Source organism: Duganella sp. CT11-25, from assembly GCF_047302815.1.
In the GTDB taxonomy this organism is placed as follows: Bacteria; Pseudomonadota; Gammaproteobacteria; order Burkholderiales; family Burkholderiaceae_D; genus Rugamonas.
This window is the reverse complement of sequence record NZ_JBKBFD010000001.1, coordinates 57,672-115,013: the sequence shown is the minus strand read 5'-3', so window position 1 is coordinate 115,013 and position 57,342 is coordinate 57,672. Positions and strand designations below refer to the sequence as shown.

General features: G+C 64.0%; 52 protein-coding genes (1 of these 52 cut by a window edge). 21 read left to right on the top strand and 31 right to left on the bottom strand.

Annotated elements, in window-relative coordinates:
* The 14 genes from ACEN9F_RS00410 to ACEN9F_RS00345 form a co-directional block, all read right to left on the bottom strand.
* Positions 1-123 carry the start of an ExeA family protein gene (locus ACEN9F_RS00410; RefSeq protein ID WP_413416705.1) on the bottom strand. 771 nt of this gene lie to the left of the window's left edge, so the window shows 123 of its 894 coding nt (coding positions 1-123); it begins with the start codon at positions 121-123; its stop codon lies beyond the left edge, outside the window.
* A gap of 2 nt (positions 124-125) precedes the next feature.
* Complete coding sequence (gene mshL / locus ACEN9F_RS00405) at positions 126-1,913, bottom strand: pilus (MSHA type) biogenesis protein MshL (RefSeq protein WP_413416703.1); 1,788 nt, start codon at positions 1,911-1,913, stop codon at positions 126-128.
* A gap of 13 nt (positions 1,914-1,926) precedes the next feature.
* On the bottom strand, positions 1,927-2,277 hold the full coding sequence (locus ACEN9F_RS00400) for a hypothetical protein (protein WP_413416701.1): 351 nt from the start codon (positions 2,275-2,277) through the stop codon (positions 1,927-1,929).
* Entirely contained in the window at positions 2,262-2,984 is a 723-nt protein-coding gene (gspM, locus tag ACEN9F_RS00395; protein ID WP_413416699.1) for a type II secretion system protein GspM, read from the bottom strand. The genes ACEN9F_RS00400 and gspM overlap by 16 nt, the downstream gene beginning before the upstream one ends.
* Positions 2,981-3,670, bottom strand: coding sequence for an MSHA biogenesis protein MshA (locus ACEN9F_RS00390; protein WP_413416697.1), 690 nt, complete (start codon positions 3,668-3,670; stop codon positions 2,981-2,983). The genes gspM and ACEN9F_RS00390 overlap by 4 nt, the downstream gene beginning before the upstream one ends.
* Positions 3,667-4,611, bottom strand: coding sequence for an agglutinin biogenesis protein MshI (locus tag ACEN9F_RS00385; RefSeq protein ID WP_413416695.1), 945 nt, complete (start codon positions 4,609-4,611; stop codon positions 3,667-3,669). The genes ACEN9F_RS00390 and ACEN9F_RS00385 overlap by 4 nt, the downstream gene beginning before the upstream one ends.
* Positions 4,612-4,747: 136 nt before the next feature.
* Complete coding sequence (locus ACEN9F_RS00380; protein ID WP_413416693.1) at positions 4,748-5,173, bottom strand: agglutinin biogenesis protein MshP; 426 nt, start codon at positions 5,171-5,173, stop codon at positions 4,748-4,750.
* A complete protein-coding gene (locus tag ACEN9F_RS00375; protein ID WP_413416691.1) occupies positions 5,170-6,066 on the bottom strand; it encodes a type II secretion system protein J in 897 nt (298 codons plus the stop codon). Before ACEN9F_RS00375 ends, ACEN9F_RS00380 begins: the two co-directional genes overlap by 4 nt.
* Positions 6,063-6,725, bottom strand: coding sequence for a type IV pilus modification PilV family protein (locus tag ACEN9F_RS00370; protein ID WP_413416689.1), 663 nt, complete (start codon positions 6,723-6,725; stop codon positions 6,063-6,065). The genes ACEN9F_RS00375 and ACEN9F_RS00370 overlap by 4 nt, the downstream gene beginning before the upstream one ends.
* Positions 6,709-7,320 carry a Tfp pilus assembly protein FimT/FimU gene (locus ACEN9F_RS00365; protein WP_413416687.1) on the bottom strand — a complete coding sequence of 204 codons (612 nt, stop codon included), beginning with the start codon at positions 7,318-7,320 and terminating at the stop codon, positions 6,709-6,711. The genes ACEN9F_RS00370 and ACEN9F_RS00365 overlap by 17 nt, the downstream gene beginning before the upstream one ends.
* Before the next feature lie 29 nt (positions 7,321-7,349).
* Positions 7,350-7,874: a type IV pilin protein gene (locus tag ACEN9F_RS00360; RefSeq protein WP_413416685.1), complete on the bottom strand. Its 525-nt coding sequence runs from the start codon at positions 7,872-7,874 to the stop codon at positions 7,350-7,352.
* Between the two features lie 48 nt (positions 7,875-7,922).
* Positions 7,923-8,441, bottom strand: a complete 519-nt coding sequence (locus ACEN9F_RS00355; protein ID WP_413416683.1) for a type II secretion system protein — start codon at positions 8,439-8,441, stop codon at positions 7,923-7,925.
* A 9-nt stretch (positions 8,442-8,450) separates the two neighbouring features.
* Positions 8,451-9,680: a type II secretion system F family protein gene (locus ACEN9F_RS00350; RefSeq protein WP_413416681.1), complete on the bottom strand. Its 1,230-nt coding sequence runs from the start codon at positions 9,678-9,680 to the stop codon at positions 8,451-8,453.
* 1 nt (position 9,681) lies between these two features.
* The gene (locus ACEN9F_RS00345; protein WP_413416679.1) at positions 9,682-11,385 is read right to left on the bottom strand and encodes a GspE/PulE family protein; all 1,704 of its coding nucleotides are present in this window, start codon (positions 11,383-11,385) and stop codon (positions 9,682-9,684) included.
* Between the two features lie 142 nt (positions 11,386-11,527).
* On the opposite strand from ACEN9F_RS00345, the gene ACEN9F_RS00340 reads away from it, so the two are divergent.
* From ACEN9F_RS00340 to ACEN9F_RS00280, 13 genes are all read left to right on the top strand, one after another.
* The gene (locus tag ACEN9F_RS00340) at positions 11,528-12,244 is read left to right on the top strand and encodes an ABC transporter ATP-binding protein (protein WP_413416677.1); all 717 of its coding nucleotides are present in this window, start codon (positions 11,528-11,530) and stop codon (positions 12,242-12,244) included.
* Between the two features lie 8 nt (positions 12,245-12,252).
* Positions 12,253-13,185, top strand: a complete 933-nt coding sequence (locus tag ACEN9F_RS00335; protein ID WP_413416675.1) for an ExeA family protein — start codon at positions 12,253-12,255, stop codon at positions 13,183-13,185.
* A gap of 73 nt (positions 13,186-13,258) precedes the next feature.
* On the top strand, positions 13,259-15,103 hold the full coding sequence (gene mshL / locus ACEN9F_RS00330) for a pilus (MSHA type) biogenesis protein MshL (RefSeq protein ID WP_413416673.1): 1,845 nt from the start codon (positions 13,259-13,261) through the stop codon (positions 15,101-15,103).
* Positions 15,104-15,105: 2 nt separating this feature from the next.
* Positions 15,106-16,716 (top strand): tetratricopeptide repeat protein, encoded by a 1,611-nt coding sequence (locus tag ACEN9F_RS00325; protein ID WP_413416671.1) that lies wholly within the window; start codon positions 15,106-15,108, stop codon positions 16,714-16,716.
* Positions 16,717-16,726: 10 nt separating this feature from the next.
* Complete coding sequence (locus tag ACEN9F_RS00320) at positions 16,727-18,442, top strand: GspE/PulE family protein (RefSeq protein WP_413416669.1); 1,716 nt, start codon at positions 16,727-16,729, stop codon at positions 18,440-18,442.
* Complete coding sequence (locus ACEN9F_RS00315; RefSeq protein WP_413416667.1) at positions 18,442-19,644, top strand: type II secretion system F family protein; 1,203 nt, start codon at positions 18,442-18,444, stop codon at positions 19,642-19,644. The genes ACEN9F_RS00320 and ACEN9F_RS00315 overlap by 1 nt, the downstream gene beginning before the upstream one ends.
* A gap of 7 nt (positions 19,645-19,651) precedes the next feature.
* Positions 19,652-21,223: a hypothetical protein gene (locus tag ACEN9F_RS00310; protein WP_413416665.1), complete on the top strand. Its 1,572-nt coding sequence runs from the start codon at positions 19,652-19,654 to the stop codon at positions 21,221-21,223.
* A complete protein-coding gene (locus ACEN9F_RS00305; RefSeq protein ID WP_413416663.1) occupies positions 21,220-21,906 on the top strand; it encodes a hypothetical protein in 687 nt (228 codons plus the stop codon). The genes ACEN9F_RS00310 and ACEN9F_RS00305 overlap by 4 nt, the downstream gene beginning before the upstream one ends.
* Positions 21,903-22,475, top strand: a complete 573-nt coding sequence (locus tag ACEN9F_RS00300; protein ID WP_413416661.1) for a hypothetical protein — start codon at positions 21,903-21,905, stop codon at positions 22,473-22,475. The genes ACEN9F_RS00305 and ACEN9F_RS00300 overlap by 4 nt, the downstream gene beginning before the upstream one ends.
* Entirely contained in the window at positions 22,465-23,181 is a 717-nt protein-coding gene (locus tag ACEN9F_RS00295) for a type II secretion system protein (RefSeq protein ID WP_413416659.1), read from the top strand. Before ACEN9F_RS00300 ends, ACEN9F_RS00295 begins: the two co-directional genes overlap by 11 nt.
* Positions 23,181-23,945, top strand: a complete 765-nt coding sequence (locus ACEN9F_RS00290; protein ID WP_413426922.1) for an ABC transporter permease — start codon at positions 23,181-23,183, stop codon at positions 23,943-23,945. Before ACEN9F_RS00295 ends, ACEN9F_RS00290 begins: the two co-directional genes overlap by 1 nt.
* Before the next feature lie 17 nt (positions 23,946-23,962).
* Entirely contained in the window at positions 23,963-24,682 is a 720-nt protein-coding gene (locus ACEN9F_RS00285) for a hypothetical protein (RefSeq protein WP_413416657.1), read from the top strand.
* Positions 24,683-24,723: 41 nt separating this feature from the next.
* Positions 24,724-25,287 carry a prepilin-type N-terminal cleavage/methylation domain-containing protein gene (locus ACEN9F_RS00280; protein ID WP_413416655.1) on the top strand — a complete coding sequence of 188 codons (564 nt, stop codon included), beginning with the start codon at positions 24,724-24,726 and terminating at the stop codon, positions 25,285-25,287.
* A 12-nt stretch (positions 25,288-25,299) separates the two neighbouring features.
* Here ACEN9F_RS00280 and ACEN9F_RS00275 read toward each other — a convergent pair whose 3' ends face one another.
* On the bottom strand, positions 25,300-26,964 hold the full coding sequence (locus ACEN9F_RS00275; protein WP_413416653.1) for an FAD-dependent oxidoreductase: 1,665 nt from the start codon (positions 26,962-26,964) through the stop codon (positions 25,300-25,302).
* Positions 26,965-27,124: 160 nt separating this feature from the next.
* On the opposite strand from ACEN9F_RS00275, the gene ACEN9F_RS00270 reads away from it, so the two are divergent.
* The 3 genes from ACEN9F_RS00270 (at position 27,125) to ACEN9F_RS00260 (ending at position 33,762) form a co-directional block, all read left to right on the top strand.
* Positions 27,125-28,192 (top strand): phosphotransferase, encoded by a 1,068-nt coding sequence (locus tag ACEN9F_RS00270; RefSeq protein WP_413416651.1) that lies wholly within the window; start codon positions 27,125-27,127, stop codon positions 28,190-28,192.
* A 105-nt stretch (positions 28,193-28,297) separates the two neighbouring features.
* Positions 28,298-32,839 (top strand): response regulator, encoded by a 4,542-nt coding sequence (locus ACEN9F_RS00265; protein WP_413416649.1) that lies wholly within the window; start codon positions 28,298-28,300, stop codon positions 32,837-32,839.
* The gene (locus tag ACEN9F_RS00260) at positions 32,836-33,762 is read left to right on the top strand and encodes a diguanylate cyclase domain-containing protein (protein WP_413416647.1); all 927 of its coding nucleotides are present in this window, start codon (positions 32,836-32,838) and stop codon (positions 33,760-33,762) included. Before ACEN9F_RS00265 ends, ACEN9F_RS00260 begins: the two co-directional genes overlap by 4 nt.
* 314 nt (positions 33,763-34,076) lie before the next feature.
* Here the strand turns inward: ACEN9F_RS00260 and ACEN9F_RS00255 are convergent, their stop codons facing one another.
* The 13 genes from ACEN9F_RS00255 to ACEN9F_RS00195 all read right to left on the bottom strand — a co-directional run bounded on the left by ACEN9F_RS00255 (position 34,077) and on the right by ACEN9F_RS00195 (position 44,430).
* Entirely contained in the window at positions 34,077-35,171 is a 1,095-nt protein-coding gene (locus tag ACEN9F_RS00255; RefSeq protein ID WP_413416644.1) for a S41 family peptidase, read from the bottom strand.
* An 18-nt stretch (positions 35,172-35,189) separates the two neighbouring features.
* Positions 35,190-35,942 carry a LytR/AlgR family response regulator transcription factor gene (locus ACEN9F_RS00250; RefSeq protein WP_413416642.1) on the bottom strand — a complete coding sequence of 251 codons (753 nt, stop codon included), beginning with the start codon at positions 35,940-35,942 and terminating at the stop codon, positions 35,190-35,192.
* The gene (locus ACEN9F_RS00245; protein ID WP_413416640.1) at positions 35,939-36,799 is read right to left on the bottom strand and encodes a sensor histidine kinase; all 861 of its coding nucleotides are present in this window, start codon (positions 36,797-36,799) and stop codon (positions 35,939-35,941) included. The genes ACEN9F_RS00250 and ACEN9F_RS00245 overlap by 4 nt, the downstream gene beginning before the upstream one ends.
* A 467-nt stretch (positions 36,800-37,266) precedes the next feature.
* Positions 37,267-37,764 (bottom strand): hypothetical protein, encoded by a 498-nt coding sequence (locus tag ACEN9F_RS00240; RefSeq protein WP_413416638.1) that lies wholly within the window; start codon positions 37,762-37,764, stop codon positions 37,267-37,269.
* Between the two features lie 56 nt (positions 37,765-37,820).
* Positions 37,821-38,981: an IS30 family transposase gene (locus ACEN9F_RS00235; protein WP_413416636.1), complete on the bottom strand. Its 1,161-nt coding sequence runs from the start codon at positions 38,979-38,981 to the stop codon at positions 37,821-37,823.
* Positions 38,982-39,055: 74 nt separating this feature from the next.
* On the bottom strand, positions 39,056-39,397 hold the full coding sequence (locus tag ACEN9F_RS00230) for a hypothetical protein (RefSeq protein WP_413416634.1): 342 nt from the start codon (positions 39,395-39,397) through the stop codon (positions 39,056-39,058).
* Positions 39,398-39,451: 54 nt separating this feature from the next.
* A complete protein-coding gene (locus tag ACEN9F_RS00225) occupies positions 39,452-39,766 on the bottom strand; it encodes a hypothetical protein (protein ID WP_413416632.1) in 315 nt (104 codons plus the stop codon).
* Between the two features lie 732 nt (positions 39,767-40,498).
* Entirely contained in the window at positions 40,499-40,705 is a 207-nt protein-coding gene (locus ACEN9F_RS00220) for a hypothetical protein (protein WP_413416630.1), read from the bottom strand.
* A gap of 23 nt (positions 40,706-40,728) precedes the next feature.
* A complete protein-coding gene (locus ACEN9F_RS00215; protein WP_413416628.1) occupies positions 40,729-40,941 on the bottom strand; it encodes a DUF6434 domain-containing protein in 213 nt (70 codons plus the stop codon).
* Between the two features lie 127 nt (positions 40,942-41,068).
* Positions 41,069-41,521: a MaoC family dehydratase gene (locus ACEN9F_RS00210; protein ID WP_413426920.1), complete on the bottom strand. Its 453-nt coding sequence runs from the start codon at positions 41,519-41,521 to the stop codon at positions 41,069-41,071.
* On the bottom strand, positions 41,521-42,660 hold the full coding sequence (locus ACEN9F_RS00205; RefSeq protein WP_413416626.1) for an acyl-CoA dehydrogenase family protein: 1,140 nt from the start codon (positions 42,658-42,660) through the stop codon (positions 41,521-41,523). The genes ACEN9F_RS00210 and ACEN9F_RS00205 overlap by 1 nt, the downstream gene beginning before the upstream one ends.
* 10 nt (positions 42,661-42,670) lie before the next feature.
* Positions 42,671-43,861, bottom strand: coding sequence for an acyl-CoA dehydrogenase family protein (locus tag ACEN9F_RS00200; protein WP_413416624.1), 1,191 nt, complete (start codon positions 43,859-43,861; stop codon positions 42,671-42,673).
* A gap of 122 nt (positions 43,862-43,983) precedes the next feature.
* A complete protein-coding gene (locus ACEN9F_RS00195; protein WP_413416622.1) occupies positions 43,984-44,430 on the bottom strand; it encodes a winged helix-turn-helix transcriptional regulator in 447 nt (148 codons plus the stop codon).
* Between the two features lie 82 nt (positions 44,431-44,512).
* Between ACEN9F_RS00195 and ACEN9F_RS00190 the strand changes: the two genes are divergently transcribed.
* A complete protein-coding gene (locus tag ACEN9F_RS00190) occupies positions 44,513-45,691 on the top strand; it encodes an MFS transporter (RefSeq protein WP_413416620.1) in 1,179 nt (392 codons plus the stop codon).
* 15 nt (positions 45,692-45,706) lie between these two features.
* Here the strand turns inward: ACEN9F_RS00190 and ACEN9F_RS00185 are convergent, their stop codons facing one another.
* Positions 45,707-47,536, bottom strand: a complete 1,830-nt coding sequence (locus ACEN9F_RS00185; RefSeq protein WP_413416618.1) for a family 16 glycosylhydrolase — start codon at positions 47,534-47,536, stop codon at positions 45,707-45,709.
* 344 nt (positions 47,537-47,880) lie between these two features.
* On the opposite strand from ACEN9F_RS00185, the gene ACEN9F_RS00180 reads away from it, so the two are divergent.
* Positions 47,881-48,216, top strand: coding sequence for a YnfA family protein (locus tag ACEN9F_RS00180; protein ID WP_413416616.1), 336 nt, complete (start codon positions 47,881-47,883; stop codon positions 48,214-48,216).
* Between the two features lie 44 nt (positions 48,217-48,260).
* A complete protein-coding gene (locus ACEN9F_RS00175; RefSeq protein WP_413416614.1) occupies positions 48,261-49,349 on the top strand; it encodes an acyl-CoA dehydrogenase in 1,089 nt (362 codons plus the stop codon).
* On the opposite strand, the gene ACEN9F_RS00170 is transcribed toward ACEN9F_RS00175, so the two are convergent.
* Together ACEN9F_RS00170 and ACEN9F_RS00165 are read right to left on the bottom strand one after the other, a co-directional pair.
* The gene (locus ACEN9F_RS00170) at positions 49,350-51,506 is read right to left on the bottom strand and encodes a gluconolaconase (RefSeq protein WP_413416612.1); all 2,157 of its coding nucleotides are present in this window, start codon (positions 51,504-51,506) and stop codon (positions 49,350-49,352) included.
* A 293-nt stretch (positions 51,507-51,799) separates the two neighbouring features.
* Positions 51,800-54,055, bottom strand: coding sequence for a carboxy terminal-processing peptidase (locus ACEN9F_RS00165; protein WP_413416610.1), 2,256 nt, complete (start codon positions 54,053-54,055; stop codon positions 51,800-51,802).
* A 445-nt stretch (positions 54,056-54,500) separates the two neighbouring features.
* Between ACEN9F_RS00165 and ACEN9F_RS00160 the strand changes: the two genes are divergently transcribed.
* The gene (locus ACEN9F_RS00160) at positions 54,501-56,525 is read left to right on the top strand and encodes a Cache 3/Cache 2 fusion domain-containing protein (protein WP_413416608.1); all 2,025 of its coding nucleotides are present in this window, start codon (positions 54,501-54,503) and stop codon (positions 56,523-56,525) included.
* Between the two features lie 393 nt (positions 56,526-56,918).
* Positions 56,919-57,284, top strand: a complete 366-nt coding sequence (locus tag ACEN9F_RS00155) for a DUF2946 family protein (RefSeq protein WP_413416606.1) — start codon at positions 56,919-56,921, stop codon at positions 57,282-57,284.
* Positions 57,285-57,342 lie beyond the last annotated feature (58 nt).

Here is a 57,342-nt window from a genome sequence, read left to right as displayed (position 1 = left end):
GCTCTTGGCGGCCACCAGCAAGGTATTCAACGCCTCCTGCGAATGCGGGCTGGTGAAGAAGTAGCTGGTATCCGGCGTGATGCTGAATGGCGCTTCACGCAAGCCGAAGTGTTTGCTGTACATGATCAGTTGCGCCCCTTGCGGCCAGGATCGAGTTCCTTGATACGGCGGCCGCTCTCCAGCAGATCCTGGTTCCAGTCGGACGAGGTCTCGACGATGGTCGGCTTGATCAGCACCACCAGTTCGCGTTTCTGGATGACTTCCCCCTTGCTGCCGAACAGCAGGCCCAGCACGGGAACGCTGCTGGCGCCCGGCACGCCGGAGCGGTCGGTGGTGGTGGACTGGCGCATCAGGCCGCCGATGGCGACCACCTGGCCGTCCTGGCCGCGCACCATGCTGTCCATCTCCGAGGTCGACGAGGCGGCCAGCGGCAGGCTGAAGTTGCCCAGCGAGCCGAGGTTCAAGCCCTTGTTGACGGTCGACACCTGGCTGACCGATGGATGCACGTGCAGGATGATGTTGCCGTGGTCGTCGATCTGCGGCGTCACGTCCAGCACCACGCCGGAGAAGAACGGCTGCAGGGTCACGGTCGGCGTGGTCACGCCGGTGCCGGTGCCGCTGGTCGTGGTGGTGGTGCTGACGCCGGTCACATAGAATTCGTCGGTGCCGATTTTCAGCAGCGCCTTCTGGTTGTTCAGCGTGGCGATGCGCGGGCTGGACAGCACATGCACCGTGCCCTGCCCTTCAAGGAAGGAAATCAGCGCGGCGAAGTTGCTGGTCTGGAAGGCCATACCGAACAGCGAACCGACCGCGTCGGCCGAGGCGCTCAGCGAGGTGCCCGGCAGGCCGCCGACGCCGGCCTTGCCGACGCTGCTCAGCGCGCCGCCCACGCCCAGCGGCGTCAGCGTGGTGTCCGGCTGCAGCGTGCCGGCCGAGATACGGTTGTTGCCACCCGCGCCCAGCTTGCCGAACGCCGCCCAGTTGATGCCGGTCTGGAAGTTGCTGTTCAATTCCACTTCGAGGATCTTGGCTTCCAGGATCACCTGGCGGTCCACCGACAGCTGGGTCGCCTTCAAGTACATATCGACGTTGCGCAGCTCGTCCGGCATGGCGCGGATCACGATCACGCCCGACTGCGGGCTGATGGTCACGCTGCGCCCCTCCTTGCCGGGTTCGATGATGGCTTCCAGCGCGGTCTTCAGCTCCAGCCAGAAATCGCTGGCCGAGGTGGTGGAGACGTTGGCGGAATCGCGCTGCGTCTGGTTGCCGCCCGGCGTGTTGCCGTTATTGCCGTTGTTGCCCGAGTTATCGTTGTTGTTGCTGCTGTTATTGTTGTTATTGCCGCTGCCACTATTCTGGTTGCCGCTGTTGCTGGTGCCGGCATTCGAGACCGAGGTCGACGACACCCGCAAGCTGGACACGCCCTTGCGGATCGCCGTCAGGTAATTGACCTTGAACATCTTGGTCTGCATGGTCAGCGGACGGATATAGATGCGCGTGCCTTCCACCTTGTAATCGTAGCCGTACAGTTCGCGCACCGCGTCCAGCGCCTCGAACAGCGTGACGTCCTTCAGGTTGGCTGTGATGTTGCCGGTCACTTCGGGATTGATCAGCATGTTGTAGCGCGTGCCGGCCACGATGGAATTGAAGAACTGCTGCACCGGCACATTGTTGAACGAGACGTTGAAGCGCTCCTCCAGCACGGCGCGCGCCTTCGGCAGTTGATCTTGCAGCTGCGACACCGGCGGCAGCAAGGCGCTGGCCACCGCATCGTTCTGCGCCGCCACGGCGGGCTTGGCGGCGGCGGAATTCACCTCGGCGCTGATCTTGTCGTAGGTATCGCGCCTGGACGGGGTGGAGCACGCGCTCAGCAGCAGCGTCGTCACGATAGCGATGGTCAGTATTTTTTGCATAGACGTTTTTACTTTAATGTGCGGCTTTTTTAGCATCCGGGAACAGCGTCAGAATTTGTTTGCTTCGGCCGTTTTGCAGCACGACGTGGTCCTTGCTGACTTCAACCAGCACGGCGCCATTGAATTTCTCGCCCTTGCGCACGGTCTGGCCATCGATCACCGCCACCTCGCGCCCGCGCGCGCCGATCAGCACCGATTGCAGTTGCGGGCCGGCGGCCACGGCCGGGACATCCGGCGTGCCCGACGGCAGCAGGCGCGACTCCGGCGGCGGCATGGTCGGATCGGCCAGGCTTTGCGCGCCGGCCGCGCCCGACAGCATGGCGCAGACGCACAGCATCAGCAGGCGGTTCATAGCTTCATCCATTTCGGGTCCAGGCTCAGCGTGTAAAGGGTCAGCGTCAGGCGCGAATTCGGATACTGCTGCGCGTCCAGCGTGGCCTTGCCCCAGAACAGCTGCACCGGCAGCGACTCAAGCGCATCCATGTAATTGACCATGTCCAGATAACTGCCTTGCAAAACGATCTCCACGCCGTGGCGATACAACAGCTCGCGCGGCTTGGGTGCTGGTGGCGGGGGCGGCGTGCCGGCCGGCAACGGCTTGGCCATGGCCTCCTGTGCCGGCAGCGCGGCTTCGTTCATGCCTGTCACCGGCAGCGTCTTCATCGACATCAACCGCAGCTTGCCGTTGCCGCGCAACAGATGCTCCAGCAGCGGCGCGATCTTGTCCGGCGCAACCAGGCCTTTTTGCACCGCCATCAGGCCGGCGCTGGCGCTGTCGATTTCCTCGTGCACCTTCTTTAGCTGCTCGCGCACAGACGCATCCGGATCGACCGTGAAGCCCTGCGCCTTGAAAGCGATCTCGGTATCGATACCGGCGATCTGGTTTTGCTGCTGCTTGATCTGCGTTTGCAGCAGCTTTTGTTTTGCCAGCAAGGGCTCGATCGACACCGTGTAAATCAGGAACAGGATGGCAGCCACCACGGCCAGGAACACCATCGCCCGCTCGCGCAGCGTCATCGCGTCCAGCTTGGTGCTCAGCTTAATCCATTGTTGCAACAGTTGCTGTTTCATTTGGCAGCCTCCTGCGCGGTCGATTGCAGGCTGAATTCCACAAACGGCGCGGCCGCCGCCACCGGCGCGGCGGCCGGAACCGGGGCCTGAGCAGATGCCGCCACAGCAGCAGGCGCAGGAGCGGCTTGCACCTGCACGTCCGGCCGGCCTATATCCAGGGTGGCAAACGTCTTGCCGTGCATCACACGTTCGCCGGTCAGGCGGGCAATATAGTTCGGTATCAGGGTCGGCTGCATCGCCCTGCCCTGCACGCCGATATCGTTGCCGGCGCCGCTGATGGTCAGGCCGGTCAGCCACAGGCCGTTGACATTCTGGCGCGAGAACGCGCGGAAGTATTCGGCATAGCCTGCGGTGTTACCCAGCACGCCGCCTTTCAGCACCATCGCCACGTCTTGCAGCGCCTTGCGCTCAGCCTCGACCTGCGCCAGCTCGGTCGCCAATGCAGTATTCTTCGCGCGCGGTGCGAATTGCGCATTGGCCTTGACCAGCCGCTGCTCGCGGCCCGCCAGCAAGGCCTTGCCCGCCGCCGCACTTTGCTCCAGCTCGGCCACGCTGCGGCCGGCATACCAGGTCAGCAGCAGCGCGCCGGCCACAATCACGCCCAGCGCCTCCGCCATCGGCAAGGCCGTAAAAATCTTCTTCTGCTTGAGGAAGATCGGATTGAAAAGGTTGATCTGCTGACTCACAGATGCACCTCCTCATGCCGCAGGGCCGCGCCCAAGGTCAGGAAGAAACGCTGCTGCTGCGCGGCGTCCTGCAGATCCGGCGCCTTGCTCAGGTCGAACACATCGTCCAATGTCATCGCCTCGACCGGCATGTACAGGTTGGCGGCCAGGTACGCATGCAAACCCTCGGCGCCGGTCGGCGCCAGCAGCAGCTTGAGCACGTTCACATAGTGGAACTGGCGGTCGAAGTGGTCCAGCGAGCGCTGCAGCTCCAGCGTGATCTTGTCGAAGAAATTCTGCAGCCGGTCGGAATCGCGCTCCATCAACTGCTCCAGCGCGACATCGATGCGGCGCGAGAGATAAAGCTCGCCCTTGTAGGTAATCGTCAGCAGGCCGCCGTCGGCGTCGAAGGACAGCATGGCCAGGCCGCGCCCCTCGGTCTCCAGCAGCGCCGAGATATTCCGCTGCGCCATCTCCGGGATATCGATCACGGTCAGCTCCAGCTTGGCCTCGCTGAACAGCGTCTGGCGCGCCTGGATCAGCGCGTTGCGCGCGGCGATCGCGAACATCGAATGGCCGCGCGCGGCGGCGCTGGTATCGACCGGAATATCGAGCACATCGATGGTGGCGTCGTCGACATGGAAATCGAGCATATCCTTCAAGCGCCACCGCACCGCCGTTTTCAACTCGTCCTGCGGCACATTGGGCGCATCGACCGTCAGCATCTGGTACTCGCCGCCGCTGAGCATGGTGCCGTAACGGAAGCTGGCGGCCTTCAGGTCCTTATTCAGGCGTTCCAGCGCATCGGGCGAAAAGCTGGCCTCGGACGGATAAAAAGCCGACAGCTCGACCACCGCCTTGGCATCGCGCACGCGGCGGACGCGGCCCGCACAGACGCCTTCCCTGAGGAACGTGACCGTGAGCCAGCCATCCGATTTTTTAGCTCTTTTAAAGAAACCCATGCCAGCGATCTAAATGGTTACCAACACGCGAGGTTTACGTGCTAGATGGTTGATTATATTCAAGTTACACGGCATTTCATGCTCAAACTGACAATCCTTCTGTAAAAACACACACATTTCCACACTGCTTGCGTCTTTAAAGCTGCGCGCGAATCTCGCGCTGCACATAATCGGGACCCGGCGCGCCGTTTGGACAAGCGTTGCCGGCAGGCTGGTTGCACGCGACTGCCCTGATTTCAAAACGGTTCGGCGTCAATCCGCCAGCCGCGCCGCAACTGACGGTCACCGTAAAAGCCGACAGGCTGGTACCTGGAGGCAAAGCGAAACTTGTAGTACTCGCACATCCCAGTGTGGCACCTTGCAGTTGCGTGAACAGCGCCCACTCAATGCCGGCCTTGGCCGCCTGATAAGCGCGCGTTCCCTGCTCGTCCTGTGCGACGCCGGCTTGCTGCGAGGTCATGAGCGACACGACCGCGACCGCCAACCCGGCCAGTACCACCAGCAGGAAAATCGCCGTTACCAGCGCCACGCCGGCCGATTTACGAAGGGCGCGAATGCTCATGGCGTATTGTCCACGTGAATTTGGTCGGTCAGCGTGACGGTCTCCAGACCGTTGGCGGCGCCGGTGCTGGTCCGCGCCAGCGCGATGGTCATCCCGATCACGCCGCTTTGCTGGTTGGCGGTCTGGGTAATGGTGAAGTCGCAACCGAGTACATTGTTTGCCATCAGTGCGCCATTCCCGGGAGGCACCACCTGCTGCGGCGCCGCAGCAGCAGGAAAACCATACCCGGCGAAGCGCCGCAGGGTCCCCCTGCCATTAGCCGTTCCCTCGCAACGGAAGGTAACCGGCGTGCCGGCAACCTGGAAACGGTGATCGGGCGAGGTGTTCGGCACCCTGCCGGCCGCAACGGCTGCGGCGAAGGGATTGGGCGCGACCATCGTGATCGTCCGGCCATTGATCTGGTCGACCTGCGCGCGGTTGCCGCCAGCATAGGCATCGGCGTCGGGGAAGTCAGACCCCAGGTTATAAATCACAATGAAATCATTCCTGGCGATCGCATACGGGGCGCCGGGCACGGTACCGGCGATGTCGAACAACAGGTTGCCTGCATTGGTGAAGCTGAGCGCATTGCCGGCTACATTGTCCTCGGTTGCCAGATACTGGCCGCCGGCCTTGGTTGGAATAAATTCCACATACCATACGCCGCCCACCACCATCCATCGCACGCTGTTGGGCACAGCCGCGCGCAGTTCGCGCGCCATGCGGCGCAGGACCAGGTCGGCCGTATCGCTCAGGTCGGCACGGCCTGCGGCATCGGCGTAGTTTTGTACCGGCCGGCGGATGAACAGCACCATGGTGCCGGCAAGGATCCCGGTGATGACCATGACGACGATCGCCTCCACCAGCGTGAAGCCGCGCTGGCGTAGCGTCGGGTGTGGGCTTGGTATCGTCATGGCAGGAAGTTGGGCGCGTAGCGTGTGCGGTAGCCATCCAGCCGAATGAAATCATTGGGACCAGTGCCGTAGACGGTGGTCACCGTGATTTGCAAAACCCTGAGTTCGCCGTCACTTGAAATGATATTGGGTAATGGCGCTCCCGCGACGGGGCCCAGCGCATGGGCGGCATCCAGCAGGTTCAGTGCGACTGTCGTGCGGATGCCTGCCAGTGTGGCGTTGCCGATCGTGCTAAGCCCAGCGTCCTGGCCGAGCGGGCGGCCGTTGACATCCCGGTCCACACTCTCGTTGGGGCGGGCGAAGCTGTATTGTGCGGCGCCAACCGCAGTGGCATAGTCGGCGACGTTGGCGTAGGGGCGTACCAGGCCATTTTTGACGCCGATGAATGTCGCCATGCCGGCAGTGCAGGCGGCCGCCGTGGTTGCGGAACTGGCGTTGGGATCGGCCGGGTCGCAAGCGGTGAATCGAGCCAATTGGACTTCCTCCATGAAGGATTCAGCGATCAGCATGGCCTGCTTGCGCCGCAGTGGATCGGCGCTCTTGGCGCCGCCAATGTTCAACACGCCGATGATGCCGGCGGCGGCCACGCCCATGATGACCATGAACATCACCAGCTCGATCAGGCTCAGGCCCAGCTGTCGCTTATGGCGCATGGGCATAACCCGTCTCCGGCTCGACGATGATGGTAAAGATGCTGTTGCCACTACTGAAGTTCAGCGTCAATGGCGCGATAAAGGTGGAGGCCGCTCCTACGACGTCATTGTTGTTGTGTGGACGTCCCATGGAGTCGAAGAAAAAATAGCCGCCATTGGCGAACTCGGGGCGCGCCACTGCCGCGGCCACCGCGACGTTTGCCGGGCGACCGGCACAAGCCCAATTGGATACATAGACAGCATTGGCAATGCAGTGGACTCTCGTCGCGCCGCTGCCGTTGTTGGAGCCAGCCGGATCGGGGACCAGGCTGCCGGCGGCGCAATTAGCGGTAAAGCAGAGCGCAAAACCGCCGGGGGTGGACTGCACAAAGACTTCACGGTTCTGGGCGATAGCCAGCTTCTGGGCATAGCGGATGAGGCCGAGGGATTGGTCGGCGTAAGCCCGGCTCTCGAACACTTGGTTGTCGAAGAACCGGGAAGCGCCGATCGCACCGAGCACGCCCATCAGCACGATCACCGTGATCAGCTCGATCATCGTGAAGCCGGATGACCGGCGGTGGGCAGCGCCATCGCGGCGCTGCGTGCGGTTTGCGCGGTTCAATTCGGCACCAGGCCTGTGCCTGTCAGCGTTTAATTACAAGTGGCGGCGCTTGCATTGGGGCCCACAGCGATGGTCGGCTGCTGATTGGCGCCGGCCGCCTGAACATAGGTCAGGAAGCAGTTCAAGCCTGTAGGAGTAGTGGAAACACTGATAGGCTGAACCAGGATGGTGCCGGCAACCACGGCCGGCGCATTCACGGTATTGGCCGCAGGGCCAACGGTAACGGCATAGTCATTAGGATTCAAGCCCGCGGCCAGGGCGGTATTGTTGTCGGCAGCCGGATAGGTATTGACGACAGCGACATTGATCCCCTCATACGCAAACGGCCCCGCTCCGTTGATCAGGGCTTGTCCGTGCACCATGGCAGCCGTAGCCGACAAGGCGCCGCGCGCGGAGTTCAGGGAAGCCAGGCGAGCCTCGCCGCCGAGGCTGGAAAATCGTGGCAAGGCGGTTGCCGCCAAAATACCGAGGATAACGATCACTACGATCAGTTCGATCAGCGTAAAACCCGCTTGGGCTTGTTTGCGCATGGCGGTCATTGCTGGCTTGTTCATTACTTTCTCCAAATCGTCTAATAAGGTAAGAAGGCTGCGCGTGTCGCGCTAGTCCTTCACTTGCTCAAAGGCCACACCTGTGGGTTCGGGTGTGCCTGACGGCTTGGCGGGGCTATGGGGCAAGCGAAGCAATTTTACCTTGAATTTCAAACGTTTCGATTGAGCATCTCCAAAAGAATTTCCATTATTTAACAAATAAATCAGACTTTTGTCACGGCGGTCGAAACACCAGTTACCCTCGCCTATGTCGCTGTCACTGGGTTGAAACAATTCCCCGGCGTAATTAGCGGGCTTGTTTTTTAACAAATTTAACGGATTTTCTTCGGTTAAATTAGTTAAATTAACGCTGCCACTAGGCAATTTTCCTTCAGCAACCTTAATTTCTAAGGCCGCACGAATATTCGCCACAGTGTGCTCGACCGCGACCCGCTCCGCTTCGCCTTGGTAATAAAACACCCTTTGCAACAGGATTGTCATCAAAACGCCGATCACCGCCACCGCCACGGCAAACTCCAGCAAACCGGCGCCGCGTTGTTTCCCCGTCACAAAGGTGGTTAAAAAAGCCACGATATCGGCCTAGTGATGCAAGGCGGCTTTGCCCAGATCCCAGATCGGCAGGAAGATGCCCAGCGCCAGCACCAGCACCATGATGCCGAGGAAGGTGATCAGGATGGGCTCGATCTGCGCCGAGAGAGTCTTCAGTTCATAGTCGACTTCGCGCTCGTACATCTGGGCGATTTCATCCATCAGGTCGTCGATGGAGCCGCTCTCCTCGCCGACGGCGATCATTTGCAGCACCACCGGCGTGAATACGCCGGCAGCGGCAGCAGTGCGCAGGATACTGTCGCCGCGCTCGACGCCGTCGCGCATCTGCTCGACACGGGCGCAGAGATAGGAGTTATCGACAGTCTGCGACACCACGGTCAGCGCCTGCACAATCGGCACGCCGCTGCGGCTGGACAACGCAAAGCTGCGCGCAAACCGCGCCATCGTCGCTTTCAGGATGATCTTGCCGGCAACAGGGATACTCAGCTTGAATTTGTCCCATTTGTACAAACCCGCCGCTGTGGCAACCCACGCGCGAAAGCCCCAGAAGCCGAGTGCCGCAGCGCCCCCTATCACAGACCAGTAGCGCACTGTAAAGTTGGAAAATCCAATCAGTATCCGCGTCATCAACGGCAATTCCGTATGGAAGCTGGCGAATACGCCGACAAACGCCGGGATCACAAAGATGTTCACCACGATCATCGCGATAACCATGGCGGCCACCACAAAGGTCGGATAGCGCGTCGCCGTCTTGACTCGCTGCCGCATGTCGCGGTCGAACTCCAGGTGGTCGAACAGGCGCAGGAACACCTCCTCCAGCCGCCCCGTCATCTCCCCCACCCTGACCATCGACAGGTAGAACGGCGTGAACACGTCCGGATGGCGGCGCATGGCGGCCGACAGTTCGCGGCCCGAATCCAGCGATTCCCGCAAATCCTTGATCACCTTGCCGAACGACTTGCTGACCGCCGATTCCTGCAGCCCCGCCAGCCCGCGCATGATGGGCACGCCCGACTTGAGCAAGGTGTACAGCTGGCGGCTGAACAGCTGCACGTCCATCGACGTCACCTTCTTCTCGAACAGCTTGACCCACCAGGCCTCGCCGTTGGCGGTCACGGCCTTGCTGGTGACCACGATCTCGATCGGCGTCACGCCCGTATTGAACAACTGGTCGGCCACGGCGCCGCTGTCGGCCGCCTCCAGCACGCCCTGCATCAGTTCGCCGCGCGCGTTGCGGGCCTTGTAAGCGAAGAACGGCACGTTAATCCTCGATCTGGTTACTGATGCGCATCGCTTCCGACACCGTGGTGCGGCCCTGCACCACCAGTTGCACCGCATGCCGGCGCAGCGTCTCGCCCGCCATCTGGGCCCCGGCCACCTTCAGGAAGTGCGCCGGATCGGGATCGTTGGCGGCGTCGACCACCGCCCGCGTCATCTCCAGCAGCTCATAGACGCCGGTACGGCCGCGATAGCCCATGCCGTTGCAATGCGAGCAGCCCTTGCCGTGGAAATAGCGCGCCTTGTCGACCTTGTCGTTCAGCTCCATGCTCAACCATTCGCGCTCTGCCGGCAGCAGCTCATACGGCGTGGTGCAGCTTTCGCAGATCACCCGCACCAGCCGCTGCGCCAGCACGGCTTGCAGCGAACTGCCCACCATGTAGCGCGGCACGCCCATGTCCATCAGGCGCAGCGGCGTGCTCATGGCGTCGTTGGTGTGCAGGGTCGACAGCACCAGGTGGCCGGTCATGGCGGCGCGCAGGCCGATTTGCGCGGTTTCCTGGTCGCGCATCTCGCCGACCAGCACGATGTCCGGATCCTGCCGCAGCGCCGAGCGCAGCACGCGCGCGAAGCTCAGCTCGATCTTGTCGTTGACCTGCACCTGGTTGATGCCGGGCAGCCGGTATTCGACCGGGTCCTCGACCGTGATCAGCTTTTTCTCGACCGAGTTCAGCTCCGACAGCGCGCAATACAAGGTGGTGGTCTTGCCGCTGCCGGTCGGCCCGGTGACCAGCACCAGCCCGTTCGGACGCTGGACGATGGCGCGGAATTTTTCCAGCAACCCGCGCGGCATGCCGATCGCATCCAGTTTCAGCTGGGCGCCGCCCTGGCTCAGCAGACGCATCACCACCGACTCGCCATACTGGGTCGGCATGGTGGAGATACGCACGTCGATGCGCTGGTTCTTGACCCGCACGGCGAAGCGGCCGTCCTGCGGCAAGCGTTTTTCCGAAATGTCCAGGTCCGACATCAGCTTCAGCCGCAGCGCCAGCGATGGTGCGATCTTGATATCGGCCTCGGTCTGCAGGTGCAGCACGCCGTCGATGCGGAAGCGGATCTGCAGCCGGCCTTCCTGCGGCTCGATATGGATGTCCGAAGCCCGCACCTGCGTCGCATCGTCGAACACCGATTGCAGCAGCTTGACGATGGGCGCTTCTTCCAGGTTGGGATTGGCGGCCAGCGCGCCGAAGTCCACCGAGACATCGCCCAGGTCCTGCTCCAGCTCGCGCGCCAGGTCCGAGATATCCTCGGTGCGGCGGTAGATGCGGTCGATGGCGCCCAGCACCTCGGTCTCGTTGACTACCGCCAGCTCGATGTTCTGCTTGACGATGCGGGCGATCTCGTCATAGGCGAACAGGTCGGTCGGGTCCGACATGCCGACCAGCAGTGTGCCGCGCCGGTCTTCCAGCACCAGCGCGCGGAAGCGGCGGGCCTGGGTTTCCGGCAGCAGCCGGACGATCTCGGGATTGATGTTGAAGAACTTCAGGTTCAGGTACGGGATGTTGAGCTGCCGCGCCAGCGCGCCGGCGATCTGTTCCTCGGTAACATAGCCGTTCTCGATGAACACCCTGCCCAGCTTGCGGCCGCTGCGCTTTTGCTCGGCCAGCGCCAGCCCCAGTTGCTCCTCCGACAGCAGCTTTTGCTGCACCAGGATTTCCCCCAACCGGACTTTCTCTGGCCTTGCCATACCCGCTCCTTGATCGATGCTGCATATAAACTTGCGGCCATTCTAGTCCAGAATGCCGGAACAGCGAGAGCGGGTTGTCGCTTTCTTGGCACGAATGCGCTACAGTATGGGTCGTTTCCCCAGCCCCAGCCCATCATCCTCCATGACCGTGCCTGCCCTGCGCTTCCAGCAAGTCGTCAAACGTTATGGCCCTGCCAGCGTGCTGCGCGGCGTGGACCTGGAACTGCAAGCGGGCCAGTGTTTCGGCCTGGTCGGCGTCAACGGCGCCGGCAAGACCAGCCTGATCAAATGCCTGCTGGATTTCTGCGCGCTGGACGGCGGCGCCATCGAGATTTTCGGCCGGCCGCACCGCCTGCCCGCCTCGCGCCAGCCGCTGGGCTTCCTGCCGGAGCGCTTCACCCCGCCCTACTACCTGACCGGCGCCGACTTCATCCGCTACCTGCTGACCTTGCAGGGACTGCCTTACGATCCGGCCGCCGTGGCCGCCATGCTGGCCGCGCTGGACCTGGAACCGGCCGCGCTCAAGCGCACGGTGCGCCAGTATTCCAAGGGGATGACGCAAAAGCTCGGCCTGGCCGCCTGCCTGCTGTCGCGCAAGCAGCTGTATATATTGGACGAGCCGATGAGCGGCCTCGACCCGAAGGCGCGCGCGCTATTGAAAGAACAGCTGCGCCGGCTGCAGCGGGCCGGCAGCACGCTGTTCCTGACTTCGCACGCGCTGGCCGATGTCGACGAACTGTGCGACAGCATGGCGATCCTGCACGACGGCCACATCCGCTTTGCCGGCACCCCGGCCGAATGCCGCGGCCATTACGGCGCCGACACCCTGGAACAAGCCTTCCTGGCTTGCATCGCGTGAGCCGCACCATGTACCAATCCCACTTCGGCCTGCGCGAAACGCCGTTCGGCATCACGCCGAATCCGGCCTTTTTCTACCATGGCAATACGCGCGGCGATATCCTGCACGCCTTGATCTATGCGGTCAGCAGCGGCGAAGGCATGATCAAGGTGACCGGCGAAGTCGGCGCCGGCAAGACCATGCTGTGTCGCATGCTGGAAAGCCAGTTGCCCTCGCGCATCGACGTCATCTACCTGGTCAACCCCAACCTGAACCCGCTGGAGGTGCAGTACGCCATCGCCGCCGAGCTGGGCCTGGAGACCCACGGCTTGCGCGCCGACGAGGTCCAGCGCAGCCTGCATGCGGCGCTGATCTCCCGCCACAGCGCCGGCCGCCAGGTGGTGTTGCTGGTCGAGGAAGCGCAGGCGATGCCGCTCGATACGCTGGAAGCGATCCGCCTGCTGACCAACCTGGAGACGGCGCGCAGCAAATTGCTGCAGATCGTGCTGTTCGGCCAGCCGGAGCTGGACCAGCATTTGGACCTGTCCAGCATGCGCCAGTTAAAAGAGCGCATCACCCACAGCTTCCATGTGCCGGCCATGGAACCGGCGCTGGTCGGCGAATTCCTGGCCCACCGCCTGCGCGCGGCCGGCCACGACGGCCCGGCCATCTTCAGCCCGGCCGCGGCCCGGCTGATCGCCGAACGTTCGGAGGGCATCGTCCGCCGCATCAACATCCTGGCCGACAAGGCGCTGCTGGCCGCGTTTGCCGCCGACGCCAGCGTGGTCAGCGCGCACCATGCGCGCCAGGCCATCGCCGAGTCGCCGTTCCGCCGCCGGGGCGGCTTGGCGGGCCGTTGGCGCGACCGGCTGCCGGCCCGGGCTGTTGCTATGGGGTGTTTGCTGGGACTACTTATTGGCGCTATTTGCTGGGCCATCCTTGCGGTAGCACCGAATTTGTAAGATCATGATATTTATAATTGCAAAAGCACAACAAAAAGAACAACAGCCGCATTGCCCTGGGCCGGAAAGAAACATGAAAAAACGCACATCCTCCCTCGTCCCCATGGTTTGCAGCGTGTTGCTGAGCGCTTGCGCCAGCCATACCATCCCGAATTCCCCCAACCATATTACCGAAGCGCCGCGTCCCACCGGATCGATTCCCGAGCCGGTGCAGCAAAGCGCGGCGCTGCCGCCGCCCAAGCCGGCCGCCAAGGTCGAGACCTACAGCGTCACCGTGCACAAGGTGCCGGCGCAGTCGCTGCTGTTCGCGCTGGCGCGCGACGCCGGCCTGAACGTCGATATCCACCCCGGCATCGAGGGCACGGTCACGCTGAACGCGCTGGACCAGACCCTGCCGCAGCTGCTGAGCCGCATCCAGCGCCAGGTCGACATGCGCTACGACATTCAAGGCGGCACGCTGACAGTGATGCCGGATACGCCGGAGTGGCGCAATTACAAGGTCGACTACGTCAACATCGCGCGCAGCACCAGCAGCAGCGTCAACATCGCCACGCAGATTTCCACCACCGGTGGCGATTCCGGCAACCTGAATCCGATCCAGCAGCCGAATCCGCAACTGAACATCAGCGGCCTGCCGAACAACAACCAGCAGCAGGCGCCGGCCAACAACGGCGCCAACGGCAACGGCAGCAACAACTCGACCACGGTGGTCAACAACCGCTCGGACAATAACTTCTGGTATAACCTGGAAAAAAACATCCGCGACATGCTGCGCGCCTCCAACCTGGCCGACAATCCGGTCGATCCGCTGGCATCGCTGCAGCAGGGGCAACAGCAGATGCAGCAGCCACAACAGGGCGGCGGTCCCGGCCAGCAATTCAGCCTGGACACGTCAGCAGGCGGCGCGCAGGCCAGGAACAAGGCCGGCAGCTCGGTCATCGTCAACCCCGAGGGCGGCCTGATCGCCGTGCGCGCGACCGGCCGCCAGCATGAAAAGATCCGCCAATTCCTCGACGTGGTGCTGGGCGCGGCCAAGCGCCAGGTGCTGATCGAGGCGACCATCATTGAAGTGCGCCTGGGCGACCAGTACCAGCAAGGCATCAACTGGTCCTATCTCGGCAAGGGCGGCCTCAAGCTCAACCAGGGCCAGGTCGGCGGCGTCACGCTGCCGAGCGGTGTCAATCCCGGCACCAGCGCCGGCATGTTCCTGCTCGACTACGCCAACCCGACCAGCCGCCTCGGCAACATCGCCGCCACCATCACGCTGCTGGAATCGTTCGGCAAGGTCAAAGTGCTGTCCAGCCCGAAAATCAGCGTGATGAACAACCAGACCGCGCTGCTCAAGGTGGTGGATAACAATGTCTTCTTCTCGATCAAGGTGACCCCGGCCATCCTCGGGTCGAACGGCACGCCGACCACGCCGGCCACTTACGAATCGCATCTGGAAACCGTGCCGGTCGGCTTTGTCATGAGCGTCACGCCGCAGATTTCCGATACCGACGAGGTCACGCTCAACGTGCGCCCGACCATCACGCGCGTGGTCGGCAAGGTGCGCGATCCGAACCCGGCGCTGGGCAGCGTGGTCAGCGAAGTGCCGGTGATCCAGGCGCGCGAGCTGGAATCGATCATGAAAGTATCCAGCGGCCAGATCGCCGTCATGGGCGGCCTGATGCAGGATTCGGTCGACAACACCAAGGACGGCGTTCCCGGCCTGAGCAGCCTGCCGCTGTTGGGCAACCTGTTCTCGTATCGCAATGAGAACAGCACCAAGACCGAGCTGGTGATCTTCATGCGCCCGGTGGTGGTCAAGGACGCCAGCGTCAACGGCGACTACAAGGATTACCGCTACATGCTGCCGGGCCAGACGCCCGACAACGAGGCGTATCCGGTCCCGGTCCCCACCTCCAAGGTGAATTGATCATGAGTCTGTTAATGCAGGCGCTGAAAAAAGCCGAGCGCGCCAAACAAAACTCGGCCCACGAGGAGGAACTGGACAAGCCCTCGGAGGCGTTCGACGAGATCCTGGCGCTGACGCCGGAACCGGCGCCCGTTCCTGCCGCTGCCGCCGCGCCGCTCGCCAAGCGCGAGCTGAGCCTGGACCTGGAACCGATGGCCGAATTCAGCCTGGAGCCGATGGCGGCCGACGCGCCCGCCGCCAGCCTGACGCCGCGCCCGTCACCCAGTCCGCTCCCCGCGCACAGCGACCACAAGGAACCGGGATTGACGCTGGACCTAGCGCCGGATCCCTCCGCGCCGGCGGCGCCAACCACGCAGCCTGCGGCAACGGCCGCCGCGCAGATTACGCCGCCAACCGGCGCGCGCCCTGCCGCGCCGGCTGCGACGGCATACCCCGGCGCGGCCGGCCAACCTTACGCGCCCGCCGCCGGACCGTCGGCGGCGGCGGGCAACCCGGCCGGCGCCGCCAGAGCCTCGGCCAAGGCAGCCAAATCCGATCCTGCCGGCAAGCCGCGCGGCGCCGCGCGCGCCCGTGCCGCCGCCGCGACCAGCGAACCAAGCGGCATGGACCCGGAGCGCATGCGCCTGATCGGCCTGATCGCCCTGCTGGTGCTGATCGTCGGCGGCTTCGGCTTCTATTACTGGCAAGCCGTGATGGCCCCGGGCGCCGGCTCGCGCCTGCCGCCGGTGCCGATGCCGCCGCTGGGCGCGACCGGCGCCACGCCGGTACAGGTGATCGGCGCCAATCCGGCCCAAGGCCCAGGCGCCGGCTATGCCGACACCCAGGGCCTCGATCCCTCCGGCAGCGGCATGCTGGCGCCGTCCAGCAGCCGCGCCGGCCGCGAAGACCTGGAGCGCCGCCTGGCCCGCACCGAGCAAGACCTGGCCGCCGCCCAGCAAGCCATCCAGAGCCAACTCAACACGCCGCGCGTAGACCAGTTGCCGCCGGTGGCCGCGCAGGACAGCGGCGAGATCCGCGTCGCGCGCGCGGTCCAGCCGTCGCACCTGTCGCCGGCGCTGGAAGGCGCCTACCAGGCCTTCAACAGCGGCGACCTGGCGTCGGCCCAGCAGCAATACGAAACCGCGCTGCGCCAGGACGCCAACAACCGCGACACCCTGCTCGGCCTGGCCACCTTGTCGGCGCGCCAGAACCAAGGCGACAAGGCAGCCTCTTATTACCTGCGCCTGCTGGAACTGGATCCGTCCGACGCCGCCGCCACGGCCGGCCTGATCGGCCTGCGCCACGGCGACGCCGGCCAGAGCGAATCCCGCCTCAAGGCCGCCCTGGCCAACAATCCGGAGGCGGCGCCGGTGCTGTTCGCGCTCGGCAACCTGTACGCCCAGCAGGGCCGCTGGTCCGAGGCGCAGCAAGCCTATTTCCGCGCCTTCAGCTCGGCCCCGGACAACCCGGACTACGCCTACAACCTGGCCATCGGCCTGGACCGGCTGAACCAGGGCAAGCTGGCCCTGACCTATTACCAGCGCGCGCTGGCGCTGGCGCAGGACAAGGCCGCCGCCTTCGACCGCAATGCGCTGCGCAAGCGCATGCACGAACTGGGCGCCGCCGCGCGCTGATCAAAGAACCATGGCAGAACACGCAAAACTCCCGCTCGGCAAACTGCTGATCCAAAAAGGCGTCATCAGCGAAGACCAGCTGCGCATCGCGCTGATCGAGCAGAAACGCAGCAGCGAACCGTTGGGGAAACTGCTGATCACGCTGGGTTTCGTCACCGAGGCCACGGTGCGCGAGGCGCTGTCGGAAAACCTCAACCAGCAAAGCGCGGACCTGAACAGCCTGGTGGTGGACGCCATCGCCCTCAAGCTGATCCCCAAGGAAGTGGCCAAGCGCTATCGCGTGTTCCCGATCGTCTACGAGCGCGCCACCGACAACCTGATCCTGGCCATGTCCGACACCAGCAACATCGTCGCGCTGGACCAGATCAGCGCCATGCTGGTCAAGGGCATCACCATCACGCCGCTGCTGGTCAACGAATCGGACATCCAGCGCGCCATCGACCAGTACTACGGCTTCGAGCTGTCGATCGACGGCATCCTGCACGAGATCGAAACCGGCGAAGTCAATTACGCCAGCCTGGGCACCACCTCGGACGAGTACAGCCAGCCGATGGTGCGCCTGATCGACGCCATCCTGGCCGACGCGGTGCAGAACAGCGCGTCCGACTTGCACTTCGAGCCGGAGCAATCGTTCCTGCGCATCCGCTACCGCATCGACGGCATCCTGCGCCAGATCCGCAGCCTGCACAAATCGTACTGGCCGGCGATGGCGGTGCGACTCAAGGTCATGTCCAACATGAACATCGCCGAGACGCGCGCGCCGCAGGACGGCCGCATCTCGATCAAGTTCTCCGGCCGCCAGATCGACTTCCGCGCCTCGGCGCAGCCAACCACGCACGGCGAGAACTTCGTGCTGCGCGTGCTCGACCGGCAGAAAGGCATCGTGCCACTCGACGGCCTGGGCCTGGGCGAGGATGAACTCAACCTGCTGAAGCTGATGATCGCCCGCCCCGACGGCGTGATCCTGGTGACCGGACCGACCGGCTCCGGCAAGACCACCACACTGTATTCGATCCTGAACCATATCAATACCGAGAGCGTCAACATCATGACGCTGGAAGACCCGGTCGAATACCCGATGAACATGATCCGCCAAACCTCGGTCAACGAGTCGGCCAAGATGGGCTTTGCCGAAGGCATACGCTCGATGATGCGGCAGGATCCGGACGTCATCCTGGTCGGCGAGATCCGCGACAAGGAGACCGCCGAAATGGCTTTCTCCGCCGCGATGACCGGCCACCAGGTGTATTCGACGCTGCACACCAATTCGGCCATCGGTTCGATCCCGCGCCTGCTGGATATCGGCGTCGTGCCGGACATCATGGCCGGCAACATCATCGGCATCATCGCCCAGCGCCTGGTGCGCAAGCTGTGCACCAGCTGCCGCGAACCGCACGTGGCGGACGACGTCGAACGCCGCCTGCTCGGCCTGGACGACGATGCCGGACCGCAGACGCTGTACCGCGCGGTCGGCTGCGACCAGTGCGCGCACCAGGGCTACAAGGGCCGCATCGCCATCATCGAGCTGCTGAAGATGACGCCCGCGCTGGATGAGATGGTGGCGCGCCGCGCCTCCTCGCGCGAGTTGAAGACGGCGGCGGCCGGCGGCGGCTTCCACAGCCTGATCGACGACGGCGTGCGCCGCGTTCTGGAGGGCGTGACCACGCTGGAGGAAGTCGGCCGCGTGGTGGACCTGACGGAACGCCTGACGGAGCGTATCAACTAATGCCCCAATACTTCTACCGCGCGATGGACGCCGGCGGCCAGATCCAGCCCGGCAATATGGATGCCGCCAACGAGCCGGACCTGGAGCTGCGCCTGCACCGCATGGGGCTGGACCTGATCGACTGCCGCGTCTCGCGCGCCAGGGTGCTGGCGCTCAAGCGCGTCATCACGCGTCGCGACCTGATCAACTTCTGCTTCCACATGGAGCAGCTGACCGGCGCCGGCGTGCCTATCCTCGAAGGCTTGAACGACCTGCGCGAGAGCATCGACCATCCGCGCTTCCGCGAGATGATCACCGGCCTGATTGAAAATATCGAAGGCGGCCAGCAGCTCTCGGCCGCACTGGCCGCGTATCCGGAAGTGTTCGACCTCACCTTCACCAGCCTGGTCACCGCCGGCGAGCAAAGCGGCAAGCTGGCCGAAGTCTTCAAAAACCTGTCCGAGAGCCTGAAGTGGCAGGACGAACTGGCCTCGCAGACCAAGAAGATCGTCATGTATCCGGCGGCGGTGGGCGCCTTCGTCATCGCCGTCATGTTCTTCCTGATGATCTACCTGGTGCCGCAGCTGACCTCCTTCGTCAAGAACATGGGCAACACGCTGCCCTTCCACACCAAGGCGCTGATCTTCGTCTCCGACATCTTCATCAACTACTGGTACGTGCTGGTGGCGATTCCGCTGCTCGCCTTCTTCGGCGGCCGCGCGTGGCTGGCGCGCAGCGAGCAGGCGCGCTACGCCGCCGACGGCTTCAAGCTGCGCATCTGGATGGTGGGCCCGGTGCTGCACAAGATCATCCTGGCGCGCTTCGCCACCTTCTTCGCCATGATGTACGCCTCCGGCATCACCATCCTCGAATGCATCCGCCTGTCCGAAGGCATCGTCGGCAACCGCGTGGTGGCGGCCGGCCTGCGCCGCGCGGCGCAGCTGATCTCCGAGGGCCAGGGCATCACCGCCGCCTTCCAGCACACCGGCATCTTCCCGCCGCTGGTGATCCGCATGCTCAAGGTCGGCGAGGCCACCGGCGGCCTCGATGGCGCGCTGCATAACGTCAGCTATTTCTACAATCGCGAAGTCAAGGAGATGATCGAGAAGGTGCAGTCGATGATAGAACCGGCGATGACCGTGATCCTGGGCGTGATGGTGGGGTGGATCATGCTGTCCGTGATGGGCCCGATCTACGACACCATCAGCAAGATCAGGACCTGAGGCCACCGTGTTCAGCAAACATCTACTCTATCTGACCAGCGACCAGCTGCACGCCTGCCTGTGGCAGGGCGGCCGGCTGACGGGCGGCGCCGTCTTCAGCAACGACCGCGCCGGCATCGACGATTTCATGGACTATGTCGACAGCCACCGCACGATCCAGGTCTACATCCTGGCCGACCTGATCGAGGAAGACTTCCAGCGCGTGCACGTGCCGCACGTGGGCGACGGCGCCGGCCGCAAGCTGATGCAGCGTCGCCTGCTGCAACAGTACCGCGAAACGCCGTTCCGCCATCACGAGGTGCAGGGCCGCGAAACCACCGGCCGCCGCGACGACATCGTGCTGCTGTCGGCGCTGACCAATCCGTCGGCCGTGCAGCCGTGGGTGGAGGCGCTGGAACAGTTGAAGATGCCGCTGGCCGGCCTGTATTCGACCACGCTGCTGAGCGAAGACCTGGTGCGCAAGCTGGCCTTGCGCGACGAGCACCTGCTGCTGGTGACGCAGCAATCGGCCGGCTGGCGCCAGAGCTACTTCCAGAGCGGCATGCTGAAGTTCTCGCGCCTGACGCCGGCCATCGACCGCGACGGCAACCCGGTCAACATCGGCACGGAAACCGCCAAGACCCAGCAGTTCCTGACCAGCGTGCGCCTGCTGGAACGCGGCAATGCGCTGCAAGCCGTGGTGGTGGCGCCGGCCGCCGACAGCACCGATCTCGACGCCCAATGCGAGGATGGCCCGGAAACCGCGTTCCGCTTCCTGACGCTGGAAGCGGTGGCCGCCAAGGTCGGCCTGGCCACCGACGAAGGCCCGCTGGCCAGGCTGGCCGCGCGGCTGGCCGAGCCGATGCTGCTGGCGCTGTTGGCGCGGCGCGAACCCGAGACCCACTACACCCTGGGGGCGCTGCAGCGTTATTACAAACTGTGGCGCGCGCGGGTCAACCTGTACGTCATCAGCGGCGCCTTGACCGCCTGCTGCGCCGTCTGGACCGGGATCAACCTGTGGCAGGAGTACCAGTCCAACGGCGATGCCGCGCGCCTGACGGCCGAAGCCCGCCAGTACGACCAGCGCTACCGCGCCGTGATGGCGGCCATGCCGCCGCGCGTGACCAGCACCGCCAACATGCGGGCGGCGGTCAACGTCGAGCGCATGCTGGCCACGCAGGCGCCGTCGCCGCTGGACATGGTCGCCATCGTCAGCCAGGCGCTGGAGGCGGCGCCGCAGATCCGTTTGCTGCAGCTTGACTGGAAAGTCGACCTGCCCGGCGGCCAGCCGCTGGCGCCGGGACAGGATGAAACCCAGGCCGCGCCGATCTCCTCGCTGATGGCCGGCATCCCGGGCAAGGCACCGCAGGCGCTGCTGGTGGAGGCCGAGATCATGGCCGAGCAGGACGACTATCGCGGCGCGGTCGACAGCATGAACTTGTTCGCCCAGGCGCTGGCGGCGCACCCGAACCTGACGGTGGCGATCGACAAGCCGCCGCTGGACACCCGCTCCTCCGTCAAGTTGAGCGGCAAGGCCGGCGCACAGGCGGCAGCGCCCACGCGCGCCCGATTTTCCCTGAACCTGGTGTGGAAGCCATGACCCCTAACCCTGTTCCCGGCAAAAAGAAGAAGGCTGCGGCGCCCGTCGCGCTGCCGTACTGGTTCAACGAATTCGATTTGATCCGCACCGCCGTGCTGACCCTGATCGCGGCGCTGACAATCTCGCTGACCGGCGTGCTGCTGAGCGAGTGGAAAAAGCAGGAAGCCGAGGAAAGCCTGGCGCAGGCGCAGCGCGTGCGCGACGCCGCATATTCGAACTACGCCCACGTCGACAATGAAAAGCGCGACATCCGCAACTTCCAGCCGCGCTACATCGAGCTGCTGGCGCGCGGCTTGATCGGCGACGAAAAGCGGCTGGAATGGGTCGACGTGATCCGCCAGGCGCAGGAGCAGCGCAAGCTGCCGCCGCTCAGCTACGAAATCGAGCCGCAGCAGAAGGTGCGCCTGGAATCGTCGCTGGACCTGGGCGACTACCAGCTGCAGGGCAGCCGCATGCGCCTGCACATGGACCTGCTGCACGAGATGGACTTGTTTAACTTCTTCGACGACCTGCGCCAGCGCAGCTTCTTCGCCGTGCAGGATTGTTCGATCCGGCGCCTGGGCGTGGCGGCCGGCGCGCTCGGCGCGCCGACGCTGGGCGCGGACTGCACGCTGAACTGGATCACGCTGGCCGTGGCCCCCAAGCAGCCACCCGAAGCCCTCGGCAAGAAAGGCAAATCATGAGGCGCATCCGCATGCCGGCGGCGCTGGCGGTGCTATGGCTGCTCGCAGCATCGGCGCCGTCGCAGGCGCAAGTGACGCTGGGCCGCCTGTTCTCCACGCCGGACGAGCGCCAGGTACTGGACTCGAATCGCGGCAAGACGCAGGCGCTGGCGCCCAATTCGCAGGCGCAGCAGCCCGCCGACGCGGCGCCAGGCCAGGGCCCTGGCCCAGGCCCTGGTGAGCGCCCAGGCGAGCGCCCAGGCGAGCGCGATGGCCTCAACGCCAAAGGCTACAGCCAGGGCACCGCAGCTACAGCCGCGTCCCCTGCTGCCGGCCCCGGTGGTGCACCAGCCGCTCCGCCCGCGCCGGAAACCCTGGTCATGAACGGCGTGCTGCGCACCAGCAGCGGCGGCAGCACGGTCTGGCTCAACGATGTGCCGCAGAGCGGCGCGCAAAACAAGCTGTCCAAGCGCGGCCCTGCCTCGCCGGCATTGACGGTCACGCTGCCATCGGGGAAAAAGGTCTTGCTGAAAGCCGGCCAACGCTACGACCTGAATGAAGGACGGGTCAAGGACATCAATGAACCATAGGCCCGCACTTCGCCGCCGCCAGTCCGGCTTCACCCTGGTGGAAATCGCCATGGTGCTGCTCATCGTCGGCCTGATGATAGGCGGCATGGTGGCACCGCTGGCGTCGCAGCTGGAGCAGAAAAAAATCAGCGAAACCCGGCGCGCGCTGGACGACGCGCGCGAGGCGCTGTTCGGCTTCGCGCTGCGCAACGGCTACCTGCCCTGCCCTGCCATCTCCGCGACCAACGGACTGGAAGACCGCACCGGCAGCGCCTGCAACAAGCGCTATGGCTTCCTGCCGTGGGCCACGCTGGGCGTGGGACGGCTGGACGGCTGGAACCACCTGCTCGGCTACACCGTCACGCCGGCGTTCAGCGACAGCGTGCTGCTGTTCACGCTGAAGACGCCGCGCGACATCACCATCGCCACGCGCGACAGCAACGGCCAGCTGATCGCCGCCACCGGCATCAACGACATCCCGGCCGCCATCATCTCCTTCGGCCACAACGGCTACGGCGCCACCAGCGAGCAGAATACGCAGATCATGGACGCCGGCATCGGCAATGTCGACGAGAAGACTAACCTGCAAAGCACCGGCGTGGCATTGATCAGCCGCGATCCGAGCGACGACCCGCGCACTACCGGCGGCGCCTTCGACGATATCGTCAGCTGGGTCTCGCCCAACATCCTCTACAACCGCATGGTGGCGGTGCAGCGCCTGCCGTGATGACTCCAGCTTTCACCATCGCCCGCTACACGCTGCTGGAAGCCCTGCGCAACCGGCTATTGTGGCTGGTGCTGCTGATGGCGCTGGGCGCGGTCGGCGTCAGCGGCTTCCTTAACGAGCTGGCCCTGACCGAAAGCCGGCAGCTGCAAGCCGCGCTGCTGGGCGCCGTGCTGCGGCTGGCGGCGGTGTTCCTGGTCGTCACCTTCGTCGTCACCAGTATGGTGCGCGAAGCCAATGACCAGGGGCTGCAGTTGCTGATGGCCTTGCCGATGCCGCGCGCGGTTTACCTGTTCGGCAAGCTGGCCGGCTTTGGCGCGCTGGCGCTGCTGCCTGCACTTCTGTTCGGCGCCCTTGGCCTGTTCTTCGCGCCGCCCGCGCAGGCGGCGCTGTGGACGCTCTCGCTGCTGTGCGAATGCTGGATCGTCGCCGCCTTCGCGGTGCTGTGCACCTTGACCTTGAACCAGGTGCTGCCGGCGCTGGCCGCGGCGTTCTCCTTCTATCTGCTGGCGCGCGTGATCGGCGCCTTGCAGTTGCTGGGCCACGGCGCCGCCACCGCGCAAAGCGCGGGCCAGCAGGTGCTCAATACCGGCATCGACGGCCTGGCGCTGCTGCTGCCGCACCTGGACCGGTTCACGCGCAGCGACTGGCTGGTGTATCACGACGGCAGCGGCGCCGATTTGCTGGGCATCGCCGTGCAGAGCGCGATCTATATCGCGCTGCTGACGGCGGCCGCGCTGTTCGACTTGTACCGCAAGCCGGTCTGACGGTTCGACGATTGCCGATGCGACCCGCTTCCGCCCTCAAACCGCTCAACGCCGTGCCGCGCAGGGTGCTGGCCGCGCTGGCGCTGGCGCTGCTGGCGCAGTTGCTGTGGCAGGGCAGCCGTCCGCCGGCCCGCGCGCGCGCGCAGGACCTGCCGCCGGCGCCATCGCTGGCCGCCTTGCAGCTGGCCGCGCTGGGCGAACCGGTGGCGCTGTCCAAGGCGCTGATGTTGTACGTGCAGGGTCACGACGAGCAGGCCGGCATCAGCATCGCCTGGCGCGACCTCGATTACGGCCGCGTCGCGGCTTGGCTGCAGCGTGTGCTGGAGCTGGATCCGCGCAGCCAGTATCCGCTGCTGGCCGCCAGCGAAGTGTACGGATCGGTCAGCGATCCGGCACGCGCGCGGCTGATGCTCGATTTCGTCTACGCCCGCTTTGGCGAAGATCCCAATCGCCGCTGGCCATGGCTGGCGCATGCGGCGCTGGTGGCCAGGCACCGGCTGCACGACCTGCCGCTGGCGCGCCGCTATGCGGAAGCGATCCGGCTGCAAGCGACCGGCGCGCAAGTGCCGCCGTGGGCGCGCGAGCTGGAAGTCTTTATTCTGGAAGACATGAACGAAATCGATAGCGCCCGCAAGCTGATCGGCGGCCTGCTGAACAGCGGCCAGATCACCGATCCGCACGAACTGAAGTTCTTGGCCGAGCGGCTGGACCAGCTGAACGCCACGCCCAAGCCCTAGGCCTTGCTGTAATATAACGTCAATAGAAGAAAGGACTTCCCATGCGCTCGATCCCTGTACGCCAACGCGGCTTTACCCTGGTGGAAATCGCCATCGTACTCGTCATCATCGGCCTGCTGCTGGGCGGTGTGCTGAAGGGACAGGGCCTGATCGACAGCGCCCGCGTCAAGAACATCATCCAGCAATCGACCTCGCTGACGGCGGCGGTCAACGCCTACCAGGACAAGTTCCGCGCGCTGCCCGGCGACGACGTGCAAGCCACCACCCACGCGCCCGGCGCCACCGGCAACGGCAACGGCGACGGCCAGATCGCCGAATACCAGCTGGCGCCGCAGCACCTGGCGCTGGCCGGTTTCATCACCGGCTCGTTCAATGGCACCACCGACTTCATGACCAGCGCCCAAGGCGGCGCGGTCTACATCTACAACGACGTCGTGGCCGGCCGCGGCGGCAACGGCGTACGCCTCGACAACCTGCCCGACTCGTTCGCCGAGCAGGTCGACAGCAAGCTCGATGACGGCAAATACAACACCGGTTCGGTGCGCGCCACCGGCGCCTATACCAACAACGGCGGCATCATCCAGCGCACCGCGCTGTTCTTCTGATGTAAATCCTGCTCAGGTGTTGGCGAGGAACTGGTGGATCTGCGCCACCACGGCCGCGCCTTCGCCCACCGCTGCGGCGACCCGCTTGGTGGAGTTGGAGCGGACGTCGCCGATCGCGAACACGCCCGGCACGCTGGTCTGCAGCGATGCCGACGACGAGGCATCCATGCCGGTGCGGATGAATCCATGCTTGCAAACCTCGACGCCACAGCCGCTGAGCCAACCGGTGTTGGGGTCGGCGCCGATGAACAGGAACAGCCGGCGCGTGTCGCACGTCTCTTCCATGCCGGTTTTGGAGTTGAGGAACCGCACCTGCTTCAAGCCGTCGTCATCGCCTTCCAGCGCCACGATTTCGGTATGGGTGTGCAGTTCGATATTCGGGTGGGCGTCGATCCGCTCGATCAGATAGCTGGACATCGTCGACGCCAGGCTGCCCTTGCGGATGACGATATGCACCTTCAGCGCATGCGCCGCGAGGAACACGGCGGCCTGGCCCGCCGAATTACCGCCGCCGACCAGCACTACCTCCTCCGTCTTGCACAGCTGCGCCTCGACCGAGGAGGCCCAGTAGTACACCCCCTTGCCCTCGAATTGCTTCAGGTTCGCCAGCGATGGCCGGCGGTAGCGGGCGCCGCACGACAGCACCACCGAGCGCGCCTTGAGCATCGTCAGGCTGCCGCACATTTCCACCTGCAAGGGATAAGTATCGCAGACCAGACGTCCGGCCGGCGCGGGAATGGCGATCTCGACGCCGAATTTTTCCGCCTGCACGTAGGCGCGGCCGGTCAGTGCACCGCCCGAGATGCCGGTCGGGAAGCCGAGATAATTCTCAATGCGCGCGCTGGCGCCAGCCTGGCCGCCGTAGGCGCGGGTTTCCAGCACCAGCACCGACAAGCCCTCCGAACCCGCATACACCGCCGTCGCCAGTCCGGCAGGACCGCCGCCAACCACGATCACATCCCATACCTTGTCCTCGCTCAAGTGCCTGAGCATGCCGATGCAACGGCCGAGTTCGACCACCGAGGGATTTTTCTTGACGCCAACATCCGGGCAGATCACCAGCGGCAGCTCCTCCGGCGCCGGCCGATGCAGCGCGACCAGCTCGGCGGCTCGTGGATCGTCCAACGGATCGAGCACCGTGCAGGGGTGGGCGTTGGCCGTCAGAAAACTTTGCAACGCGTGAACACGTCCGTGGCCGCGCGGTCCGATGATGACCGGGCCGCCGGAATTATGCTCAAAAAACACGACGCTGCGTAGTATCAGCGAGCGGATCAGGCGCTCCCCCAGGTCGGCATGGGCAACCACCAGCGCGCGCAGCGATTCCGATGACAGCAGCAACACCTTCAGATGGCCGATAGCGACACCGTTAGACATGGCTGGACGGTCGGAGAGCTGCCCGATCTCGCTGGAAAACTGGCCTTTCCGCAGGACCGCGATCAAGGTGTCGTTGTCGAAACCGTCGTGGCGGTAGACCGCGATGGCGCCCTCCAGTATGAACATCATGCCCTCGGGCGGCCGTCCGGCTTGAAATACCGTCTCGCCGTCGCGGAAATCGCGTTCAACGGCGAAGCTGCGCACGTGGCGGATATCCGCCTCGCCCAACACCGGATAGATCTGATGGCGGCGTTTTTCAAGCGATTCCGTTGGCAGTGGCGGCTGCTCTTCAAAAGTGGTCATGATGATTCCGGAAGGCCCAGTGGTTGAAGGATGTATGCTAGTTTATCAGGTCGGAATCAGGCGAAGCAGAGCGCGGCCCACTGTCCGATAAAATAAAAAGCACGCACGTACTTTTATTCATTTAGAATAGGCGGATACCCACAAAACCGCAGGAGACAGCATGTTTGAAGAATTCATCGGCACCAAGGCCGTGTCGGCGCGCCACCAGTTCGATGTGGCGGCGCTGGACGCCTATCTGTGTCAGCATGTCGAAGGCTATCCGGCCGGCGAGTTGGCGGTCGAGCAGTTCAAGGGCGGCCAGTCGAACCCGACCTTCAAGCTCAGCATCGGCGGCCAGCACTATGTCTTGCGCACCAAGCCGGCGCCCGCCGCCAAGCTGCTGCCCTCCGCCCACGCCATCGAGCGTGAATACCGTGTGATGGATGCCCTGAGCAAGAACGGTTTCCCAGCCGCACGCCAGTACGCGCTGTGCACCGATGAAAGCGTGATCGGCCGCGCCTTCTACGTGATGGAATTCGTCGAGGGCCGGGTGCTGTGGGACCAGGCCTTGCCCGGCATGACGCCGGCCGAACGCACCGCCATCTACGATGAGCTGAACCGCGTCATCGCCCAGCTGCACACGGTGGACTACGCCGCCATCGGCCTGGCCGACTACGGCAAGCCGGGCAACTACTTCGCGCGCCAGATCGAGCGCTGGACCAAGCAGTACCTGGCCTCGCAGACCGAGACCATCGAAGCGATGGACCAGCTGATCGCCTGGCTGCCGCACAACATCCCGCCCGGCGAAGACACCGCCATCGTGCATGGCGACTTCCGTCTCGACAACATGCTGTTCCACCCGACCGAGCCACGCATCCTGGCCGTGCTGGACTGGGAGCTGTCGACGCTGGGCCACCCGTTCGCCGATTTTTCCTATCACTGCATGAGCTGGCACATCGCGCCCGGCCAGTTCCGCGGCATCGCCGGACTGGACCTGGCGGCGCTGGGCATCCCGTCGCAGCAGGAGTACATCGCCAGGTACGCCGAACGCACCGGCAAGACGATACGCCTGGAAGACTTCAATTTCTACCTTGCTTTCAATATGTTCCGCCTGGCCAGCATCATGCAAGGCATCATGAAGCGCTACGTCGATGGCACCGCCGCCAGCGCGCAGGCGCTGGAATCGGGCAAGATGGCACGGCCGATGGCCGCGCTGGGCTGGTCCTACGCCTGCGGCAAGGCCATCTGACCACTGTGGCGGCCCTGCGCCGGGCGGGACAAACTCCTTTCTGAAAACGGCCGCCTCGGCTACTATCGAGCTGCCAGCATCTCCCTGCTCACCAGGACCAAGCGCGTGCCAGAGAAAACCCGCCCCAGCCTGCCCTCCATCCGCTCGCAGATCGCGCTGCTGGTATTGGCGTGCGCGCTGCCGACGGTGATCGGCTTCGGCGCCGTGGTGGGCCAGTTCTACACCCGCGAGCGCAACACGCTGAAGGAAGATACCCAGCAGGCGGCGCGCATGGTGGCGGCGGCCGTCGACCGCGACCTGGTGCAGAGCGAAGGCGCGATCTTCGCGCTGGCCGGCTCGCCCAGCGTGCGCGCCGGCGACATGGGCGCGCTGCGCCTGCAGGCCGGCGCCCTGCTCAGCCCGCAATTCCCCGCATCCCAATTCCTGCTCAGCGACGCCGCCGGCAAGGCCGTGCTGAACGTCGGCGCGCCGCTGCCGGACACGCTCAACCCGGTCAACAACGCCCAACGGCTGGCGCCGCTGTTCCAACATGGCCGGCCGCAGCTGTCGGTGGTGGTGGTCGAGGGCAGCGCGCTGCTGGCGGTGGACGTCCCGGTGTTCGTCGACGGCCGCATCGCCTACGGCATGACCGCGCTGCTCAAGCCAGACCGGCTGGCGCGCATCCTGCAGGATGAGAAAATCAGCAGCGCCCAGGCCATGACGCTGTACGACGGCGACGGCAACATCGTGGCCCAGGCCGGCGGACCACGCTTGCTGCTGGGCCATGCGGCCGATCCGCAGCTGCGCGCGCAACTGCGCCAGGCACCGGAGGCCTTGCTGGAAACCGAGGATGCGAGCGGCACGCCGGTCTACCTGGGCCTGAGCCGCGCGCCGGTCAGCGGCGTCACGGCGGCCATCGCCACACCGCAAGCCCAGGCGCTGGAGGACCTGCTGTCCGCAATCACGCTGATCGCGCTGACGATGGCGGCGGTGCTGCTGGCCGGCTTCTCGCTGGCGTGGTCGGTCGGCGGCCGCATCGCCCGTTCGGTGCGCGACCTGGTCGGTCCGGCCCAGGCGCTGGCCAGCGGCACGCCGTTCACCATGCCGCAGATGACCTTTCGCGAGGCCGAGTCGGTGGCCCAGGCCTTCCAGGCGCTGCAGGGCGATCTGCAGCGCCACCAGCACGAGCTGGAAACCCTGGTCGACGAGCGCACCGCCCAGCTGGAAAAAAACCGCTCGCAGCTGGAGACGCTGTACGCCACCGCGCCGGTCGGGCTGAGCTATGTCGACGCCGAGCTGCGCGTGGTGCGCATCAACGATTACCTGGCCGCGCTGAACTCGCAAAAAGTGGTGGCCCACCTGGGCCGCCATATCGCCGACATGATTCCCGACGACGAGGTGCGCAGCAGCGTGCTGGCCGACTACCGCACCGTGCTGGCCACCGGCCGGCCGCTGACCGGCATCCAGCGCTCCGGCTACCCGGCCGCCTCGCCGCACCAGCTGTGCCACTGGGTGCTGAGCTACTATCCGCAGTTCGGCACCGACGGCAAGATCATCGGCATCACCGGCCTGCTGCTGGACGTGACCGACTACAAGCGGGTCGAGGCCGAGCTGCAGCGTTCGCGCCAGCTGCTCAGCTCGGTCGTGGAAAACATCCCGGCCATGATCTTCCTGAAGCGCGCCGACGACCTGCGCTACGATATGCTGAACCGGCACGGCGTGCTGATGTACGGCGGCACCGGCAGCGAGCAATTCATCGGCAAGCGCGACGACGATTTCGTACCGGCCGAGGAGGCCGACCTCTTCGCCGCCGCCGACCGCCGGGTGCTGGCCTCGGCGCCGGGCGCGGTGACCGAGATCGCCGAGGAGCCGTTCACCCCGCCCAACGGCGAGACGCGCTACCTGACCACCCGCAAGGTGGCGCTGCGCGACGAGCACGGCCGCGCCACCCACGTGCTCGGCATCGCCTTCGACATCACCGAGCGCAAGCAGGCCAAGGAAGCGCTGCGCGCCACCGCCGCCCAGCTGGCGCAGAGCGAGCACTTCGTCCGCACCGTGACCGACAACCTGCCCGGCATGGTGGCCTACTGGGACGCCGGCCTGCGCTGCCGCTTCGCCAACCGCTTCTTCCTCGACTGGCACCACAGGGGCAACTCGCAGATGATGGGCGCCCACATGCCCGACGTGCTGGGCGCGCAGCAGTTCGCCGAGAGCCGGCCGTATGTCGAGGCGGCGCTGGGCGGCGAGCCGCAGGGCTTCGCCAGCCGCCTGCAGTGGCCGTCCGGCGAGATCAGCCACACCTGGGTCAATTACATCCCCGATGTCGACGAAGCGGCGCAGGTGCGGGGCTTCTTTGTGCTAGTCTCCGATGTCACCGAATTGAAGGAAACCGAATTGCATCTGCAGGGCGTGAACGAAGAACTGGTGGTGGCGCGCGACCGCGCCGAAGCGGCCAGCCGCGCCAAGAGCGAATTCCTGGCCAATATGAGCCACGAGATCCGCACGCCGATGAACGCCATCATCGGCCTGGCGCGGCTGCTGGACGAGGCGCAACTGGCGCCGCGCGAGCGCGGCTACCTGGACAAGATCCAGTTCGCCACGCAGTCGCTGCTGAGCCTGGTCAACGACGTGCTGGACTTTTCGCGGGTCGAGGCCGGCCAGCTGGTGCTGGAGCATGCCGGCTTCCAGCTGCAGGACATCCTCGACAGCATCAGCGTCATGCTAAGCGGCAGCGCCAGCGACAAGGGCGTGGAGCTGGTCTACGACATCGCCCCCGATATGCCGGCCGGACTGGCGGGCGACCCGATGCGGCTGCAGCAGGTGCTGCTCAACCTGGTCAGCAACGCCATCAAGTTCACCGCCCGCGGCGAAGTGGTGCTGTCGGTGCGGCTGGCGCCCGACTCGGCCGCGCCGCAGCACGGCCAGCCCCGTGCAGTGCTGGTCGAATTCCGCGTGCGCGACACCGGCATCGGCATCCCGGCCGACAAGCAGGCCGGCATCTTCGACGCCTTCTCGCAGGCCGACAGCGGCACCAGCCGCAAGTTCGGCGGCGCCGGACTGGGGCTGGCCATCTGCCGCCAGTTGGCCGATATGATGGGCGGCGCGATCAGCGTCAGCAGCGAACCGGGACGCGGCTCGGAATTCCTGTTCAGCTGCCCGCTGGAATGCAGCGAAGCGCCGGCCACAGCCGTTGCTGCGATCGCGCCACTGTCGCTGCTGGTAGTCGACGACAACCCCAGCGTTCGCCAGGCGCTGCAGGCGGCCTGCCACAGTTTCGGCTGGCGCTGCGCCTGCGCGGCCGGTGCCGGCCAGGCGCTGGCGCTGCTGCGGGACAGCGTGGACGCCGGCCTCCCCTACGACCTGATGCTGCTCGACCGCGACATGCCCGGCATGGACGGCCCGGCGCTGCTGGCCCACATCCACGCCGATCCGGCGCTGCCGCTGCCGCAGGTGCTGATGATGAGCTCGGAACATCTGGCGGCGCAGGCGCAGCAGGCCGGCGGTACTGGACTGGCCGGGATGCTGTCCAAGCCGCTCAGCCCGGCGCGGCTGCGGCAACGGGTCGCCGCGCTGCTGGACGGCGACGGCGGCGAGGCCGCAAGCCTGGCGTCGCCCGCCCGTTCGCCGCTGCACGGCCGCCTGGCCGGCATGCGTGTCTTGCTGGTGGAAGACAACGAGATCAACCAGGAAGTGGCACAGTACATCCTGCTGCACGCCGGCGCCACGGTGGAGACGGTGTCCAACGGCCAGCTGGCGGTGGCGCTGCTGGCGACGGCGGCGGAGCACTACGACGTGGTGCTGATGGACGTGCAGATGCCCGTCATGAACGGTTACGACGCGACGGCGGCGATCCGCGCCCACGGCCTGCATACGCTGCCGGTGATCGCCATGACCGCCAACGTGCGGGACGACGACCGCCGCCTCGCTGCCGAGGCCGGCATGAACGCCCACGTGGCCAAGCCCATCGACGTGGAAGAACTGATCTCCGTGCTGACCCGGCTGGTGACCATCCGCGATGCCACGCGCGACATGGTGCCGTCGGTGGCGCCGCCGGCACGCTCCCCCGGTGCGGCGGTGCCGCCGACCTCGTCCCTGCCCGGCATCGACGTCGATACCGCGCTGACACGGATGGGCGGCAACTATGAGGCGCTGGTGGCCCTGCTCAGGCGTTTCGAACATTCGCAAGGTGGCACCGTGGCCGAGGTCCGCACACTGATGGCCGCCGGCCTGCCCCAGCAGGCGGCGCAGGCGCTGCACCGGTTGCGCGGCGTGGCCGCCAACCTGGGGGCGACCGAGGTCGCCCGCCTGACCGCCCATGCCGAGGCCGCCCTGCACAATGACGCCGACAGCCTGGCCATGCCGGCCGCCCTCCAGCAGCTGGAGCGGGCGCTGGAGCTGGTCACCCGCACCGCCCGCCAGCTGCGCGCGCCAGAGCAGCAAGTTCCCGCCAGCAACACTCCACCACCCGACTTGGCGCAAAAGCTGGCGGAGTTGCAAAGTTTGCTTCAGAATAACAACCTGAAAGCACTTGAACACTTCGAGGCCCTGCGCCCCGCCCTGCTGGAGGCGGACCAGGCGCGGGCGCTGACGGAAGCGGTCGAATCCCTGAATTTCAAAGCCGCGCATAAAATGGTGGAAAAAATGTTGCAGCGAAAGGAAAGTGCATGAGTTGGACCGACCTCGCCAGGAATGGACGCATCCTTCTGGTGGATGACGCGATGGAGAACATCCAGATCCTGCACCATGCGCTGCGCGACGAGCACGAAGTGCTGTTTGCGCTGGACGGTGAAAAGGCGCTGCAGATCGCGCTGGAACAGCAGCCCGACCTGATCCTGCTGGACGCGGTCATGCCCGGCATGGACGGCTACGCGGTGTGCGCCGAGCTGCGCAGCTCGCCGCGTTTGCAGGACATCCCGGTCATCTTCGTCACCGCGCTGAGCCAGCCGGAAGACGAGACGCGCGCGCTGGAAGCGGGCGCGGTCGACTTCATCAGCAAGCCGTTCAACGTAGCCGTGGTGCGCGCCCGCGTGCGCAGCCAGTTGACCATCAAGCGCCAGGCCGACGCCATGCGCGAACTGAGCATGACCGACGGCCTGACCGGCGTGGCCAACCGCCGCAGCTTCAACGACACCGTCGACGCCGAATGGCGGCGCTGCGCGCGCGCCGGGCTGCCGCTGTCAGTGATCATGATCGACATCGACCACTTCAAGCTCTACAACGATCATTACGGCCACCAGTCCGGCGACACCTGCCTGCAGCAAGTGTGCGCGGCAATGAAGCGCTGCGCCACGCGGCCGCAGGATCTGCTGGCCCGCTACGGCGGCGAGGAATTCATCCTGCTGCTGCCGCAGGAAGGACTGGAAGGCACCGAGGTGGTGGCCAGGCGCATTCTGGAAGAAGTGAGCAAGTTGGCGATCCCGCATGCGACCTCGACCACGGCGACGCATGTGACGGTCAGCCTCGGCCTGGCCAGCGTACTGCCGCCGCCCGACAGCGGCGACGCCAGCGCGCTGATACGCGCCGCCGACGCCAACCTCTACCGTGCCAAGCAAACCGGCCGCAACCGGTACTGCGTCAGCCTGGAGGGATAGCCCTAAAACCCGGCCGGCTGCCCTTCGGATCACATCCCGCTCGACTGCGTATTCGCCCGTTGCCATACACGTCTCGTCAAACAGGCAGCCGCTGCCGCCCGCCCCTATATAGTCGGAAGTTCGACTCGGAATATTCTTCGCATGTAGTCGACAAGCATGTATATTGCGCCACTCGAGGCGAAGCCAGATATTCGTCTGACTTGCACATTCCAGGAGCCTCTCTTTAGATCAGCGGCACAAGGGAGAGCCACAAAGAAAAATTCGTCTCAGAAGCCGTCGTCCGTGCCGGCTTCAAGGATGGCAAGGCCGATCGATTAACGCTCGCCCCTGAGGATATAGACTGGTTTCTCGGTTTCTCCCTTCTCCACCATGGTGAGAAGGCGTTGCAGTTCCGTGCGCTCGTCGCCCTCCTTTGCGGATGACACCAGGTTGCGCAGGATGGCGACATGCGCCGCCTGCAGCGCCTGCGCTGCAGGCACAGCGACGTCCGGTTTCACGCCGACATGCTCCCAGTTGGTTTTAGTGACGAAATTGGTCATGCGCGCCGTCGGGATCGAGACCGCGATGTCGTGTCCCAAGCTGTACCAGCTAATGGGATTGGACGCGCCGACGGTGGTTTCGCCGACCAAGGTACCACGCTTCAGCACCTGGAAGTCATAGGCGCAGTCCTCGGCGGCGGAACCTGTCCGAGCCGAGATCAGCACATATACGGGCTTGTCGTAACGCTGCGCGAACGTCGGCACGGTCCAGACCTGCCGCGTCGTGTTGGTCGGGCGATCATAGATATCGATCAGGTGGTGCGCGTCGCCCGCCGGGAGGAAATGACTCATCAGGTAAGCCACGCTGGCCGGGTCGCCGCCGCCGTTGCGGCGCAGGTCGAGGATCAGCGCATCCGTGCCCGCCAAGAGCGACATCGCCGCCGTGTACGCCGCGCCGACGAATTCCACGCCGGCGAAGCGGCGCAACTCGATGTAGCCGACGTTGCCGGGAAGGCGTTCGATCTTCTCGATGTCATAGCCGCGCCGCGCGGCCGCGTTACGCCATTCGTCTATCTTGGCGCGGCTCGGTGGCTCCTCGGTACCGCTGGCCTCCCTGAAGCCCTCGTAACGCCCGGCGCTGAAATGCATGTCGCCGCTGAATTCGCGTAAGTCCTTCTTCAGCGCCTCACTGAACGCCGTCGCGCTGGCGGCGGCCGCATAGCCTCCTTCGGCATTTTTTCTGATGATCGCGCTGCCGATCCGTTCGGCCTTTGTTGGCTCGATGTAATTCGCGTTGATTTTCGCCGCCAATGTCTGCGCAATCGCAGCGCGATCGGACGCGTTCAACGCGGTGTCCTCCGCCGCGAAGGCGGGAAACGACAACAGCGCGCCCAGCACAACAGATGCAACCAACTTCTTGCTATCTAACATATATTCCTCCAGGTTCGACTATGAATCGGTTTTTGCGTTGAGGTGTTGCAGCGCCTCCGTCAGCGCCGGCATGTAGGAGCGGCTGGCGCGCAGCACACTGCCGTCGCGCAGGCGCAGCATGGCGTCCCGGTTGGTCAGCGAACGCAGTTCGGCGATCATGTCCAGCCGCACGATGGCCGAGCGGTGCACGCGGTGGAACTGGCGCGGATCGAGCTGCATGGCCAGGTTGTGCAGGCGTTCCCGCACCAGCCAGGTCTTGCCGTTCGCATGCAGGGAGGCGTAGTCGCCGTCGGCCTCGATGCGCTCGACGTCGGCCACCGGCACCAGCACCGTGCGCGATCCCACACGCACGCTGAAGCTGCGCATTGTCGTTGCCGCCGGTGCTGCGGCACGACTTGGGCAGCGGTAGGGGAACGCCTGCTGCGCGCGGTCCAGGGCTTCGTCGAAGCGCTCGTCATCGACCGGCTTGAGCAGGTAATCGAGGACGGCCAGTTCGAACGCTTGCAGGGCGAAGCCTTCGTAGGCGGTGAGCAGGATCGTCATCGGCCGCTGCGCCGGCGGCAGTGCGGCCAGCACGTCGAGTCCACTCTTGCCCGGCATCTCGACGTCGACGAACGCCAGGTCGGGCTTCAGCGTCACAATCCCTTGGTAAGCGCTGTCGCCGTCGCCGAATTCCCCCACCAGCTCAAAGGCGCCGCGCTGCGCCAGCCTGAGCTTGACCGCCAGCCTGGCCAGCGGCTCGTCGTCGACGATCACCACCCTGATCTTCATGCCGTCACCTCGATGCCGCGCAGCGGCATGGAAATCTGCACGTGGAAGCGGCCGTCCGGACGCCAACCTGCATCCACCCCTTGCTCCGCGCCGTATAGGTGGCGCAGGCGTTCCCGGACGTTGGCCAGGCCGATGCCGCTCCCCTTTTGCGCCGACGGCTGGCCGTCGTTCTGCACGCCGATGAGCAGGCGCGTGCCGGCGCGCTCGACCAGAATATCGAGCTGGCCGGGCACGGCCAGCGGCGCGATGCCGTGGCGGATCGCATTCTCGACCAGCGGCTGCAGCATGAGGTAAGGCACGATGCTGCCCAGCAGGTCGGGGCCGGTTTTCATCGTCAGGCGCAGGCGCTCGCCGAGGCGCGCTTTTTCGATGGCCAGGTAGGCGTCGAGCAGGGCCAGTTCATCGGCCAGCGCATGCTCGTGGCGGCCATCATGCGCCAGGGTGGCGCGCAGGAAGTCGGCCACGCACGCGAGCATGCGGTTGGCTTCACGGTTGGACTGGGCCGACACCAGCGCTGAGATCGCGTTAAGCGAGTTGAACAGGAAGTGCGGATTGACCTGCAGGCGCAGCGCGCGCAACTCGGCGTCGCGGGCCGCGCTTTGCGCCTGGGCCAGATGCAGGCGAACCTGTTGCAGCGACAGGTAATAGGCCGCCACCGCATGGACCGCGCAGAACGCGACCAGCGCCAGCCAACAGCTATCCAGGCCCCGGGCCAGATATTCCCATTGGTAGCCCGTCTCCCGTCCGATCGCGATCCCAAAGCTCTGTCCCAGAAAGGCGTTCGTAATCGCCATGGCATAGGTGGTCGCCAGCAGTATCGATCCCATGCGCAGCCAGGACCAATCGCGACGCCACATGGCCCGCTGAAGCAGCGTCAGCGGAATAAGCCATAGCAGGCAGGCGACCAGGAACAGCGTACGAAAGGCTACGATATAGTGATCACTGACGGCGGGTAGGCCCAGAATGACCATGCAGGCTGATACCGGCAGTGCGGCCAGCGCGGGAACGAACAAAGGGGTTTCGACTTTCACGCGGGGTTTCCAGAAATACAATTCTGCAATTGTAGCGTTTCAATCACCCAACGAATAGAAAGCAATACCCGCATGGAAGGTCAAGAAGTAGGGAAGCCTTGACTTTAGGTGATGGCCTGGCGGCGGTCGAGTCAATTGCGGCGACCCGTGCATATATTGCGGCGAGTCGGTCGGAGATTGGGGTAAGGGACACGTGAGCCAACGCAGCTTTTAGTTTAGGTCAGTGTGATTGAGGACCACGAACGTCTGCAGCCGGCTGTTGTCGCCCCATTGCAGCCGGTCGCGACTTTAAGCTACTCTAAATATGGAGCCTCACCCTGAGGGACAGGATACGAATAACTATATTTCCCCGTCCGCAGCCGGGCTGCAATATTGGTCGGGGCCGCCAATACTCCAATATACGATTTTCGATATTCGCCAACAAGCGGGCCGACATGCTTGCTTTTTGTATTGGGAGACCATACCCACCAATCGTCCGACGATGCGAGTTCAGGATTGCCGTAGTCGTTAGTATCCCGAAATAATACATGGGAGTGCTCGACGGGCAATGCATTACCCACATGCTTCCAAAGTTGCATTTTAAGACCAAGTGTCACTGTGGTAATTGCAAAGAACTCAACCGGTTGACTAATTACAGCGGCAATTTCAATTGGAGAGCCTTCAAAGTTCCCGACAAAGGCGGCAATCATATTACCACCCAGCTGGCTACTGTCATTACCGAGATATTGAAAATACCGATTCCCTTTCTCTGCCTCGACAAGAAAAACATCACCTATCTTCGTGCGCTTCATACAACTGGTCTTCCACAAGTTTTAAGGTCGGCTTCTGGCCGTTGACGGTTGCGGATTCAATCGGTCAATGCAACACATCGTTCGAATCGTTGTGCTGGAGTTTCATAGTCTAACGTCTTTCTGGGGCGACCGTTCAGTCGGTTCGCCACCGCATCGAGCTGACCTTGTGAGTAGCCCGACAGATCGAGACCCTTTGGAAAATACTGTCGAAGAAGTCCGTTGGTGTTTTCATTTGAACCGCGCTGCCAAGGATTTTTCGGATCGCAGAAATAGACTTGGATATCGGTCGCCAACTTAAATCGTTTGTGATCAGCGAGCTCTTTTCCTCTATCCCAAGTAAGGGATTTGTAAAGTTCCTGCGGCAGTTTCATGGCATGCTGGATCAATGCGTCCACGACGGTTTGCGTGTCTTTGCCCGCGACCTTGACCAGCATAACGTAGCGCGTCTGGCGCTCGACGAGCGTCGCGATTTGACTGTTATGGCTGCCGAACAGCAGATCGCCTTCCCAATGCCCGGGGACCGCCCGGTCCTCCACAGAGGCGGGGCGCTCGCTAATCGATATGGCATTCTTGATCCTGCCGTGGTCATCCGTCTTCTGAGTATGATGACGGGAGCGGCGCATGGCGCGGGTCCGGCGTAGATGCTCAAGAAGCTCCTTCTTCAGCGCGCCGCGCGCCTGGATGTAGAGGCTGCGGTAAATCGTCTCGTGCGACACGTGATACCCCTCCGAACTTGGGAAGATGTGCTTGAGCCATCCAGCAATCTGCTCGGGCGACCACTCGAGTTGGAGCTTGCCGGCGACCAGCTCGGCCAGTTCCTGACTCTCGGCCAGCTTACAACGTTTGGGGCGACGCGCCTGATCCCAAGCATGCTGATCCGCCTGGACTGCGCGATATGCCGCGCGGCCACCGTTGCGATTGATTTCTCTGCTGACGGTCGACGGCGCGCGCCGTAGGCGCCGCGCGAGTGCGCGCACTGATTCCCCTGTGACGACCGACCGCGATATTTCTTCGCGTTCAGATAGCGTCAGAGCCCGCACGGATCGGCAACGCTGGGCTGGACGTATGCCGCCTGTCTCTGCAAAAATATGTTGGATCGATGAGTGGTTTCGATCGAACAACTGCGCAATCATCTGAAGGGAGTCACCTTGCTTCCAACGATCCCACATCAGAGCCTTCTGGCTTTCAGTGTAATAGATCCGGGGTCTCTGTTTCATGATCAACACTCCTCATGCTTATGCATTTAGGTTAGAGTGTTGCGACCACCGATTGAATCCGCAGTCGAAAGACGTCAGACAAAAACAAAAGCAGCAATCATGGCTACCACCATAACGCTACCGACGAGACCTATCTCCAAAATGCGCATTCTTGGCCTTGGTTTTTCGATTTTAAAGTAGCCTATCAAGCCTAACAAACTACCGACGGCAGAAAATGCGCCGCCAGCTACAATGCAAAGTGCGAGCAACGCGACCATGCCGGTCCCGCAAACGAAACCGCCATTGACAGATTGTTCCTTGGCCCATTGTGAGAATAGCCAATTCTGATACGCGAAGTAGACCATTGGTGCAAGGGATGCAGTCCCTAGCATTAGTGACCAGAATCGCAAAGATTTCATTGAGTTAAAAGTTCTCATCAAAAAAACTCATTTTTTACACTCGCCTGACCGGCGGCTCCTGGCCGGTTGAAGTCAACGCGTGCAATCCCAAATTTCAAAAACATCACCCAAGCATTCTTGAAGTGATTGAAGTAGACTTGCCGAGTCAGTCTCAAAGCGCTGTCGCTCCTTATCAGACCACGGTGAAGGATCAGATGGATAGTTCCAGCCAATGGACGTATCAAAGCGAACAATCAGTTCTTCTGCTTGCGACTTGAGCGCCGATGAAATCTCAAGACTGTCCAACTCAACTGCATATCCAAATTTATCGATGGCCAGTTCATTCTCCGACCAAAGACAGATGCCAGAGCCTGGATCAAAAAAGTATCGGAGTTTAAAAGTTTCCATTTGGGGAGAGAAATTTTATGTCGGCTCTTGGCCGGATACGGCCGCCATTAAGCGCAAGAGAAGACAACTGTCGCCTTTGGATAATTTCCTAGTATGTACGGCCCGGGGTTCTCTGTTGTGGATATTAATTTAAATGCTTTGCCTAGACTCGTGCACTTTGTAGTCGCCTCAGCAATTGCTTCGGCCAACAACGGCTCACGGCCACTGGGAAAAGCCCCAGCTTGGCGAGACACTACGAAAGTGTCGCTGCCCGCTGCAATTGGACCTGTGCTGGAGGTTGCACATCCAACAAGAGATAACGCTGCCACCAATGGAAGAGCAAATTTCATTCTTTTCCCCAAAATCTGAAACATCATTATTGCTCAATGTGAACATTAGCCAGTGGCGCCTTCTGGCCGGTTACGGCCTATCCAAAAATTCTGGTGTGCCAATACATCTGCGGAGAAGCAAACCATGCTTCGTTTCTGGCGCTTCTAAATTGGGCAAGCTGCTTCATGGGTATCTGATATCGAGAGAATAGCGCTACCAAGTCCCTTAGCGACGCCTGACTCAGATTCGATGATTTCACCACAAGAGTATCTTGCTCCCATCGTAGGATGCCAGGTATCTGCACAGCCCACTCGAACAAATGCCGCTCATCAAGCTGAGAGCCGAACGTAACGCCAGAACAATCGAGTCGAACCATTAATTGTACCTATTTCGAGGGGCCGCTTGTGGCCGATTACTGTCATCTCACCAAAATGGAAGAAAGCTGTGCCGGCGAATTTTCTTAATATCAGAAGCCTGAAAAGGCAAATGGCCCTCACCATTGGCATCACCTGCGCGACCAGTGATGCACCAACCTTCACGAATGACGAGCTTCTTCAGAACAATTCCGTCATGCAGCTTCACGTCCACGTAGCGGCTATCCAGGCCGACCAGTCCTAACTGGCGCTGCATTGACCGATTGAATCTGCAGTCGGCTACAGACGGCCACTACGACGCTTCCATTCGGCCACTACATCGCCCATATTTTTTGCGAGTCCATTACGCATCCAGGCCATCAGTTCGCGGTCAAATTTGAAATCTGCCCCGCACTGATTGGAGAGAAACCGTCGAACGTTTTGCGTGTTCTTGTAGTCGGAGTCGATTTCAGTTGCGAGCGATATCGTCCCGCCGTGCCAATCAAATTTCATATTCAAACTCCGTGGGCCTATCGAACCGCGAACGGCAGCGCCTAACCGTACTCGGCACGATGAGCAGGATATCATCTTGCCCAAATGAAAAGCTCACAAATTCCCACATCGCTGTGGGATTGCATCCCTAATACCGGCGCATGACGAACTCGGCGACGCAGACCGGCTTGTCGCCGCCTTCGCGCTCGATCACCACGCCCCAGACGATTTGCGCGCCGCCGGCAATGTCTTCGATCGACTGGATCGTCAGCCGCGCCCGCACCCGGCTGCCGACCGGCACCGGCGCCGGAAAGCGTACCTTGTTGAGGCCGTAGTTCAGTCCCATCGTCATGTCGACCATGTGCAGCGCGTTGACCAGCAGTGCCGGCAGCAGCGACAGCGTCAGGAAGCCGTGCGCCACCGTACCGCCGTAAGGCGATTCGCGCCGCGCCCGCTCGGTGTCGGTGTGTATCCACTGATGGTCGCCGGTGGCGTCGGCGAACAGGTCGATCCGCTGCTGGCTGATCTCGACCCAGTCCGACACCGCCACCTCATTCCCCACTTCGGCCTTCATGGCCTCCAGGTTGGCGAAGCTGCGCATCATGAATGCTGCTGGAAACCGCGCTGGGCGATGAAGCGCTCCAGGTGATGGTCGACATCGCCCAAAGTCAGCTCGATCATGGTCAGCCGCTTGAAGTGATGCGCGGCCGGCAGCTCGTCCGTCACGCCCATGCCGCCGTGCAGCTGCACCGCCTGCTGGCCGACGAACTTGGCCGCCTGCCCCACCCGCACCTTGGCCGCCGAGACCACCTTGCGGCGCTCTTCGGTATCGCCGCAGGACATGCGCGCGGCGGCCAGCATCGCCATCGAGCGCGCCTGCTCCAGGTGGATGAACATATCGGCCATGCGGTGCTGCAGCGCCTGGAAGCCGCCGATCGGCGTGCCGAACTGTTTGCGGGTTTTCAGGTAGTCGAGCGTGGCGGCGAAGATCGCGTCCATTGCGCCGACCGCTTCCGAGCACAGCAGGCTGGCGCCGTAGTCGGCCGCTTCGTCCAGCATCTCCCAGCCGCCGCCCATCTTGCCCAGCAGCGCGGACGCCGGCACGGCGACGTGGTGGAATTGCACCGTTGCCGCGCGCTGGCCGTCGATGGTCCGGTAGTCGCGCACCGTGACGCCCGGCGTGTCGGCCGGCACCACGAACAGACTGATGCCGTTGGTGTCGCGCTGGGTGCCGGCGCTGCGCGCCGAGACGATCAGCGCACCGGCCTGGCCGCCGTGGATCACGACGGTCTTGGTGCCGTCGATGCGGTAGCCTTCGCCGTTGATGCTGGCGATGGTCTTGATGTCGGCCAGGTCATGGCGCGAATGCTTTTCGCCCAGCGCGCAAGCCAGCTTGAGCTTGCCCTCGGCGACGTCCTGCAGCAGGTGGTACTGGTTACCGGCCAGCTTGAGGAACTGCGCGCCCCACACGGTGGCGAAGTACGGCTCGACCACCAGGCCGCGACCCAGCTCCTGCATCACCAGCAGCATGTCGACCGCGGTGCCGTCGAAGCCGCCCTGCGCTTCCGGCACCGGCAAGGCCGTCATGCCCAGCTCGACCAGCGTATCCCACGCCACATCCGACACGCCCGAAGCGGAGTGGATGATGCGGTGGCGCACGTCGAAGCCGTAATCCTTGTCTACCCAGCGGCGCAGCGCATCGGCGAACTGCTGCTGCTCTTCCTTGAAGTTGAAATCCATCGCCGTCCCCTTACAGTCCCAGGATCATCTGGGTGATGATATTTTTCTGAATCTCGTTCGAGCCGCCGTAGATCGACGTCTTGCGGAAATTGAAGTAGTAGCCGGCCAGCGGCGCGGCGGCGTCGTCGCCGGTGACGGCGTGGTCGGCCTTGCCTTCGAGGTAGTCGGTGTCGAAGGCCAGCGCGTCCGGCCCCAGCGCTTCGACCATCAGCTCGGTCAGCATCTGCTGGATCTCGGAGCCGCGCACCTTCAGCATCGACGCTTCAGGGCCGGGAGCGTGCGATTCCTTGGTGATCACGCGCAGCACCGTGGTTTCCAGCGCCATCAGTTCAATTTCGAGATTCGCCACTTTGGCGGCGTAGACCGGGTCTTGCAGCAGCGGCTTGCCGTGCTTGTAGTGCTCGGAGGCGATCCGCTTCAGGAACAGCAGTTCGCGCTTGGAGCGGCCAACCGCCGCGATGCCGGTACGCTCGTGGCCCAGCAGATACTTGGCGTAGGTCCAGCCCTTGTTTTCCTGGCCAATCAGGTTTTGTACCGGCACCTTGACGTTGTCGAAGAAGACTTCGTTCACCTCATGGTCTTCGTCCAGCATGATGATCGGACGCACGGTGATGCCCGGCGTTTTCATGTCGATCAGCAGGAAGGAGATGCCCTCCTGCTTGCGTACGGTGGAGTCGGTGCGGACCAGGCAGAAGATCATGTCGGCGTGCTGGCCCAGCGTGGTCCAGGTCTTCTGGCCGTTGACGATGTAGTGGTCGCCGGAACGCTCGGCGGTGGTTTTCAGCGAGGCCAGGTCGGAGCCGGAGCCCGGTTCGGAATACCCCTGGCACCACCAGTCGTCGCAATTCAGGATGCGTGGCAGGTAGTGGGCTTTCTGCGCGTCGTTGCCGAAGGCCATGATGACCGGCGCCACCATGTTGACGCCGAACGGCAGGATGGGCGGCGTGCCGGCGCGGGCGCACTCTTCTTCCCAGATGTGGCGCTGGGTGGCGCTCCAGCCCGGGCCGCCGTGCTCGACCGGCCATGCCGGTGCGGCCCAGCCCTGGCGGGCGACGATCTGGTGCCAGCGGACGTAGTCCTGGCGGCCCAGACGCAAATGGTTGCGGACCTTTTTCTGCAGGTCGCTCGGCAGGTTGGCGTCGAGGAATGCCCGCACCGTGTCGCGGAACGCCAGGTCCGCAGCCGTGTAAGTCAAATCCATGCTGTCTCCTTATTTTTTTGAACTGACCTAAAAAAGCACGATCGTTCAAATAATTGTACCCCTAAAGCCTGATTGATTGTGGCATTTTTAAAGGGCGACAGAATGGCGGGCTTTGTTCACTTTTAACTAATTTTCTTTACCCGGGTGTCGCTTGCCTTCAACACGCCGCCCTCGCGGTCGTGCGGCAGCATGGCGGCCACCGGCTTGCCGCTGGCGGTTTCGAGCAGTACCGAGTGCGGCTCGCCCTTGGCGAACAGATGCCGCTCGCCCCACTGCCGCAGCGCGACCACCACCGGGAACAGATGCTCGCCCTTGGCCGTCAGCACGTATTCCTGGTAGGAGGTGCCGTCTGAAGCGGGCTGGACAGCGAGTATGCCCTCCTCCACCAGCGCGCCCAACCGGTCGGACAGGATGTTGCGCGCCACGCCCAGGTTGCGCTGGAAATCGCTGAAGCGGCGGATGCCGTCGAAGGCGTCGCGCACGATCAGCATCGACCAGCGGTCGCCCACCAAGTCCAGCGAGCGCGCCACCGGGCAGGCATTGTCCTGCATTGTCTTTCGTTTTGCCATGTGCGCCACCTTGAGTTAACTGGTTGCAGTTTAAAACCAGAATCGCTACACTACAACCAGTTTTAATTTGAAACCACTTTATATGCAACCCATGCCCCGTTCCCTCGTGGCGCTGTTTGCCTGCGCCAGCGGACTCAGTGTCGCCAATGTTTATTACGCCCAGCCGCTGCTTGATGCGCTGGCCCTGGATTTCTCCATCAGCCGCGCGGCCGTCGGCGGCGTCATCACCGCGACCCAGCTGGGCAGCGTGCTGGCCCTGCTGCTGCTCGTGCCGCTGGGCGACCTGGTGCACCGGCGCCGCTTGATGCTGGCCCAGCTGCTTGCGCTGGTGGCGGCGCTGGCCAGTGTCTGCGCGGCCGGATCGGCCACGGCGCTGATGCTCGCCATGCTGGCGGTCGGCATGCTGGGCACGGCCATGACGCAGGGCCTGATCGCCTATGCGGCCACCGCCTCCGCCGAATCCGAGCGGGGGCGCGTGGTCGGCGCCGCGCAAGGCGGGGTGGTGGCGGGGCTGCTGCTGGCGCGCGCACTGGCCGGGCTGATCGCCGACATCTCCGGCTGGCGCAGCGTGTACGGCTGTTCGGCCTTGGCCATGCTGGCGATGGCCGCCCTGCTTTGGCGCACGCTGCCGACGCAGGCTCCGGCGTTGCAGCGGCTGACGTATCCGCAGTTGATTGCGTCGATGTTCACGTTGCTGCGGAGCGACCACGTGCTGCAGGTGCGCGGCACGATCGCCTTGCTGATGTTTGCCGCGTTCAGCATCCTGTGGAGCGCGCTGGTGCTGCCGCTCAGCGCGCCACCCTACAGCTATTCACATGCGGCGATCGGCGCTTTCGGCCTGGTTGGACTCGTCGGCACGCTGGCGGCGGCACGCACCGGGCACTGGGCCGATCGCGGCTGGGCGCAGCGCACTTCGGCCGGCGCGCTGTTCATGCTGTTGCTGTCCTGGCTGCCACTGGCATGGGGCACGGTGTCGCTGGCGGCGCTGATCGCCGGCATCCTGATGCTGGACCTGGCCGTGCAGGCGCTGCAGGTCACCAATCAAAGCATGATCTTTCGCGGGCATGCCGGATCGCATAGCCGGCTGGTGGGCTGCTACATGATGTTTTACGCGGTCGGCAGCGGTGGCGGCGCGATTGCGGCGACGACTGTCTACGATGTGGCGGGATGGCGTGGCGTGTGCTGGCTGGGCGCGACGGTCAGCCTTGCGGCGCTGCTGTTCTGGGCGGTGACATTGGAAAAACGGCCGCCACCTCAGTGACGGCCGTTTGGGCTCCTAGTGCATCGTGTAGGTCTGCTGCGCGGTGTCTACCGCGTAGTTATGGGCGGTATCCCAATAGGTGAAGCTGTAGCGCACCACGTCGCCGATCGCCAGGCCGCTGGCGGTGTAGCTGTTGACGCCGGATGCTTGCGTCATGCGCACGTTCATCTGGCCGCCGTTGTTGACGGTGTAGTGCACGTCGGCCCAGCTGGTCGAGTTCAGCGAGAACTTCAGCATCGTCGCGCTGGTTTGCGAGACGGCTGGTGCCGGGGTTGGTGTCGGCGTAGGTGTCGGCGTTGGAGTAGGTGTCGGCGTTGGCGTCGGAGTGGGTGTCGGCGTCGGGGTAGGCGTAGGAGTCGGCGTTGGGGTCGGCACGCCGGTGTCCCAGATGATGTCGTCGATCGCCATCTGGAACGCCGAGGTCGGCAAGGCCGCGCCATCGCTGGCGATCTGGAACACGTCCACCATCGATTGCAGCGCGACCAGCGGGCCGGCCAGGTCGGCGACCGGGATGGTGGCGGTGCCCCAATCGCCGTTGCGCACCAGGCCGTAGGTGGTGGCGTTGGCCGGGAACTTGACCGAGTTCTGGTTGGTGTAGGTGTCGCCGATGCCGACCGTGAAGGCGACATTGGCCGGGATCTTGATCTTGAGCTTCATGGTGCCGTTGCGGAAACCGCTCATGTCGCGCACCGCGCGCGACTGCACGCTGCCGCCGAACCACTGGCCCGGCGTGTTGTAGCTCCACGACATCGAGTTGCTGCCCTCATACGGCGGCAAGGTGCCGGCCGAGACCGAGGCGTTGTTCCACACAAAGATGTCGGAAGTGCTGCCCGCCACCAGCTTGTTGTTGACCACGGTGTTGTCGGTGAACACGCCGAACTTGCCCACTTCCGGCACGGTCTGGTTGCCGAGCTTGACCGAGCCCTTGCCGTCCAGCTGGTAGACGCGCACATAGTCGACGTACATGGTGCCCGGCAGCGGCGCGGTGACCTGGGCCGGGGTGGCGGCGTCGGTGAAGTTGCCGCCGACGGCCAGGTTGAACAGCAGGTAGAACGGCGATTGCAGCGCGGTCGAGTTGACCGGCAGCGGGCTGTTGTACATATCGTATTCGAGGCCGTTGTCGATCACCGTGAAGCGCATCTGCGACTCGGTCCAGTAGAAGCGGTAGATGACGAAGCGGTTGGCCAGCGACTGGGTCGGGATGTACCAGTTCTTGGTCTGCCACGCGGTCGAGGCGGCGCAGCTCTCGTTGCCCGGCACGCAGGCGGCCTGCTGCCAGGTGATCACGTTGGCGCCGGTGAAGTTGTCGATCCCCGGCGTCGGCGAGGCGGCGGCGCGGCTGCTGGCCTTGTGGCCCATTTCCATGATGTCGATCTCGCCCTTGCGCGGCCACACCTGCGGGCTGGTGCCCAGCATCCACGCGGCGGGCCACAGGCCGGTGCCCAGCTGCGGCGTGGCGATGCGCATCTCCACCATGCCGTACTGCACCTGGACCTTGTTGGCCGAGTCGATCTTGCCGGAGGTGAAGACGTTGCTGCCGATGGTCTGGTTTTGCGCCTTGATCGCCAGCGCGCGGGTGCTGGACTCGAACGGCACGTTGACGATGGAGAGATTGTTGGGGCTGTAGTATTCCAGCTCCTGGTTGCCGTAGCCGCACAGGCCGATCTGGCAGCCGTTGCCGTCGTAGGTGTTCCACAGGGTCGTGTTCAGCGTCGCGCCATTGAATTCATCGGACCACAGCAGCGTGCCGATGACGGGACTGGTGACGCTGGCCGATGCCGGCACGCCATACGCCAGCACGATACTGGCGGCAACGGCGGACAGTACGAATTTCTGTTTTTTCACAATGACTCCTCGTATCCAAACTTCCTCATATTCGGATCGGACGGGCGTCCAATCCGCACCTCGCCGGCATCAGCGATGCCGGCTAAACCGCCTGCGGCGAGGGAGAGTGGAACGCACTGCTGCGAGGGAAAAATGGGCGCGGGGGCGCCTTCGCGACGAGGCGTTTCGGTTGCAACTGCAGTCTCCTTGCCGGCCAGGTCAGGGCCTGGACTAGCTTTCTTTTTTAGAGTTGGAAACGATTCCAATTCCATCTGCAAAATATATTCCGATAAATATTTTCTGTCAACGAAAAAGCGCAACAGTGTGGCGCTCGGTTAGACTAGCGGCTTGCAAGGAGAAGACTTTTGGATCTGATCAAACTGACGGGATTGTTCGCCATGACGGCGCTGGCGGAGATAGTCGGCTGCTATCTGCCGTGGCTGGCGCTCAAGCAAGGCAAGACCGCGTGGCTGCTGCTGCCGGCGGCGTTGTCGCTGGCCCTGTTCGCCTGGCTGCTGACGCTGCATCCGACCGCCGCCGGCCGCACCTACGCCGCGTATGGCGGCATGTACATCGCGGTCGCGTTGCTGTGGCTGCGCTTGGTCGACGGCGTCGCCCTCACCCGCTGGGATCTGCTGGGCGCCGGCTTGGCATTGGCAGGCATGGCCGTGATCGCCTTCCAGCCCTCCACCCTGCGCTGAGCTGTGCGAAAATGCCGGGCTTTGCTACTGCCAAAAAGCCCCGCATGATCCACTCCCCTCTCTCAGACCGCGACGTCCGCCGCATCGAGCGCCATGCGCGGGCGGCCGATACCGCCCGCTTCCTGCATCCCGTCCAGCAGGCGCTGCTGCACCGGCGCGGCTGGCTCAAGATGCTGGCCCCGCGCGCCAGCGGCGGCGCCGAGTTGCCCTTGCCGGAGGTGGTGCGGCTGGAGGAAGCCGTCGCCGCCGTCGATGGCAGCATGGGCTGGGTGCTGACGCTGTGCGCCGGCGCCGGCTGGTTCGCGGGCTTCCTGGCGCCGGAGCTGGCGCGCGGCATCGTCGGCACGCCGCGCGTTTGCCTGGGCGGCAGCGGCGCGCCGACCGGCCATGCCGATCTGGAAGGCGACGGCTACCGCATCAGCGGCCGCTGGGACTACGCCAGCGGCGCACCGATGGCCACGCATTTCACCTTGAACGCCGTGCTGCGCCAAAACGGCCAACCGCTGCTCGACGAACACGGCACGCCGCGCATCCGCGCCTTCCTGGTGCCGGCGTCGCAGGTGCAGATCGTGCCGTCGTGGGGCAGCATCGGCATGCGCGCCAGCGCGTCGCACAGCTATCGCATCGATGCTGAATGGGTGAGCAAGGAGCATGGATTTACCATTGCCGCGGACGCCGCCACGGCCGAGGGCCCGCTGTACCGCTTTCCGTTTTATTCGCTGGCCTTTGTCACGCTGGCCGCCAATATGGCCGGCATGGCGGCGCACTTCATGCGCCTGGCGCGGCCATGCATGGAGCGGCGCAGGCACGCCGCCAAGGGACTGCCGCTGCTGGAGGTGCCCGAGGTCGCCGCGCTGCTGCGCGACAAGGAGCACAAGCACGCCGAGGCGCGCGCGCGTTTTTACGATGTGCTGGACCGCAGCTGGGCGACGGTGGCGGGCGGCGCGCAGCTAAGCGCGGACGACATGCTGGCGGTGCAGGCCAGTTCGCTGGAACTGGTCGCCGCTTCGCGCGCGGCGGTCGACGAGCTCTACCCGTACTGCGGCCTGTACGCGGCACACGAAGACAGCGCCATCAACCGCGTCTGGCGCGACTTCCACACAGCGAGCCAGCACTCGCTGCTGCTGCCCTAGTTAGTCCACCGTGATGGCGAGGTCGCGGCCGCGCGTGGCGGCGTTGCCGGCGTAGTCTTCGGCGCTGATGCGCAGGATGTAGTTGCCGGGACCGAGCGCGCCGACCTTCCATGCGCCAGGCGTCAGCTTGCCGCCGCGCAGCGTGTTGTTGATCGCATAGACGAAGCGCGTTTCCGCCGCGCCGTGCACGGTAATGCCGCTGCTGGCCGCGTAGGCCAGCTTGACCGCTTCGCGGTTGCGCGGCAGGCGATCGTACTGCTGCGTGATCAGCGGTTGCTCCATGCCAGGGATGGTTTCGCCGTCGGCGTTCAGCAACTGGTAGCCGATCTTGTACAGGCCCAGGCGGCGGCGTTTCTGGCCGCCATCCATCTGGTCGAAGGCGTCGACGACGATCTGCACGTCACCTAGACTGCGCGGCACCAGCAGGCGGTTGTCGACCTTGTCTTTCAAGATTTTGCCGTTGGCGTCGACCAGGCTGATGCTCTGGATTTGCGGCGCCACCGTATCTTCCAGGTCGATGAACGGCAGGCTCAACGGATTGAGCGCGTCGCCGTTCGGCTTGTAGTCCAGGTGCACGTGGGCCATGCGGTTGACCGTGCCCAGCGTCTCGCCGACCACGAAGCGCGTGCCGCGCTTGACGCGCACGGCGTCGGCCGCGCCCTTCTCGTTCTTCAGCAGCTGGAAGCGCGGATCGATGACCTTGTCCCGGCCGTCGCGGCCGACGCGCATGTGGATGTACTGCAGGCCGTCGAGCGCGATGCCCTCCGACAGTTCGCCATAGCCCCAGCTGGCGCGCGGGTCGCTGATCTTGCCGGCGGTGACCGCCAGCACCGGCGTGCCGATGGCGGCCTGCACGTCGAGGCCGGAGTGGAAATGGTCGCGGCTCTCGCCGTCGAAATTGCCGCGCACCTCGCCCATCAGGCCCACCACTTCGTGCGCCTTGTTCTGCGGCTTGACCGGCCACAACATCGTGGCGCCGTGCGCGGGCAGGCCGGGCAGCGGTTCCGGCGCCGGCGCCGCTTCACCGGCCGGCGGCACGCCGACGTGATGCAGGCGGAAGGTGGCGGCGTCCGTCACGAACAGCGAGCCATCCTTGGACAGCGCAATGCCGCGCGGCGCGTACAGGCGCACGCCGCCGTCCGGGCCATAGCCGGGCTGGGCCGGGCGGTCGATGTCCTGCACCGACACCACCTCCCCTGCCGGCGTGATCTGCGCCAGGCGGCCATGCGAGCTGCTGGCCAGGTAGAGATAGCCGTCGGGCGTCAGCGCGATGCCGACGGGCGAGCGCAGCAGCGAGTTGCGGTCGTCCTCCTTGGCCACGGCCACGGTACTGACATTGCCGTTCTTGTCCAGTTTGCGGATGGCGTTGTTGCCGGTGTCGGCGATGTACAGGTCGCCGGCGGCGCTGAGCGCCAGGCCGGTCGGCGTATCGAACAAGGCCTGCGCCGCAGCGCCATCGGTCAGCCCGGCGCGCTTGCCGCCGGCGATGGTGGTGACGTCGCCGTTGGTGGCGATGCGGCGGATGCGGTCGTTATACGTGTCGGAAACGTAGACCACGCCTGCGGCATCGACGGCGACGCCGATCGGGCCGTTGAACTGCGCGGCCGCGCCCTTGCCGTCCTTGTCGCCCGCCAGGCCGTCGCCGGCCAGTGTCGAGACCACGCCTTGCGGGCTTATTTTGCGGATGGCGTTGTTGCCGGTATCGGCCACATACAGGTTGCCGGCGGCGTCGACCGCCAGGCCAGACGGGGTGTTGAACGCGGCCGCCTTGCCGCTGCCTTCCGCGTAGCCCTCTTCGCTGCCGGCCAGCGTGGTGGTGGTGCCGGCCAGGTCGATCTTGCGGATGCTGTTGTTGCCGCCGCCGTCGGCGACGTACAGGTTGCCGTCCTTGTCCAGCGCCACGCCGAAGGGATCGGCAAAGCGCGTGCGCCTGGCGCTGCCATCGCCGGCGCCTGGCAAGCCGTCGCCGGCGATGGTGCTGACGCGGCCGCTCCAATGCGTCGGCGTGCCCTGCGTGGCCGATGGCCGCGCCACCGAGCCGATCGCATCCGGCGTGGCGGCCGGCTTCTTCACCACCACCCAGGCGACACCGCCGCCCACCGCCGCACCGCCCAGCGCCAACGCGGCGAGAGCTAACTTGAATTGAGTCGGAGTCACTTGCCTTAGCCTAAAAGTTGATCCATAGAAAGGTAGCTTAACCGATCTTTAGCACTTCAACAATTACCAAGGCGGTGTCAGTGCCGACACCGAAGTAAAAAAAAAAGCCCGCTACGGGAGCGGGCTAAATCTATTTCCTTGGAGGAGAATAGAGGAGACAGGTGAAGTATGCTGCGGCGCGGAATATACGTCCAATTTATATTGATAATGGCAGACATTCATAATTTCGATAACCAACAAAAAAGCCCCAGGCCGCTGGGCGTGGGGCTTTCCGTTCCGCGGGACTGGGCGGTTTATTTGCTGACGTCGGTGGCGTAAGGCAGCACGCGCGAGGCCATGCGGGTGTCGGTTTTGAGCAGGCCGACTTCGTCCGCCAGGATGTGCACCGCTTCGTTCAGCAGCACGTCCTTGGCCGCCTTGGCGGCTTTTTCCGCTTCCAGCTCGGCCGCCAGCGTGCGCTCGGAACCCTGCAGGCCGTCGTCGCTGCGCAACGCGCCCTTGACGCCCGCCACCTTCGGCACCGGCGCCGTCTTGCCGCTGGCCGGCTTGGCGGAGATGGCCTTGTTCAGCGCATCCCGCGGATCCGGCACCAGGATCGGATCGTCGGCGCCCGGCGTGTTGGCCAGCAGGCGCGCTTCACGCAGCTTGGAGCGCGCTTCCTGCGTCTCGCGTTCCTTGCGGCGCACGGTTTCGTTCAGCGAGATCGAATTTTCCTTGCGCTGCTTCTTGACCAGCGCGATATCCTCGGCCAGGTACTGGAAGTCCTTGTCCTTGGCCACCCGCGCGTCGTGCTTCTTGTCCAGCAGCGGTACGATTTCCTTGACCTCGCCGGCGGCGATGTAGACCGCCGGTTTGATCTGGGTCCACGGCAAGGCGTTGTCGTAGCTCGATTCGCCGAAGCTGTCGGAGTCCGACATGGTCGGCAGCTTGATGTCCGGCGTGACGCCGCGCAGCTGCGTGGTGCCGCCATTGATGCGGAAGAATTGCGCGATCGTGAACTTCAGCTCGCCGTAGTGCACCTTGTCGTTCTGCGCGAAGCGGTCGAGGCCGAACAGCGTCTGTACCGTGCCCTTGCCAAAGCTGGGCTCGCCGATGATGATGCCGCGGCCGTAGTCCTGGATCGCGGCGGCGAAGATCTCGGAGGCCGAGGCCGAACCGCGATTGATCAGCACGCCCAGCGGACCGTCCCAGGCCATGCCGGCGTTGGTGTCGCTTTCGACTTCGACCTTGTTGTCGGCGCTGCGCTGCATCACCACCGGGCCCTTGTCGATGAACAGGCCGGTCAGCTCGACCGCCTCGTTCAGCGAGCCGCCGCCGTTGTTGCGCAGGTCGATCAGCACGTTGTCGACCTTGTCCTTCTTCAGCTCGCCCAGCAGGCGGGCGACGTCGCGGGTGGCGCTCTTGAAGTCCTTGTCGCCCTTGCGGCGCGCCTCGAAGTCCTGGTAGAAGGTCGGCAGCGAGATCACGCCGATGCGGCGCTTGACGGCGCCGTCCTTGACTTCCAGGATCGATTTCTTGGCCGACTGCTCTTCCATGCTGATCTTCTGGCGCACCAGCGAGATCACGTTGTGCTTAGCGTCCGGGCCGGCGTCGGCCGGCAGGATTTCCAGGCGCACGGTGGAATCCTTGGCGCCGCGGATCAGCGCGACGACGTCGTCCAGGCGCCAGCCCAGCACTTCGGTCATCGGCGTCTTCTCGTCCTTGGCGACGGCGACGATGCGGTCGCCGACCTTGATCTTGCCGGACAGGCCGGCCGGGCTGCCGGTCACCACTTCGCGCACCACGGTGTAGTCGTCGCGCGTCTGCAGCACGCAGCCGATGCCTTCCAGCGACAGGCGCATGGCGATGTCGAAGTTCTCGGCGGCGCGCGGGCCCAGGTAGTTGGTGTGCGGCTCGATCGACATCGCGTAGGCGTTCATGAAGATCTGGAACACGTCCTCGTTGGTCAGCTTGCGCGACGGGCTCAGGTAGCTTTCATAGCGCTTGTCCAGCGTCTCGCGGATCGCCTTGTCGTCCTTGCCGGCCAGCTTCAGGCGCAGCCATTCGTTCTTGACGCGCTTGCGCCACAGGTCCTTGACCTCGGCCTCGCTCTTGCTCCACTCGGCCTTTTCGCGGTCGTACTGGTAGCTCTCGTCGGTGGTGAAGTCGAATTTGGTCTTCAGCAGTTCGCGCGCATAGCCGATGCGGTCGTTGAAGCGCTGCTGGTAGAGATTGAAGATGGCGAAGGGAACGCTGAGGTTCTCGCCGGTGATGGCGTCGTCGAGGCGGGTGCGCACGATGGCGTACTGGTCGATGTCGGCCTGGGTGAAGAACATTTTCTCCGAGTCCAGCGACTTGAAATAGCGGTCGAAGATCTTTTCCGACATCGCATCGTCCAGCGGCGTGGACTTGTAGTGCAGTTTCGTGAGGACACGCGAGGCCCATACGGCCGCCTGGGTCTGTCCAGCCTGTGGCTTGAGGGGGGTGTCCGCCGTTTTTTCCGGCACGGCCGCGCCGGCCTGAACTGACAGGGCCGCAAGGACGGCCACCAACAGCATTTGCTTCTTCATCGGCTTACTCCGAAACGTAATCAATCATTTATTGGGTGTTGCAAAGCGCTATTCCATTCTACAGGATAGCAGCCGCAACACGGCACTGGTAATCCAGAGTTTCCCTGCCTAAGCTTAAGGGTAACTGAAATGAAACCAGGGCAATGTGCGGCCCTGGCCGCATGGGTACTGATATTCAGGCAATTTTCTCTTCAAGTCATTGTTTTCAAAAACAAAAAGTTTTGAGCATGCACTCCAAATTGTTGCTCAATAGAAAATTTCTGGTATCATGCTCGTCATACGCATGATTTTACGGTCCGCCGGCAACACTGCCGGCAGCGGCCACCCGCCTCCTACCGATGAGGCGCCCTAGTTGTTGGTACCTCATGCAGTCGCTCCCCCGCCCCCGGAGCATGCTCGTTTCAGAGCGATCTCAAACCGCAGCACATTTTCTCTAAAGAGAACCATGAAAACAATAATCAATCCCCGTAACTGGGGTGTCGGTACGAAAATTACCGTTTTTACTTTTGGCCTGATCAGTTTGATCCTGGCGATCCTGCTCACCCTGATCAACATGAGCACCTCGGCCATGTTGAAAGAGCGCGCCAAGGCCAATGTCGCCAACTCGCTGGACGGCATCAGCAATACCGTCGAGGTCTTCAACACCGCCATGACCAATGAAGCGTCGAGCTTTGCGCGCCTGTTCGCGGCCAATTTCAGCAACGGCGGCTTCACGCTGGATCCGGCCGCCAAGGTCGAGATCGGCGGCAAGCCGACGCCATCGCTGCTGCACGGTGGCAAGGCGCTGAACCTGGACTTCGGCATCCCCGACAAATTCACCAACGACACCGGCGTGGTGGCCACCATCTTCGCCGCCGACGGCGACGAATTCGTGCGCGTGACCACGTCGCTGAAGAAAGAGAACAGCGAGCGCGCCGTCGGCACCCAGCTCGACCACGCCCACCCGAGCTACAACCTGCTGCGCGCCGGCGGCAGCTACATCGGCCTGGCCACGCTGTTCGGCAAGCAGTTCATCACCCAATACGATCCGATCAAGGACGGCAGCGGCAAGGTCATCGGCGTGCTGTTCATCGGCCTGGATATTTCCAAGAACATGAACATGCTCAAGGAAAAAATCAAGGCCATCAAGATCGGCGACACCGGCTACATCTACGTGGTCAACGCCGCCGCCGGCAAGGTCCAGGGCAACGCGCTGGTGCACCCGACCAAGGAAGGCAGCAGCCTGCTCGACAGCAAGGGCAACGACGGCCGGCCGTTCATCAAGGATATGCTGGAGGCCAAGGAAGGCAGCATGCGCTACGACTGGGCCGACAAGGACGGCGAGACGCCGCGCGAGAAAATGGTCGAGTTCCACACCTTCAAGCCGTGGAACTGGCTGATCGTCGGCGGCACCTATACCGAGGAAATCACCCGGGAGGCCGGCCAGCTGCGCAACCGCTATGCGCTGCTGGGCCTGGTCTCGCTGCTGCTGTTCGCCGGGGTGCTGTTCCTGCTGGTGCGCACCGTAGTGTCGCGTCCGCTGGCGCGCGCCGAGGAAGCGGCCACCCGCATCGCCCAGGGCGACCTGGACGTACATCTGGTCATCGACAACAAGGATGAGATCGGCCTGGTGCTGCGCTCGCTGAACGGCATCAGCAGCAACCTGTCGAACGTGGTCGGCCAGGTGCGCCGTGGCGCCGAGCAGATCACCACCGCCTCGGGCGAAATCGCCAGCGGCAACCTGGACCTGTCGCAGCGCACCGAAGAACAAGCCTCCAGCCTGGAAGAAACCGCCGCCTCGATGGAGCAATTGAGCAGCGCCGTCAAGCAGAACGCCGAAAACGCCGCGCAAGCCAACCAGATGGCGATGGCCGCCTCCGGCATCGCCGCCAAGGGGGGCGAAGTGGTGGCGCAGGTGGTCGATACGATGGGGTCAATCAACGCCTCGTCGCGCAAGATCGTCGACATTATCTCGGTCATCGACGGCATCGCCTTCCAGACCAACATCCTGGCGCTGAACGCGGCGGTGGAAGCGGCGCGCGCCGGCGAGCAAGGCCGCGGCTTCGCGGTCGTGGCGTCGGAAGTGCGCAACCTGGCGCAACGCTCGGCCACCGCCGCCAAGGAGATCAAGGCGCTGATCGATGACTCGGTCGGCAAGGTCGAGGTCGGCAGCAAGCAGGTCGAGCAGGCCGGCACGACGATGCAGGAAGTGGTCGACAGCGTGCGCCGCGTGACCGACATCATGGCCGAGATCAGCAGCGCCAGCGAAGAGCAGCGCGCCGGCATCGGCCAGGTGCACGAAGCCATCGCACAGATGGACCAGGTGACGCAGCAGAACGCGGCGCTGGTGGAAGAAGCGGCGGCCGCCGCCCACGCGCTGCAGGACCAGGCGCACGAGCTGGAAGACGTGGTCAAGATCTTCAAGCTGGGCAACAACGAGGGCTCGTCCAAGCCGCGCAGCGAGCAGTCGCGCCGCCTGGCACTGAAGTAATCGCCGCCTCGACAGCGCAAGCCGCCACCGTCTGCACGGTGGCGGCTTTTCTCTTTTATGGCGTGTCAGTCGAAGGCGACGTCCTCAAGCCGGAAGCGGAATTTGCGCCGCTCGGGTTGATCCCAGCCTACGCCCGGACAGTTTGAGCAGGGTGTCGGTGTCCACCTGCAAACTCATTGTGGATTTCATTCGATTTTCCCTTCTATTTTGTCCTATTTTCTTCAAGTTAGACCGATAGCCGGCGTAAGCGTTCAGTTGAAAAAATACGAAAAAAGTAGAAGGAAATAGAAGAGAAAGTAGAAGACTTTCCACAGGGCGCCGTGGCAACCTCCCCCGCCCTCTGCTCTGCGGCGGCAATCAGTGGGTAAGCCGGTTTTATTCTATAATCGCGGCATGGGTCATTACTCCAAGCACCGTCGCCTGCACAGCCTGATCGTCTCCCTCGCGATCCTGCTGAACCTGTTCGCGCCTGCGATCAGCCATGCGGTAACGTCGCTGACGCGCGACCCGCTGGCGCTGGAGCTGTGCAGCGCGACGCCGGCCAACACCCAGGCGCCAATCAAGCCAGCCGCTCATGGCGCCAAGCATTGCGTCTTCTGCGCGACCCACGCCGACACCTACGCGCCGCCGCCGTTGGCAGCCGGCCTGCAAGCCGTACTGTACGGCCATGAGGTTTACCCGGCACTGCGCCACGCCGCCCCTGCCGCGCGCGTCGTCTGGTCCAGCGCCCAGCCGCGCGCGCCGCCCGCGCTGTCCTGATACCGATAGCCGCACGCTAACGCCGCGCCCTTTCTGGCGCCGGCCGCCGTGCATCCGT

What these genes read in the sequence shown, in the direction of transcription:
- ACEN9F_RS00240 (WP_413416638.1), bottom strand. Translation starts at nt 37,764, where the DNA reads ATGAAGCGCACGAAGATAGGTGATGTTTTTCTTGTCGAGGCAGAGAAA.
- ACEN9F_RS00280 (WP_413416655.1), top strand. Translation starts at nt 24,724, where the DNA reads ATGCGCTCGATCCCTGTACGCCAACGCGGCTTTACCCTGGTGGAAATC.
- ACEN9F_RS00375 (WP_413416691.1), bottom strand. Translation starts at nt 6,066, where the DNA reads ATGACGATACCAAGCCCACACCCGACGCTACGCCAGCGCGGCTTCACG.
- ACEN9F_RS00290 (WP_413426922.1), top strand. Translation starts at nt 23,181, where the DNA reads ATGACTCCAGCTTTCACCATCGCCCGCTACACGCTGCTGGAAGCCCTG.
- ACEN9F_RS00215 (WP_413416628.1), bottom strand. Translation starts at nt 40,941, where the DNA reads ATGAAATTTGATTGGCACGGCGGGACGATATCGCTCGCAACTGAAATC.
- ACEN9F_RS00320 (WP_413416669.1), top strand. Translation starts at nt 16,727, where the DNA reads ATGGCAGAACACGCAAAACTCCCGCTCGGCAAACTGCTGATCCAAAAA.
- ACEN9F_RS00235 (WP_413416636.1), bottom strand. Translation starts at nt 38,981, where the DNA reads ATGAAACAGAGACCCCGGATCTATTACACTGAAAGCCAGAAGGCTCTG.
- ACEN9F_RS00260 (WP_413416647.1), top strand. Translation starts at nt 32,836, where the DNA reads ATGAGTTGGACCGACCTCGCCAGGAATGGACGCATCCTTCTGGTGGAT.
- ACEN9F_RS00255 (WP_413416644.1), bottom strand. Translation starts at nt 35,171, where the DNA reads ATGTTAGATAGCAAGAAGTTGGTTGCATCTGTTGTGCTGGGCGCGCTG.
- mshL (WP_413416673.1), top strand. Translation starts at nt 13,259, where the DNA reads ATGAAAAAACGCACATCCTCCCTCGTCCCCATGGTTTGCAGCGTGTTG.
- ACEN9F_RS00285 (WP_413416657.1), top strand. Translation starts at nt 23,963, where the DNA reads ATGCGACCCGCTTCCGCCCTCAAACCGCTCAACGCCGTGCCGCGCAGG.
- ACEN9F_RS00160 (WP_413416608.1), top strand. Translation starts at nt 54,501, where the DNA reads ATGAAAACAATAATCAATCCCCGTAACTGGGGTGTCGGTACGAAAATT.
- ACEN9F_RS00195 (WP_413416622.1), bottom strand. Translation starts at nt 44,430, where the DNA reads ATGGCAAAACGAAAGACAATGCAGGACAATGCCTGCCCGGTGGCGCGC.
- ACEN9F_RS00165 (WP_413416610.1), bottom strand. Translation starts at nt 54,055, where the DNA reads ATGAAGAAGCAAATGCTGTTGGTGGCCGTCCTTGCGGCCCTGTCAGTT.
- ACEN9F_RS00385 (WP_413416695.1), bottom strand. Translation starts at nt 4,611, where the DNA reads ATGGGTTTCTTTAAAAGAGCTAAAAAATCGGATGGCTGGCTCACGGTC.
- ACEN9F_RS00300 (WP_413416661.1), top strand. Translation starts at nt 21,903, where the DNA reads ATGAGGCGCATCCGCATGCCGGCGGCGCTGGCGGTGCTATGGCTGCTC.
- ACEN9F_RS00175 (WP_413416614.1), top strand. Translation starts at nt 48,261, where the DNA reads ATGATCCACTCCCCTCTCTCAGACCGCGACGTCCGCCGCATCGAGCGC.
- ACEN9F_RS00230 (WP_413416634.1), bottom strand. Translation starts at nt 39,397, where the DNA reads ATGAGAACTTTTAACTCAATGAAATCTTTGCGATTCTGGTCACTAATG.
- ACEN9F_RS00270 (WP_413416651.1), top strand. Translation starts at nt 27,125, where the DNA reads ATGTTTGAAGAATTCATCGGCACCAAGGCCGTGTCGGCGCGCCACCAG.
- ACEN9F_RS00315 (WP_413416667.1), top strand. Translation starts at nt 18,442, where the DNA reads ATGCCCCAATACTTCTACCGCGCGATGGACGCCGGCGGCCAGATCCAG.
- ACEN9F_RS00155 (WP_413416606.1), top strand. Translation starts at nt 56,919, where the DNA reads ATGGGTCATTACTCCAAGCACCGTCGCCTGCACAGCCTGATCGTCTCC.
- ACEN9F_RS00205 (WP_413416626.1), bottom strand. Translation starts at nt 42,660, where the DNA reads ATGGATTTCAACTTCAAGGAAGAGCAGCAGCAGTTCGCCGATGCGCTG.
- ACEN9F_RS00275 (WP_413416653.1), bottom strand. Translation starts at nt 26,964, where the DNA reads ATGACCACTTTTGAAGAGCAGCCGCCACTGCCAACGGAATCGCTTGAA.
- ACEN9F_RS00340 (WP_413416677.1), top strand. Translation starts at nt 11,528, where the DNA reads ATGACCGTGCCTGCCCTGCGCTTCCAGCAAGTCGTCAAACGTTATGGC.
- ACEN9F_RS00380 (WP_413416693.1), bottom strand. Translation starts at nt 5,173, where the DNA reads ATGAGCATTCGCGCCCTTCGTAAATCGGCCGGCGTGGCGCTGGTAACG.
- ACEN9F_RS00345 (WP_413416679.1), bottom strand. Translation starts at nt 11,385, where the DNA reads ATGGCAAGGCCAGAGAAAGTCCGGTTGGGGGAAATCCTGGTGCAGCAA.
- ACEN9F_RS00190 (WP_413416620.1), top strand. Translation starts at nt 44,513, where the DNA reads ATGCAACCCATGCCCCGTTCCCTCGTGGCGCTGTTTGCCTGCGCCAGC.
- ACEN9F_RS00305 (WP_413416663.1), top strand. Translation starts at nt 21,220, where the DNA reads ATGACCCCTAACCCTGTTCCCGGCAAAAAGAAGAAGGCTGCGGCGCCC.
- ACEN9F_RS00325 (WP_413416671.1), top strand. Translation starts at nt 15,106, where the DNA reads ATGAGTCTGTTAATGCAGGCGCTGAAAAAAGCCGAGCGCGCCAAACAA.
- gspM (WP_413416699.1), bottom strand. Translation starts at nt 2,984, where the DNA reads ATGAAACAGCAACTGTTGCAACAATGGATTAAGCTGAGCACCAAGCTG.
- ACEN9F_RS00220 (WP_413416630.1), bottom strand. Translation starts at nt 40,705, where the DNA reads ATGCAGCGCCAGTTAGGACTGGTCGGCCTGGATAGCCGCTACGTGGAC.
- ACEN9F_RS00400 (WP_413416701.1), bottom strand. Translation starts at nt 2,277, where the DNA reads ATGGATGAAGCTATGAACCGCCTGCTGATGCTGTGCGTCTGCGCCATG.
- ACEN9F_RS00250 (WP_413416642.1), bottom strand. Translation starts at nt 35,942, where the DNA reads ATGAAGATCAGGGTGGTGATCGTCGACGACGAGCCGCTGGCCAGGCTG.
- ACEN9F_RS00225 (WP_413416632.1), bottom strand. Translation starts at nt 39,766, where the DNA reads ATGGAAACTTTTAAACTCCGATACTTTTTTGATCCAGGCTCTGGCATC.
- ACEN9F_RS00245 (WP_413416640.1), bottom strand. Translation starts at nt 36,799, where the DNA reads ATGTGGCGTCGCGATTGGTCCTGGCTGCGCATGGGATCGATACTGCTG.
- ACEN9F_RS00335 (WP_413416675.1), top strand. Translation starts at nt 12,253, where the DNA reads ATGTACCAATCCCACTTCGGCCTGCGCGAAACGCCGTTCGGCATCACG.
- ACEN9F_RS00370 (WP_413416689.1), bottom strand. Translation starts at nt 6,725, where the DNA reads ATGCCCATGCGCCATAAGCGACAGCTGGGCCTGAGCCTGATCGAGCTG.
- ACEN9F_RS00295 (WP_413416659.1), top strand. Translation starts at nt 22,465, where the DNA reads ATGAACCATAGGCCCGCACTTCGCCGCCGCCAGTCCGGCTTCACCCTG.
- mshL (WP_413416703.1), bottom strand. Translation starts at nt 1,913, where the DNA reads ATGCAAAAAATACTGACCATCGCTATCGTGACGACGCTGCTGCTGAGC.
- ACEN9F_RS00200 (WP_413416624.1), bottom strand. Translation starts at nt 43,861, where the DNA reads ATGGATTTGACTTACACGGCTGCGGACCTGGCGTTCCGCGACACGGTG.
- ACEN9F_RS00360 (WP_413416685.1), bottom strand. Translation starts at nt 7,874, where the DNA reads ATGAACAAGCCAGCAATGACCGCCATGCGCAAACAAGCCCAAGCGGGT.
- ACEN9F_RS00210 (WP_413426920.1), bottom strand. Translation starts at nt 41,521, where the DNA reads ATGCGCAGCTTCGCCAACCTGGAGGCCATGAAGGCCGAAGTGGGGAAT.